The organism is Roseovarius atlanticus (assembly GCF_001441615.1).
Taxonomy (GTDB): domain Bacteria; phylum Pseudomonadota; class Alphaproteobacteria; order Rhodobacterales; family Rhodobacteraceae; genus Roseovarius; species Roseovarius atlanticus.
Window position 1 is genome coordinate 109,631 of record NZ_LAXJ01000019.1, and the last position, 56,175, is coordinate 165,805.

52 protein-coding genes, 1 tRNA gene and 1 riboswitch (2 of these 54 only partly in view) are annotated in these 56,175 nt (G+C 65.7%); of the genes, 27 read left to right on the plus strand and 26 right to left on the minus strand.

Annotated features, from left to right (window positions below; translation table 11 throughout):
- A protein-coding gene (locus XM53_RS16135; protein ID WP_057795169.1) for a hypothetical protein crosses the window boundary here: on the plus strand, positions 1-192 show its 3' portion. It extends 342 nt beyond the left edge of the window; only the last 192 of its 534 coding nucleotides appear in the window; its start codon lies beyond the left edge, outside the window; it ends in the stop codon at positions 190-192.
- A 262-nt stretch (positions 193-454) separates the two neighbouring features.
- On the opposite strand, the gene XM53_RS16140 is transcribed toward XM53_RS16135, so the two are convergent.
- The 7 genes from XM53_RS16140 to XM53_RS16170 form a co-directional block, all read right to left on the minus strand.
- The gene (locus XM53_RS16140) at positions 455-1,480 is read right to left on the minus strand and encodes an extracellular solute-binding protein (protein WP_057795170.1); all 1,026 of its coding nucleotides are present in this window, start codon (positions 1,478-1,480) and stop codon (positions 455-457) included.
- 31 nt (positions 1,481-1,511) lie between these two features.
- Complete coding sequence (locus tag XM53_RS16145) at positions 1,512-2,318, minus strand: ABC transporter permease (RefSeq protein WP_057795173.1); 807 nt, start codon at positions 2,316-2,318, stop codon at positions 1,512-1,514.
- On the minus strand, positions 2,311-3,207 hold the full coding sequence (locus tag XM53_RS16150) for an ABC transporter permease (RefSeq protein ID WP_057795175.1): 897 nt from the start codon (positions 3,205-3,207) through the stop codon (positions 2,311-2,313). Before XM53_RS16150 ends, XM53_RS16145 begins: the two co-directional genes overlap by 8 nt.
- A 1-nt stretch (position 3,208) precedes the next feature.
- Complete coding sequence (locus tag XM53_RS16155) at positions 3,209-4,270, minus strand: ABC transporter ATP-binding protein (RefSeq protein WP_057795177.1); 1,062 nt, start codon at positions 4,268-4,270, stop codon at positions 3,209-3,211.
- Between the two features lie 62 nt (positions 4,271-4,332).
- The gene (locus tag XM53_RS16160) at positions 4,333-5,778 is read right to left on the minus strand and encodes an amidase (protein WP_057795179.1); all 1,446 of its coding nucleotides are present in this window, start codon (positions 5,776-5,778) and stop codon (positions 4,333-4,335) included.
- A gap of 381 nt (positions 5,779-6,159) precedes the next feature.
- A complete protein-coding gene (locus XM53_RS16165) occupies positions 6,160-6,555 on the minus strand; it encodes a metallopeptidase family protein (RefSeq protein WP_057795181.1) in 396 nt (131 codons plus the stop codon).
- Between the two features lie 39 nt (positions 6,556-6,594).
- Positions 6,595-7,509, minus strand: a complete 915-nt coding sequence (locus tag XM53_RS16170; protein WP_057795183.1) for an MBL fold metallo-hydrolase — start codon at positions 7,507-7,509, stop codon at positions 6,595-6,597.
- Between the two features lie 178 nt (positions 7,510-7,687).
- Here XM53_RS16170 and gltX point away from each other — a divergent pair, with 178 nt between their 5' ends.
- On the plus strand, positions 7,688-9,013 hold the full coding sequence (gene gltX / locus XM53_RS16175; RefSeq protein WP_057795185.1) for a glutamate--tRNA ligase: 1,326 nt from the start codon (positions 7,688-7,690) through the stop codon (positions 9,011-9,013).
- 691 nt (positions 9,014-9,704) lie between these two features.
- Here the strand turns inward: gltX and XM53_RS16185 are convergent.
- Positions 9,705-10,295, minus strand: coding sequence for a gamma-glutamylcyclotransferase family protein (locus XM53_RS16185; RefSeq protein WP_057795189.1), 591 nt, complete (start codon positions 10,293-10,295; stop codon positions 9,705-9,707).
- 131 nt (positions 10,296-10,426) lie between these two features.
- Positions 10,427-10,513, plus strand: a riboswitch (glycine riboswitch).
- Positions 10,514-10,670: 157 nt separating this feature from the next.
- On the opposite strand from XM53_RS16185, the gene gcvT reads away from it, so the two are divergent.
- From gcvT to gcvP, 3 genes are all read left to right on the plus strand, one after another.
- Positions 10,671-11,795: a glycine cleavage system aminomethyltransferase GcvT gene (gcvT, locus tag XM53_RS16190; RefSeq protein WP_057795191.1), complete on the plus strand. Its 1,125-nt coding sequence runs from the start codon at positions 10,671-10,673 to the stop codon at positions 11,793-11,795.
- Between the two features lie 16 nt (positions 11,796-11,811).
- On the plus strand, positions 11,812-12,171 hold the full coding sequence (gcvH, locus tag XM53_RS16195) for a glycine cleavage system protein GcvH (RefSeq protein ID WP_057795193.1): 360 nt from the start codon (positions 11,812-11,814) through the stop codon (positions 12,169-12,171).
- 154 nt (positions 12,172-12,325) lie between these two features.
- Entirely contained in the window at positions 12,326-15,178 is a 2,853-nt protein-coding gene (gene gcvP / locus XM53_RS16200) for an aminomethyl-transferring glycine dehydrogenase (protein WP_057795195.1), read from the plus strand.
- 343 nt (positions 15,179-15,521) lie between these two features.
- Here gcvP and XM53_RS16205 read toward each other — a convergent pair whose 3' ends face one another.
- From XM53_RS16205 to XM53_RS16215, 3 genes are all read right to left on the minus strand, one after another.
- Positions 15,522-16,409, minus strand: coding sequence for an inositol monophosphatase family protein (locus tag XM53_RS16205; protein WP_057795197.1), 888 nt, complete (start codon positions 16,407-16,409; stop codon positions 15,522-15,524).
- 94 nt (positions 16,410-16,503) lie between these two features.
- Positions 16,504-19,005: an ABC transporter permease gene (locus XM53_RS16210; protein ID WP_057795199.1), complete on the minus strand. Its 2,502-nt coding sequence runs from the start codon at positions 19,003-19,005 to the stop codon at positions 16,504-16,506.
- Positions 19,002-19,700 carry an ABC transporter ATP-binding protein gene (locus XM53_RS16215; protein WP_057795201.1) on the minus strand — a complete coding sequence of 233 codons (699 nt, stop codon included), beginning with the start codon at positions 19,698-19,700 and terminating at the stop codon, positions 19,002-19,004. The genes XM53_RS16210 and XM53_RS16215 overlap by 4 nt, the downstream gene beginning before the upstream one ends.
- On the opposite strand from XM53_RS16215, the gene XM53_RS16220 reads away from it, so the two are divergent.
- Positions 19,699-20,376, plus strand: a complete 678-nt coding sequence (locus tag XM53_RS16220; RefSeq protein WP_057795203.1) for an arylesterase — start codon at positions 19,699-19,701, stop codon at positions 20,374-20,376. The genes XM53_RS16215 and XM53_RS16220 overlap by 2 nt on opposite strands.
- Positions 20,377-20,553: 177 nt before the next feature.
- Here XM53_RS16220 and XM53_RS16225 read toward each other — a convergent pair whose 3' ends face one another.
- Both XM53_RS16225 and XM53_RS16230 read right to left on the minus strand, forming a co-directional pair.
- Positions 20,554-21,117 (minus strand): L,D-transpeptidase, encoded by a 564-nt coding sequence (locus XM53_RS16225; RefSeq protein ID WP_057795205.1) that lies wholly within the window; start codon positions 21,115-21,117, stop codon positions 20,554-20,556.
- 117 nt (positions 21,118-21,234) lie between these two features.
- Complete coding sequence (locus tag XM53_RS16230; protein WP_057795207.1) at positions 21,235-22,401, minus strand: geranylgeranyl reductase family protein; 1,167 nt, start codon at positions 22,399-22,401, stop codon at positions 21,235-21,237.
- Between the two features lie 149 nt (positions 22,402-22,550).
- Here XM53_RS16230 and XM53_RS16235 point away from each other — a divergent pair, with 149 nt between their 5' ends.
- Entirely contained in the window at positions 22,551-22,874 is a 324-nt protein-coding gene (locus XM53_RS16235; protein WP_057795209.1) for a BrnA antitoxin family protein, read from the plus strand.
- A 50-nt stretch (positions 22,875-22,924) separates the two neighbouring features.
- On the plus strand, positions 22,925-23,485 hold the full coding sequence (locus XM53_RS16240; RefSeq protein ID WP_057795211.1) for an REP-associated tyrosine transposase: 561 nt from the start codon (positions 22,925-22,927) through the stop codon (positions 23,483-23,485).
- 45 nt (positions 23,486-23,530) lie between these two features.
- Here XM53_RS16240 and XM53_RS23095 read toward each other — a convergent pair whose 3' ends face one another.
- From XM53_RS23095 to XM53_RS16250, 3 genes are all read right to left on the minus strand, one after another.
- Positions 23,531-23,998 (minus strand): hypothetical protein, encoded by a 468-nt coding sequence (locus XM53_RS23095; protein ID WP_144435567.1) that lies wholly within the window; start codon positions 23,996-23,998, stop codon positions 23,531-23,533.
- Between the two features lie 250 nt (positions 23,999-24,248).
- Positions 24,249-25,904 carry an energy-dependent translational throttle protein EttA gene (ettA, locus tag XM53_RS16245; RefSeq protein ID WP_057795212.1) on the minus strand — a complete coding sequence of 552 codons (1,656 nt, stop codon included), beginning with the start codon at positions 25,902-25,904 and terminating at the stop codon, positions 24,249-24,251.
- A gap of 81 nt (positions 25,905-25,985) precedes the next feature.
- Complete coding sequence (locus tag XM53_RS16250; protein ID WP_160321401.1) at positions 25,986-27,839, minus strand: putative bifunctional diguanylate cyclase/phosphodiesterase; 1,854 nt, start codon at positions 27,837-27,839, stop codon at positions 25,986-25,988.
- A 180-nt stretch (positions 27,840-28,019) separates the two neighbouring features.
- Here XM53_RS16250 and XM53_RS16255 point away from each other — a divergent pair, with 180 nt between their 5' ends.
- From XM53_RS16255 to XM53_RS16265, 3 genes are all read left to right on the plus strand, one after another.
- On the plus strand, positions 28,020-28,634 hold the full coding sequence (locus XM53_RS16255; protein ID WP_057795215.1) for a nicotinate-nucleotide adenylyltransferase: 615 nt from the start codon (positions 28,020-28,022) through the stop codon (positions 28,632-28,634).
- Between the two features lie 78 nt (positions 28,635-28,712).
- Positions 28,713-30,215 carry a D-alanyl-D-alanine carboxypeptidase/D-alanyl-D-alanine endopeptidase gene (gene dacB, locus XM53_RS16260; protein ID WP_057795217.1) on the plus strand — a complete coding sequence of 501 codons (1,503 nt, stop codon included), beginning with the start codon at positions 28,713-28,715 and terminating at the stop codon, positions 30,213-30,215.
- A 164-nt stretch (positions 30,216-30,379) separates the two neighbouring features.
- Complete coding sequence (locus XM53_RS16265; RefSeq protein WP_057795219.1) at positions 30,380-30,940, plus strand: helix-turn-helix transcriptional regulator; 561 nt, start codon at positions 30,380-30,382, stop codon at positions 30,938-30,940.
- A 14-nt stretch (positions 30,941-30,954) separates the two neighbouring features.
- Here XM53_RS16265 and XM53_RS16270 read toward each other — a convergent pair whose 3' ends face one another.
- The 8 genes from XM53_RS16270 to XM53_RS16305 form a co-directional block, all read right to left on the minus strand.
- Entirely contained in the window at positions 30,955-32,733 is a 1,779-nt protein-coding gene (locus XM53_RS16270; RefSeq protein WP_057795221.1) for a TadG family pilus assembly protein, read from the minus strand.
- Positions 32,720-33,154, minus strand: coding sequence for a TadE/TadG family type IV pilus assembly protein (locus XM53_RS16275; RefSeq protein ID WP_057795223.1), 435 nt, complete (start codon positions 33,152-33,154; stop codon positions 32,720-32,722). The genes XM53_RS16270 and XM53_RS16275 overlap by 14 nt, the downstream gene beginning before the upstream one ends.
- A 4-nt stretch (positions 33,155-33,158) precedes the next feature.
- The gene (locus tag XM53_RS16280) at positions 33,159-34,136 is read right to left on the minus strand and encodes a type II secretion system F family protein (RefSeq protein WP_082631057.1); all 978 of its coding nucleotides are present in this window, start codon (positions 34,134-34,136) and stop codon (positions 33,159-33,161) included.
- On the minus strand, positions 34,129-35,070 hold the full coding sequence (locus tag XM53_RS16285; protein ID WP_057795227.1) for a type II secretion system F family protein: 942 nt from the start codon (positions 35,068-35,070) through the stop codon (positions 34,129-34,131). The genes XM53_RS16280 and XM53_RS16285 overlap by 8 nt, the downstream gene beginning before the upstream one ends.
- 3 nt (positions 35,071-35,073) lie before the next feature.
- Positions 35,074-36,723, minus strand: a complete 1,650-nt coding sequence (locus XM53_RS16290) for a CpaF family protein (RefSeq protein WP_082631058.1) — start codon at positions 36,721-36,723, stop codon at positions 35,074-35,076.
- Entirely contained in the window at positions 36,720-37,928 is a 1,209-nt protein-coding gene (locus XM53_RS16295; protein ID WP_057795229.1) for an AAA family ATPase, read from the minus strand. The genes XM53_RS16290 and XM53_RS16295 overlap by 4 nt, the downstream gene beginning before the upstream one ends.
- Before the next feature lie 96 nt (positions 37,929-38,024).
- Positions 38,025-38,237 carry a Flp family type IVb pilin gene (locus tag XM53_RS16300; protein ID WP_057795230.1) on the minus strand — a complete coding sequence of 71 codons (213 nt, stop codon included), beginning with the start codon at positions 38,235-38,237 and terminating at the stop codon, positions 38,025-38,027.
- A 345-nt stretch (positions 38,238-38,582) separates the two neighbouring features.
- Positions 38,583-39,017, minus strand: a complete 435-nt coding sequence (locus XM53_RS16305; RefSeq protein WP_057795232.1) for an Lrp/AsnC family transcriptional regulator — start codon at positions 39,015-39,017, stop codon at positions 38,583-38,585.
- A 110-nt stretch (positions 39,018-39,127) separates the two neighbouring features.
- Here XM53_RS16305 and XM53_RS16310 point away from each other — a divergent pair, with 110 nt between their 5' ends.
- The 3 genes from XM53_RS16310 to XM53_RS16320 all read left to right on the plus strand — a co-directional run bounded on the left by XM53_RS16310 (position 39,128) and on the right by XM53_RS16320 (position 43,689).
- Complete coding sequence (locus XM53_RS16310) at positions 39,128-40,258, plus strand: type III PLP-dependent enzyme (RefSeq protein WP_057795234.1); 1,131 nt, start codon at positions 39,128-39,130, stop codon at positions 40,256-40,258.
- 82 nt (positions 40,259-40,340) lie between these two features.
- Complete coding sequence (locus XM53_RS16315; RefSeq protein WP_057795309.1) at positions 40,341-42,635, plus strand: xanthine dehydrogenase family protein molybdopterin-binding subunit; 2,295 nt, start codon at positions 40,341-40,343, stop codon at positions 42,633-42,635.
- Complete coding sequence (locus XM53_RS16320; protein ID WP_057795235.1) at positions 42,613-43,689, plus strand: DUF2235 domain-containing protein; 1,077 nt, start codon at positions 42,613-42,615, stop codon at positions 43,687-43,689. The genes XM53_RS16315 and XM53_RS16320 overlap by 23 nt, the downstream gene beginning before the upstream one ends.
- 66 nt (positions 43,690-43,755) lie before the next feature.
- Here XM53_RS16320 and XM53_RS16325 read toward each other — a convergent pair whose 3' ends face one another.
- Together XM53_RS16325 and metF are read right to left on the minus strand one after the other, a co-directional pair.
- The gene (locus XM53_RS16325) at positions 43,756-44,253 is read right to left on the minus strand and encodes a PaaI family thioesterase (protein ID WP_057795237.1); all 498 of its coding nucleotides are present in this window, start codon (positions 44,251-44,253) and stop codon (positions 43,756-43,758) included.
- A 714-nt stretch (positions 44,254-44,967) separates the two neighbouring features.
- Positions 44,968-45,834, minus strand: a complete 867-nt coding sequence (gene metF / locus XM53_RS16330) for a methylenetetrahydrofolate reductase [NAD(P)H] (protein ID WP_057795240.1) — start codon at positions 45,832-45,834, stop codon at positions 44,968-44,970.
- Positions 45,835-45,935: 101 nt separating this feature from the next.
- Between metF and XM53_RS16335 the strand changes: the two genes are divergently transcribed.
- The 13 genes from XM53_RS16335 to XM53_RS23100 all read left to right on the plus strand — a co-directional run.
- Positions 45,936-46,859: a LysR family transcriptional regulator gene (locus tag XM53_RS16335; RefSeq protein WP_057795242.1), complete on the plus strand. Its 924-nt coding sequence runs from the start codon at positions 45,936-45,938 to the stop codon at positions 46,857-46,859.
- 62 nt (positions 46,860-46,921) lie between these two features.
- Positions 46,922-47,806, plus strand: a complete 885-nt coding sequence (locus XM53_RS16340; RefSeq protein ID WP_057795244.1) for a carbon-nitrogen hydrolase family protein — start codon at positions 46,922-46,924, stop codon at positions 47,804-47,806.
- Positions 47,807-47,887: 81 nt separating this feature from the next.
- On the plus strand, positions 47,888-48,106 hold the full coding sequence (infA, locus tag XM53_RS16345; RefSeq protein WP_005978431.1) for a translation initiation factor IF-1: 219 nt from the start codon (positions 47,888-47,890) through the stop codon (positions 48,104-48,106).
- An 89-nt stretch (positions 48,107-48,195) separates the two neighbouring features.
- Complete coding sequence (locus XM53_RS16350) at positions 48,196-48,783, plus strand: Maf family protein (protein WP_057795246.1); 588 nt, start codon at positions 48,196-48,198, stop codon at positions 48,781-48,783.
- Positions 48,780-49,802, plus strand: a complete 1,023-nt coding sequence (locus XM53_RS16355; RefSeq protein ID WP_057795248.1) for a ribonuclease E/G — start codon at positions 48,780-48,782, stop codon at positions 49,800-49,802. Before XM53_RS16350 ends, XM53_RS16355 begins: the two co-directional genes overlap by 4 nt.
- Complete coding sequence (locus XM53_RS16360) at positions 49,799-49,993, plus strand: DNA gyrase inhibitor YacG (protein WP_057795250.1); 195 nt, start codon at positions 49,799-49,801, stop codon at positions 49,991-49,993. The genes XM53_RS16355 and XM53_RS16360 overlap by 4 nt, the downstream gene beginning before the upstream one ends.
- An 80-nt stretch (positions 49,994-50,073) precedes the next feature.
- Positions 50,074-50,148, plus strand: a tRNA-Phe gene (locus XM53_RS16365).
- Positions 50,149-50,292: 144 nt separating this feature from the next.
- Positions 50,293-51,489: a tyrosine-type recombinase/integrase gene (locus tag XM53_RS16370; protein ID WP_057795310.1), complete on the plus strand. Its 1,197-nt coding sequence runs from the start codon at positions 50,293-50,295 to the stop codon at positions 51,487-51,489.
- On the plus strand, positions 51,486-52,229 hold the full coding sequence (locus XM53_RS16375; RefSeq protein ID WP_057795252.1) for a hypothetical protein: 744 nt from the start codon (positions 51,486-51,488) through the stop codon (positions 52,227-52,229). The genes XM53_RS16370 and XM53_RS16375 overlap by 4 nt, the downstream gene beginning before the upstream one ends.
- A 128-nt stretch (positions 52,230-52,357) precedes the next feature.
- Positions 52,358-52,600: a helix-turn-helix transcriptional regulator gene (locus tag XM53_RS16380; RefSeq protein WP_057795254.1), complete on the plus strand. Its 243-nt coding sequence runs from the start codon at positions 52,358-52,360 to the stop codon at positions 52,598-52,600.
- A 36-nt stretch (positions 52,601-52,636) separates the two neighbouring features.
- On the plus strand, positions 52,637-52,924 hold the full coding sequence (locus XM53_RS16385) for a hypothetical protein (protein ID WP_057795256.1): 288 nt from the start codon (positions 52,637-52,639) through the stop codon (positions 52,922-52,924).
- A 114-nt stretch (positions 52,925-53,038) separates the two neighbouring features.
- On the plus strand, positions 53,039-55,348 hold the full coding sequence (locus tag XM53_RS16390) for a bifunctional DNA primase/polymerase (protein WP_057795258.1): 2,310 nt from the start codon (positions 53,039-53,041) through the stop codon (positions 55,346-55,348).
- Between the two features lie 715 nt (positions 55,349-56,063).
- Positions 56,064-56,175, plus strand: partial view of a hypothetical protein gene (locus tag XM53_RS23100; RefSeq protein ID WP_236544532.1) — the 5' portion only. The gene runs 650 nt beyond the window's last position; the window shows 112 of its 762 coding nt (coding positions 1-112); the start codon lies at positions 56,064-56,066; its stop codon lies off the right edge, out of view.

The window sequence follows — 56,175 nt, forward strand, 5'->3', positions numbered from 1 at the left end:
GCGATGGGTGCGGACGGCGGGGATGGCACGCTGAGCGCCTATGAGATGAGCGACGACAACGTGGTGACGGCGACGGTGGAGGGCACGTTCCTGCGGCTGACGGGCTATACCGGCGACCCGCGCGTGGCCGATGGCGCCGCGCCGGTGGCGGCGACGATCCGGCTCGAGGCGGAGTTGGCGCCGCTGGAGTGACGCGAAAGGCGCGCTGGCCGGTTAGGCCCGCGACCTGACCGGCCAACGGGGGCGCGAGATCCCGGGGGCCGAGCGGGCCAGAGATCCTCGGGTCAAGCCCGAGGATGACGAGGTTCGAGAGAGCGGGAGTTCGTCGGGTCACGCCCGAGGAGGACGGGGCGTGCGAAGGCAGAGAGGTCCCGGGTCGGGCCCGGGACGGGGGTGAGCCAAAAGAAAACGGGGGCCCCGGAAGGCCCCCGTTGCCCGTCCCTCGACGACTGGCTTATTTTTGCAGTTCGGTCCAGATCGCGGTGTAGAATTCCTGCGCCTCGGCGGGGCAGGCGGTGGTGAATTGGCCGGCGTCCTTCAGCTCTTCGGGCACGACGATCTCGGGCGCGGTCTTCATGTCTTCGGGCATGAATTCCTCGGAGCCGTCGATGCCGTTGGCGTAGCGCGCGAAGGATGACAGCATGGCCGCGTTTTCGGGGTCCATGATGAAGTTCAGGAAGAGCTTGGCGTTTTCCACGTTCTGCGCGTCGGCGAGGACCGCGGCGCTGTCCATCCAGACCGGGTAGCCCTCTTTCGGATAGCCGTAGGCCACGTTCTCGTTGTTGTTGCGGGCGCGGAAGGTCGAGCCGTTCCAGTTGACCGACGCCATGAGATCGCCGTTCGACAGCTTCTCGGTGGTGCCGTAATCCATGCTCATCCACTTGGGCTTTGCCGCGACCAGCACGTCGCGAGCCTTTTTCAGCACTTCCTTGTCGGTGGTGCAGGGCTCGCCGCCCACGTAGAACAGCGTGAGGTTCATGATGTCCTGCATTTCCGGCACGACGTTGACCTTGCCTGCCAGCTCTTCCGGCGGGTCGAGGAAGATGGCCGAGGTGTTGATGTCGCCATCATAGGCCGTCTTGTTCACGGCGATGCCGGTCGTGCCCCATTGCCATGGCACGGAATATTCGCGGTTCGGATCCCATTCTACGTTCTTCCACTGTTCGGAGATGTTGCCGTAGTTTTCCATCTCGGGGATGCCCGGCTTCATCAACAGGCCCTTGTCGATATAGACGCCCATGTAGCTGTGGGTGGGCACGACGATGTCGAAGCCGTGGCCGCCGGCCTCGATCTTGGCAAGGGCGGTGGTGTTGCTGTCGTAGTCGGTGATCGTGACGTCGACGTCGTATTCCTGCTCGAACTTCTCGATCATCTCGGGGCTGGTGTAGTTGCCCCAGTTGTAGATGTTGAGCGACCCTTCGGCGTGGGCCGCGCCGGCCAGCGCGATGGCCGCGACTGTGGTGGTCAGATATGTCTTCATCGTCATTCTCCCTGTTGAGGTTCTGCGCGGGTTAGTCCCGCTTGCGGTTGAGTATAAAGAAGGCCGTCAGCAAAAGCACGGTCAACGCCAGAAGGGCCGTCGAGATGGCGTTGACCTCGGGTGTGATGGCGCGGCGCAGCTGGCCCAGCATGTAGGTGGGCAGGGTGTCCTGCCCGGCGGATTTGACGAATTCGGTGATGATGACGTCGTCGAGCGAGATGACGAAGGCCAGCATGGCGCCGGCGGCGATGCCGGGCATCATCAGGGGCAGCGTCACGTGGCGGAAGGTCTGCCAGGGGCGCGCGTATAGGTCCGACGCGGCGGTTTCCAGCGCAAGGTCCATGCCTTCCAGCCGGGCGCGGATGGGCAGGTAGGCAAACGGCACGCAGAAGGCCGAATGCGCGAGGATCAGGTAGGCGAGGCCGGTATAGCCGGTGGCGACCTTGATCGTGGCGAAGAAGATCAGCAGCGCCACGGCGGTCACGATTTCGGGCACCATAAGGGGCTGGTTGATCATCACGTAGATGAAGGTCTGCCCCTTGAAGCGGCCGCGCCGCGTGGTGCCGAGGGCGGCCATGGTGGCGACGGTGGTGGAGATGACCGCCGCCGAGACCGCGATGACCAGCGAGCGCACGGTCGCCTCCTGCACCTGGGTGTTGTCCCACGCCTCGAAGTACCAGCGGACCGAGAAGCCGCCCCAGAGCGCCACGGATTCGGAATCGTTGAACGAGTAGATCACCATCGTGACGATCGGCGCGTAGAGCAGCACGAAGGTCGTGAGCGCGATGGCGGTGAAGCCCGGCAGGGTGGTGACGGAAAAGCTCTTGCCCTTAGCCATTGGCGTCGTCCCTTGAGGTGACGCGGACATAGGCCAGAAGCGCGACCAGCACGATCATCAGCAAGAGCAGCGCCAGCGCCGCGCCGAGCGGCCAGTTGCGGCCCTGGCCGAATTGCAGCTCGATGAAGTTGCCGACCATCATGTTCTTGCCGCCGCCCAGGATGCGCGGCGTGACGTAGGCGCCCAGCGAGGGCACGAAGACGAGGATCGAGCCCGCGACGATGCCAGGGCGCACGATGGGCAGGATCACCCGGCGCAGCACCTTCATGCGGCTGGCGTAGAGGTCATAGCCTGCTTCCACGAGGCGGAAATCGAACCGGTCGATGGCGGCGTAAAGCGGCAGGACCATGAGCGGCAGGTAGACATAGGCCATGCCGATCAGCACGGCGGTGTCGGTGTAGAGGATCTGCAAGGGCGCGTCGATGATGCCGAAATTCAGCAGGAACGTGTTGAGCAGGCCCTGGTTGCGGATCACCTCCATGATCGCGAAGGTGCGGATCAGCAGGTTGGTCCAGAACGGAATTGTGATCAAAAACAGCCAGAAGGCGCGCTTGTTGGGCGGGCGGGTGGCGATGAACCACGCGGTGGGAAAGCCGATGGCGAAGGCGATGAGCGTGGTCAGAACCGAGAGTTTCAACGAGCGCCAGAAGATCGTCAGGTGCGCGTCGGCAAAGGTGACGGTGTCGTCGAAGATGTCGCGCTCGAAAAAGACGCGGAACCATGCCTCGGTCGTGAAGTCCCAGACCACGCCGGAATATTCGCCCGGTTCGAGAAAGGCGTAGACCACCACGATCAGAAGCGGGCCGGCGGCGCCCACCGTCAGCAGGATCAGCGCCGGGATCGAGAGGATCCAGCCGGTGCGTCCGCTGCCGTGGGTGGTGCCTGCCATCCTAGTCCTCCAGCACCCGGGCCGCGCCCGGCACGAAATCGAAGGACACGGTCTGGCCTTCCTGCAGCCCGGTGTCGCCCGAGGGCGGGCTTTGCATCCGGGCGACGACCTCGGTGTCGTCGGACATGCGCAGGTGGCAATGGGTGTCGGTGCCGAAATAGACGGTTTCGGCCACGCGGCCCTGAAGCGCTCCGTCGCCGATGCGGACCTGTTCGGGGCGCACGGCAAGGCTGACCTTGGTGCCTTGAATGGCGGCATCGAGGTTGTCCACGGCGATCACGTCGCCGGTGGGCAGCCGCACGCCTCCTTGTTCAACGGTACCGGTCAAGACATTGGTTTCGCCGATAAAATCGGCCACGAAGCGGTTGACCGGCTTGTTGTAGATCTCGCGCGGGCCGCCGATCTGCAGGATCTGGCCGTCGCGCATCACGCCGATGCGGTCGGACATGGTCAGCGCCTCTTCCTGGTCGTGGGTGACGAAGACGAAGGTGATGCCGGTTTCGGTTTGCAGGCGCTTGAGTTCCAGCTGCATTTCCTTGCGCAGCTTGAGGTCGAGCGCCGAGAGAGGCTCGTCCAGCAAAAGCACCTCGGGCGCTGGTGCCAGCGCGCGGGCGAGCGCGACGCGCTGTTGCTGGCCGCCCGAGAGCTGCTGGGGTTTGCGGTCTGCGAAGGCTTCGAGTTTGACCAGCGCCAGCATCTCGGCCACGCGGGCGTCGACCTGCGCCTTGGGCGTGCCCTGCATGGTCAGGCCGAAGCGGATATTGTCGGCCACGCTGAGATGCGGGAAGAGTGCGTAGCTTTGGAAAACCGTGTTCACGGGGCGGTCGTAGGGGGCCATCGTGCTGATGTCGCGTTCGCCCAGCAGGATCATGCCCGCGGTGGGCGATTCGAACCCTGCAATCAGGCGCAGCAGGGTGGTCTTGCCACAGCCAGACGGGCCCAGAAGGGTGAAGAACTCGCCCTTGTTGATGACGACGGACACGTCGTTCAGGGCGCGGACCTTCTTTTCGCCGGCACCGTATTCCTTGCGGGCCGATCGGGCCTCGACCGCGGCTTCGGTCATGCGTTGTCCCCCGTGTTCATGGCCTTGATGTTTCCCGACAAGGCCGCGACATTCAAGTGTTTTCAGGTGTCGATGCCGGGCATAGCCGGAATTTGATCAAACCATGGGCGGGCGCGTTCGATATCCGCGCAGAGCGACATGAGGGCGGTGTCGGCCCCGAAGCGCGAGGCCAGGTGGATGCCGATGGGCAGGCCGTCGGTACCGCGGCAAAGCGGCAGCGAGACGGCGGGCTGGCCGGTGGCGTTGAAGGCGGCCGTGTAGGGCGAGTAGGCGAAAATGCCGTTCTCGCCCACGCGGTAGGCCACGTAATCCTCGGTGTCGTGGGCAAAGCGGCCGATGGCGGCGGGCGGCTCGGCCATGGTGGGGGTGAGCAGGATGTCGTGATCCACGAAAAACGCGGCCATCTGGCGGCCATAGGCGTGGACGGTTTCCACCGCGTCGAGGTAGTCGGCTCCGCTGATGGTTTGCGCGTAGGCGACCGCGCCGCGCGCGACGCCTTCGATGTCGCCCTGGCGCAGCTCGCGGTTCTGTTTGGCCAGCGCCGCGCGCACCCAGGAGGCGGTGCCGCAGGCGACGATTTTCGTCCAGGCGTGCATCATCCCTGTCGTGTCGGCGGTGGGGCGGGCTTGCGTTACGTGGTGGCCCATGTCGTGCAGCAGAGCGGCGGCGTCCTGCACGGCGGCCTGGCATTCGGGGTGGACCGCATCGCCGGTGAGGGTGGTGTCGCAAAGCGCGATGCGCAGAGGGCCGTTGGGGCGGTCGAGCGATTCCAGGAAAGTGCAGGGCATGGGCGGTGCGACGTAGGGCGCGCCAAGGTCGGGGCCGCAGACGATATCCAGCAGAAGCGCCGTGTCGCGGAGCGAGCGGGTGAGGAAACCCTCGATCGCCATGCCGGCCCAGCCTTCGCCCGCGTAGGGCCCGTCGGGGACCATGGCGCGGGTGGGCTTGAACCCGACAAGGCCGCAGTTGGAGGCGGGGATGCGGATCGAGCCGCCGCCGTCGCTGCCATGCGCGCCGGGGACGATGCCCGCCGCCACCGCAGCACCCGAGCCGCCCGACGAGCCGCCGGGCGTGCGGTCAAGATCCCAGGGGTTGCGGGTGGGGCCGCCATAGACCGCCGCCTCGGTCGCCGCGCCCACGCCGCCCTCTGGCGCGGCGGTGCGTCCGAAAGTGACGAGGCCAGATGCCTCCAGCCGGTCGTAGATGGTGGAATTCATCCTGTAGCTGGTGTTCGCCAGAAGGCGCGAGCCGAGCGAGGCGGGGTGCCGGGTGGATTCCGCGCCCATGTCCTTGAGGAGGAAGGGCACGCCGGTGAGCGGGCCCTTGGGCAGGCCGTCGGCGATCATCCGGCGGGCGGTGTCGGAATAGTCGTGCACCACGGCGTTGAGCGCGGGGTTCACGGCGTGCATCCGGGCGAGGGCGGTGTCCAGAAGGTCGTCGGGCGTGACCTCGCCCTTGGCCACGAGGCCGGCGAGGGAGGTCATGTCGTGGGCGCGGTAATCATCCATGGCGTCAGAATGCACGGAGGGGGCGGGGGTGCAACGGGAATGTTGGCGAGAGAGGTGGAGGTCCCGGGTCAGGCCCGGGACGGTCGGTTCGACTATCTCAGTCGCGCGGAACAAAGGCGCGGCCCTGCCGCGCCGCCGCGCGATCGTCCGTTGACCGAAAGGCGATTGCACGCAATCGCCGAAAGGGGGGCCGCCCGTCACGCCGGAGGCGTGCCGACTATAGGCGACGCACCTTTGGTGCGACGGGCTGGCGATTGGGTAACGTGAGCGCGTCGATCGGAGGTTTTGCGGATGTGGCGGAGACAAAGCGGCCTGAATATCTGTTGGTCGCCATCCCGCGGTCTGGCGCTCGCGCGGCAGTCCATCGCTATTCAGGGTTTCTTATTCCCACCAGCGGTCGATGCTGGCGATGTCGTCGTCGGACCAGCCGAAATGGTGGGCGAATTCGTGCACCGTCACATGCGCTACGAGATCGGCGAGTTCCACGTCGCCACGGTCGCGCCATTCGGCCAGGATGGGTTCGCGGAAGAGCCAGACGATATCGGGGCCCGTGGGCTGGTCGAAGACCGACTTTTCCGTCATCGGGATGCCGTCGTAAAGCCCCGTCAGCTCGGCCGGGTCGGTCATGCCGAAACTGTCCAGCATCTCCTGATCCGGCCAGTCGGCGACATGGATCGCCACGGCTCGCGCGGCCTCGGCAAAGGCCTGAGGAAAGCCCGCCACGGTGCGGCGGGCCACGTTTTCCATCCAGTCCAGAGAAGTGTCGGGCGCGGGCATGAACGTGATCTAGGCCGCGCGCCCGGAAGGCGCAAGCGGTCAGAGGCGCAGCTGGTAGGAACTGGGCACGTAGGCGTAGCCGCTGTCCGATTTTTCGACGAAGCCGGTGGCGGGCCAGGGCATGTGGTAACCGACGAAGGGCATCTTCTCGGCGGCCAGCATGTCGAGGAGCGTCTTGCGGGTCTGGGCGGCCGCCGCCTTGTCCATGTCGAACTTCACCTCCCAGTCGGGATGGGCCAGCGACCAGACGTAGTGGTTGGCGAAATCGGCGGCGATCATCAGGCTTTCGCCTTCGCTTTCGATGATGTGGACCATGTGGCCAGGCGTGTGGCCGAACGCGGCCATCGCCGTGTGGCCGGAAAAGCCCGCATCGCCGTCGCCGATCATGGTGAATTGCTCGGCCAGGGGGCGGACTTTCGCTTCGAAATTGTCGTCGCCGGCGGCGGACCAGTGATCGAACTCGGCCGATCCGGTGACGTAACCCGCGTTGGCGAAGGTGGGCGCGTCGCCGTTCATCAGCCCGCCGATATGGTCGCCGTGCATGTGGGTGATGACGACCGTGTCGATCATGTCGGCGGAATAGCCCGCGGCCTCGAGCGCCGCAGTGGTGCCTTCAGCGTTCAGGCCGGTGTCGAACAGCACCAGCTCGGACCCGGTGTTCACCACGGTGGGGGTGAAGAAGAACTGCGCCTGATCGGTCGGGATCATCGCGGCCTCGGAGACGGCGGTGAATTCTTCGTGGTCGACATTCAGGCCGAAGATGCTGTGCGGATCGGGGCGCGTGGCCTCGCCCGCCAGCAGGGTTGTCACCTCGAACGCGCCCAGTTTGAACCGACGGAAGGGCGGCGTGGCGGCGCCCAGCATCGGCGCGGTGGCCCAGGCGGGCAAGGCGGGAGCGGCGGAGAGGGCGGTGGCCGAGGCGAGGAAGTTGCGGCGGGAAAGGCGGGTGGACATGTCAGACCTCCTGTTGTTGTCGAGCGGAAGGATAGGGCGGTACGGGCGAAAGTCGCCCGCGATGTGCGGCTGTCACGCGAATTTGAGGGTGGACGCCCGTCATGTCGGGCCGGGACACCTGTGATACTGGACAAGCGACCCCCCTTGTGACATTTGGCGCGGCAACAGGAGACACCCCATGACAACCACCCGTTTCGCGCCCTCCCCCACCGGGTACATCCATATCGGCAACCTGCGCACCGCGCTGATGAACTTCCTCATTGCCCGCAAGGCCGGGGGGACGTTCATCCTGCGCATCGACGACACCGATCCCGAGCGGTCGAAGCAGGAATACGTGGATGCGATCAAGGAAGACCTTGAATGGCTGGGCCTGACATGGGACCGGGTGGAGCGGCAATCCGAGCGGCTGGACCGCTATGCGCAAGCCGCCTACACGCTGCGCGATATGGGGCGGTTTTACGAGGCGTTCGAGACTCCGACCGAGCTGGACCTGAAGCGCAAGAAACAGCTGAACATGGGCAAGCCGCCGGTGTACGACCGGGCCGCGCTGGGCCTGAGCGACGAACAGAAGGACGCGCTGCGCGCCGAGCGCGGGAATGGCGTCTGGCGGTTCAAGCTGGATCACGAGCGGATCGAATGGGAGGACGGCATCCTGGGGGATATCTCCATCGACGCGGCCAGTGTCAGCGACCCGGTTCTGATCCGGGGCGACGGGCAGGTGCTCTATACGCTGGCCTCGGTCGTGGACGACACGGAAATGGGCGTGACCCACGTGGTGCGCGGGTCGGATCACGTGACCAATACCGCGACGCAGATCCAGATCATCGAGGCGCTGGGCGGCACCGTGCCAAGCTTTGCGCACCATTCGTTGCTGACCGGGCCGCAGGGGGAATCGCTGTCGAAACGGCTGGGGACGCTCAGCTTGCGCGATCTGCGGGCGCAGGGCGTGGAGCCGATGGCGCTGTTGTCGCTGATGGCGCGGCTGGGCTCGGCCGACCCGGTGGAGCTGCGGTCCGAGATGGCGGAGCTGATCGAGGGGTTCGATATCGCGCGCTTCGGCTCGGCGCCGACGAAGTTCGATGCGGAGGACCTTTTCCCGCTGACGGCGCGGGTGCTGCAGGGGCGCGATTTCGCCGATGTGAAGGCGCATATCGTGGGCCTTGGCGTGCCCGAGGACCAGGCCGAACGGTTCTGGAGCGTGACGCGCGAGAACATCACCACGCTGCACGACCTGGAAGGCTGGTGGGTTATGTTCCGCGACGGGGCGGAGCCCGTGATCGACGACGAGGACCGGGAATTCGTGGCCGAGGCGCTGGCGCTGATGCCCGAGGGACCGCATGACGGCGAGACCTGGGGGCAGTGGACGAACGCGGTGAAGGAACAGACCGGCCGCAAGGGCAAGGGCCTGTTCATGCCGCTGCGCAAGGCGCTGACCGGGCAGACCCACGGGCCGGACATGAGCCAGGTGCTGCCGCTGTTGCAGGTGATCAAGGCCAAGAACTGAGCCGCGGGGCGGCGCCGGGAAGAGCCCTGGTGAAACATCGGTGTCGAGCACCTAGCCGGTTAGCAGCCGCGCAGCGGCCCGGCCATCGTCAGCCCCTCCCTCGGGCTGGCGATTTGGCTGGGGCTGGGCGCGCCGATCATTCCGAGGATGTATCTGGCGGGCATAAAGTGCTTCGGAATTGCCGCCGGATCGCCAGCCCAGGGGCTGACGATGGCCTCCGTCGCGAATGGCGGCAAAGCCCGCGTAGCAGACGCGGGTAGCGGCGCAGCGGACGGCCGTGGCTCCCGTTTCGCGGCGTACCTGTCATCAAAGCCATCACGCACGCTGCGAGTGACCCAAATCAGACAGGCCTCCGGGCAAAAAAGCGGCACCTTGGCGGCTGATCGGTGCTTCTTTGCCGATGGCCTGCGTTTTTGGGCAACACACCGGATTGGCTCTGTGAGAGCGGGCTTGTCGCCGGACCCGATTCCACATCATGAGAGGGCTCTGCCGCCACCGCTTGCCTGGGATCGAGACATGTCTAGCGCCATCGTACTGATCGGACTTCTGATCGTTGCCGTTTTGTTGTTCGTCCTGCTGGCGACGTCGGCGCGGGATCGCGTCTGACGGCGCGCCGGGTGCATAGGCGGCGTACCCTTGGCGGGTTCGCCGCGCCCGGTGCGGCAATGCCGGCGCTCGCGCGCGGTGCGGATCAGTCCTTGAGAGGGTTGAAGCTCGAGACCGGCTGCACCTTGGCGCCGACCCGGTCGAGCATGTCGTTTACCAGCGCGGTTTCCTTGCGCTGAAGCTTCTGGTGGCGCGGGTAGAGCGGGCGCCGGCGGTCGTCGAGGATGGGGGCGTCCCAGCCGTCGGTCGTGTCGAAGAAACGCTGCACGCCGTCTTCGCCGAAGACATGCAGGTAGCCCTGGACCACCACGTCGATATAGCTGAGCAGTACCGGGCTGACTGCGTCGGGATTGTGGTGATGGCCGTCCCGAATGGCGAAGACCACCAGATCGGCGTCTTCGGGCAGGTGCGTGCGGACCTGGTGGCGGGCGGGCACCCGCATGTAGGCACGTTCGCGCGCGTCGAGCGCGGCCCAGTCGGCGCCGGGCACGCCGGCGACGAGGCCGTCGATCTGGGCAGTGGTGTCGGGCACGGCCGTGAGATACGCCACCTCGCGCAGGGTCGTCTTGCGCCAGGCGCGCCGCCAGCCTGAAAGCTGGGCGGGGTGGGCATCTTCGTAAGCGTGGGTGCGGCGGTTCACCAGGCTGCCATAGCCGAAGAAGAATCCGGGTTGCACGTGGGTGTCTGCCTTTCTCGTTTGTCATTTATGTCAACAGGCGTGGGGGCGAAGGTCAAGGCGTGCCGCCAAACTGTGATCTTGTTCTGTCATTCTGCTTGCAGAGGTCCGGGGCGGTCAGTACGCTACTAAAGTATCGGAACGGGAGAACCGGCGTTGCCGGTGCCGAAGGAGCAACCGCCCCGGAAACTCTCAGGCGCAAGGACCGACCGATGGACGACTCTGGAGAGATCGCGGGCAAACCCCGCGGCGCCGAAGGGATAGCGATCTCAGGCGGAAGGACAGAGGGGGCATCGGGCGCGTGATGAAGGTGCGCGAGACTGATGCCGGTTGCCCAGCCAGATGTGCCCGGTTCGAGACGTGAAGGAGAGCGGATTGAGTGATCTGCGCGAGACGCCGCTGACAGGCCTGCACAAGGCGCTGGGCGCGAAGATGACCGGCTTTGCCGGCTATGAGATGCCGCTGCAATATGGCTTGGGCGTGATGGGCGAGCACCAGCATACGCGGGCTGCGGCGGGGCTTTTCGATGTGAGCCATATGGGGCAGGTCCTGATCCGCCATGAGGCGGGCTATGGCGGGGCGGCGCAGGCGATGGAGCGGCTGGTGCCGGTCAGCCTTCTGGGCCTGGGCGAGAAGCGGCAGCGATACGGGTTTTTCACCAATGAGGCGGGCGGTATTCGCGACGACCTGATGCTGACCAACCGGGGCGATCACCTGTTGGTGGTGGTGAACGCGGCCTGCAAGGCCGACGATATTGCCTTGATGCGCGAGGGGCTGCCCGACTGCGAGGTGGTCGAGGTGACGGACCGCGCGCTGATCGCGTTGCAGGGGCCGAAGGCGGTCGATGCGTTGGCGCCCATCGCCGCGGGCTGCGAGATCATGAAATTCCTGGATACCGGCATTTTCACCTCGGATTATGGCGAGCTGTGGATCTCGCGCTCGGGCTACACCGGCGAGGACGGCTACGAGATTTCCGTGCCCGAGGCGCAGGCCGAACCCTTGGCGCGGGCGCTTTTGCTGCACGAGGCGGTGGAGCCTGTGGGCCTGGGCGCGCGCGACAGTTTGCGGCTGGAGGCGGGTCTGTGCCTTTACGGGCAGGATATCGACGACGGGACCACGCCGGTCGAGGCGGGGCTGAGCTGGGCCATCCAGAAAGCGCGCCGCCGGGGCGGGGAGCGCGAAGGCGGGTTCCCGGGTGCGGAGGTGATCCTGGACCAGTTGGAGAACGGCGTGGCGCGGTGCCGCGTGGGGCTGCGCCCCGAGGGGCGCGCACCGATGCGCGCCGGGACGCAGATTTTCGGCGGCGAGACGGGCGGAGAGGCGGTGGGGCACGTGACCTCGGGCGCCTATGGGCCGTCGATCGAGGCGCCGATGTCGATGGGCTATGTCGCCGCCAGCCATGCCTCGGCCGGCACGACGCTGTATGGCGAGGTGCGCGGTAAACGCCAGCCCGTCAGGGTGGCGGAGATGCCGTTCACCCCTGCGAATTTCAAACGCTGAACATCAGGAGACTTGCATGAAATACACCGAAGAACACGAATGGCTGGACCAGGATGGCGATATCGTCACTGTCGGCATCACCAGCCACGCCGCCGAGCAGCTGGGCGATATCGTTTTCGTGGAACTGCCCGAGGTGGGTGCAGAGGTGACCAAGGACGACGAGATCGTGGTGATCGAGAGCGTCAAGGCGGCCTCGGACATCCTGGCGCCGCTGGACGGCGAGATCGTGGAAGTGAACGAGGTGCTGGCCGACACGCCCAGCAAGGTCAACGAGGATCCCGAAGGCGACGGCTGGTTCTTCAAGATCAAGCCCTCGGACACCTCGCCGATGGACGATTACATGGATGAAGCCGCCTACAAGGCTTTCATCGACTGATCCGTGCCGCCGGGCGCAAAATTTTGGGAAAATTTTGGCAAAAATCTTTGGAAGATTTTTGTGCCTCCGGCGGGGATATTATTGGCCAGAGGAATGAGGGGCGGCGCGCGTCGCCCCGATGAAGTCTCTTGTCTGACACCAAGGAGCGATTGTCATGCCGTTCGAGCCCACAGACTACCTGCCCTACGATTTCGCCAACCGCCGCCATATCGGGCCCTCGCCCGAGGAGATGGCCGAGATGTATGCCGTGCTGGGGGTCAAGGACCTGGACCATCTGATCGACGAGACGGTGCCGAAGTCGATCCGCCAGGCCGAGACACTGGATTTCGGCAAGCCCAAGTCCGAGCGCGAGCTGATGCACGAGATGCGCATGGTGGCGGGCCGGAACAAGGTGTTGGTGAGCCTGATCGGGCAGGGCTATCACGGCACGGTCACGCCGCCCGCGATCCAGCGAAATATCTTCGAGAATCCGGCGTGGTACACCGCCTATACGCCCTATCAGCCCGAGATCAGCCAGGGGCGGCTGGAGGCGCTGTTGAATTTCCAGACGATGATCTGTGATCTGACGGGGTTGGAGGTGGCCAATGCGTCGCTTCTGGACGAGGCGACGGCCTGTGCCGAGGCGATGACCATGGCGCAAAGGGTGGCGAAGTCGAAGGCCAAGGCGTTTTTCGTCGATCGCGACTGCCATCCGCAGAATATCGCCGTGGTGCAGACCCGCGCCAAACCGCTGGGGATCGAGGTGATCGTGGGCGACCCGGAGAAGATGGAGGCGGACAAGGTGTTCGGGGCGCTGTTCCAGTATCCCGGCACTTATGGCCATGTGCGGGATTTCACGCCGCAGATGGAGGCGTTGCATGGTGCGGACGCGGTCGGGATCGTGTCGGCCGATCCTTTGGCGCTGACCCTTTTGAAGGAGCCGGCGGCGATGGGGGCGGATATCGCCGTGGGCTCGGTTCAGCGGTTCGGCGTGCCGATGGGCTATGGCGGGCCGCACGCGGCTTACATGGCGTGCCGCGATGCCTACAAGCGCGCGATGCCGGGGCGGATCGTGGGGGTGTCGGTGGATGCCCATGGAAACCGGGCCTACCGGCTGTCGTTGCAGACCCGCGAGCAGCATATCCGGCGCGAGAAGGCCACGTCGAATGTCTGTACCGCCCAGGCGCTGTTGGCCGTCATGGCGTCGATGTATGCCGTGTTTCATGGCCCCAAGGGCCTTCAGGCCATAGCACAACGCATCCACCGCAAGACCGTGCGACTGGCCAAGGGGCTGGAGACGGCGGGGTTCAAGGTGGACCCCAAGGCCTATTTCGACACGATCACGGTGGATGTGGGCCCGTTGCAGGCGGCGGTGATGAAATCGGCGGTCGACGAGGGGATCAACCTGCGCCGGGTGGGCGAGAGCCGTGTGGGCATCACGTTGGACGAGGCGACGCGGCCCAAGAACATCGAGGCGGTCTGGCGGGCCTTCGGGATCGAGAAGACGGACGAGGATTTCACGCCCGAGTACCGCGTGCCCGACGAGATGCACCGACGGAGCGGCTATCTGGAGCATCCGATATTCCACATGAACCGGGCCGAGACCGAGATGATGCGCTATATGCGGCGGCTGGCGGACCGGGACCTGGCGCTGGACCGGGCGATGATTCCGCTGGGGTCGTGCACCATGAAGCTGAACGCGGCGGCCGAGATGATGCCCGTGAGCTGGCGCGAGTTCGCGCGGCTGCACCCATTCTGCCCCAAGGACCAAGCCGAAGGCTACCGCGTGATGATCGACGACCTGAGTGCCAGGCTGTGCGAAATCACCGGCTATGACGCCATGTCGATGCAGCCCAATTCGGGCGCGCAAGGGGAATATGCGGGGCTGTTGACCATCGCGGCTTATCACGCGGCCAATGGCGAGGGGCACCGCAATGTCTGCCTGATTCCCACGAGTGCGCATGGCACCAACCCCGCGAGCGCGCAGATGGTGGGCTGGAAGGTGGTGCCGGTGAAATCCGACAGCAACGGCGATATCGACCTTGACGATTTCCGCGCCAAGGCGGAGGCCAATGCGGACAATCTGGCGGGCTGCATGATCACCTATCCCAGCACGCATGGCGTGTTCGAGGAGACCGTGCTGGAGGTCTGCAAGATCACGCACGCGCATGGGGGGCAGGTCTATATCGACGGGGCGAACCTGAATGCCATGGTGGGGCTGTCGCGGCCCGGCGACCTGGGCGGGGACGTGAGCCACCTGAACCTGCACAAGACCTTCTGCATCCCGCATGGCGGGGGCGGGCCGGGCATGGGGCCGATTGGCGTGAAGGCGCATCTGGCGCCGCACCTGCCGGGTGATCCGAGAGGTGAGAGCGACGGGCCGGGGCCGGTGTCGGCGGCGCCGTTCGGCTCGGCCTCGATCCTGCCGATCAGCTGGGCCTATACTTTGCTGATGGGCGGCGAGGGGCTGACGCAGGCGACCCGGGTGGCGATTTTGAATGCCAACTACGTCGCGAAGCGGCTGGAGGGGGCGTATGACGTCCTGTACCGCGGGCGCAACGACCGGGTGGCGCATGAGTGCATCTTGGACACGCGGCCTTTCGCGGACAGTGCGGGCGTGACGGTGGACGACATCGCCAAGCGGCTGATGGATTGCGGGTTTCACGCGCCGACCATGAGCTGGCCGGTGGCGGGCACGCTGATGATCGAGCCGACGGAGAGCGAGACCAAGGCGGAGCTGGACCGGTTCTGCGACGCGATGCTGGCGATCCGCGAGGAGATCCGCGCCATCGAGGACGGCGAGATGGACCGCGAGAACAACCCGCTGAAGCACGCGCCGCACACGATGGAGGATCTGGTGCGCGACTGGGACCGACCCTATAGCCGCGAACAGGCCTGTTTCCCGCCGGGTGCCTTCCGGGTCGACAAGTACTGGCCGCCGGTCAATCGGGTGGACAACGTATTCGGCGACCGGAACCTGGTGTGCACCTGCCCGCCGATGGAGGCCTATGCCGAGGCGGCGGAGTGACCGGAATGAGGGCGGCCCCGTGTGAGGGCCGCCCCGGTTTAGGTGCTGAAATAACTGCCTGAAATGAGCGGGTTCCGCCAGGGACAGCGGCGGAACCCTCGTTCGGAAGGAGGGAGAGCCCTTCGAACGATTGCCTATGGGTCGCGCCGGTGGGGCGACGGGTTCAAAGTATTTTTAAGGTGTGCAGACGGGGTGCAGGAGAGGTGTGGAGCTTGCGGGTTGCAAGCCGCGCCGTCACACGCGCTGCGTCTGACTGACGAGCGTGCTGCGTGGTGCAGGAGGTCCCGGATCAGGTCCGGGACGGGGAGGCCCAGGCGTGCAGGTCTGTAGCGAAGGCTGAACGTTATGCGGGGTCGTCGTCGACCAGCATCGAGAACAGCTCCGCCAGCTTCTGCCAGCTGGCCTCGTTGGACGCGGCGAGCAGGTAGCCGGTTTTGATTCCCGCATTGTAGTCGCGCCCGTCGAGCATACGCACCACCCCACCCGCGCGCTGGACAATCAGCACGCCCGCAGCGTGATCCCATGGGTTAAGGGTGGAAGAGAGCAGGAAATCGGAATGGCCTTGCGCCAGCATCCGGTATTCGTGGCACGAGCAGCGCAGCGAGCCGACGCGTCCGAAGCGCGGCATGAGGGGGGCGAGCTGTTCCTGCACGGCCCGGTCCATCAGGGAAAAGTGCATGTAGCCCGAAAGGCTGTCGATCTCGCCGCCATGCGAGACCGAGACGGGGCGGGCGCGGCCGGTGGCGCGGGTCATTTGGGCCGGGCCGTCCTCTTCGGCGGTGATGAAATCGTCCATCACGGGATCGTAGAGCAGGCCAAAGACCGGCGTGCCGAAACGGGTGACCGAGACGATGACGCCGAACATGGCCAGGCCGTTGACGAAGTTCCACGTGCCGTCGACGGGATCGAGGATGAAGGCCAGTTCCGCCTCGGCCAGTTTGCCGCGCAAGGCCGGGTCGGCGGCGGCGGCTTCCTCGCCCACGATCAGGGCGTGGGGGAACATCTGTTGCAGGCCGCGGGCGATCATGGCCTCGGCGGCATGGTCGGCCTCGGTCACCAGGTCGTCGGGGCCGGATTTGGTGGTGACCTGGGCGCTGGCAAGGTTGCGGAAGCGGGGCATGATCTCGGCCCGCGCGGCGCGGCGGACGAGGTTCACGAGCGCGGCCTTCTGGGCGTGTGTCAGCGGCGAGGAAACGGGGATGGGCAGGGTTTCCGACGGTGTTGCGGACATGGGCGCGCTCCTTCGACTCGGGGGTGGTTCGGGTTGGTCGTGACGTGCCACCCCGGGCACCGGACCGCAACCGGATTGGGGGCGGCGCGGGCGGTTATTCGCGGCTGCGCAAGACCTGTGCGGGGCGGGCCGAGATGGGGCCGAGGGCGAAGGCGAGCCCAGCCAGAAGGCTGATGAGCGCGCCGCCCGCGACGATGCCGAGGGCGGGGGGCCAAGCCACGGCGAAGGAGGTTTCCATCACGTAATGGCTGACGGCCCAGGCCCCCGCGATGCCCGCGCCGAGCGCGACGCTGCCGGCTGCCGCGCCGAGGAGGGCGGCACGCAGCGACAGGCCCCAGAGGATGCGTGCGCGGCTGGCGCCCAGCACCTTTAGGATCGCCGCCTCGTAGCTGCGGGCGCGGGCGTCGGCGGCGGCGGCGCCGATCAGGACCATGAAGCCGGTGAGCAGCGTGGCGGCGGCGCCCCAGGCGGTGGCCGAGGCGAGGCTGCCAAGAAGGTCGCTGACGCGGGAGACGGCGTCGCGCACCGAGATGGCGGTGATGTTGGGGAACTGGCGGGAAAGGTCGCGGAGAATGGCGGTTTCCGACTCGGCATCTGAGTAGACCGTGGCGATATAGCTGTGCGGCGCGTTGACCAGCGCGGCCTCGTTCAGGATCATGATGAAGCCCATGCCGGCGGTGGAGAAATCGACCTCGCGGAAGGAGGTGACTTCGGCCGTCAGGTCGCGGCCGAGGATGTTGATCGTGATCTCGTCGCCAAGGCTCAGGCCCATCTCCTCGGCCTCTTCGGCGGCGAAGCTGACCTGGGGCGGGCCATCGTAATCCTCTGCCCACCAGTCGCCGTCGGTGAGGGTGCTGCGGTCGGGCAGGGCGGCGGCATAGCTGACGCCGCGGTCGCCTTGCAGGACCCAGTGGTCGCCGGCGACCTGGGCAGCAGGGCGGCCGTTTATTTCGCTGATGATGCCGCGCAGCATGGGGGCGGCGTCGACACGGGAGACGCCGGCGTCGCCGTCGAGCCGGGCGGAAAAGTCGGGCATCTGGTCGCGCTGGATGTCGACGAAGAAGAAGCTGGGCGCGCGAGTGGGCAGGTCGCGGGTGATGGCGTCGCGCAAATTGCGGTCGACCTGGCCCACGGCGGCGAGCACGCTGAGGCCGAGGCCGAGCGACAGGACCACGGCGCTGGCGGTGCTGCGCGGCCCGCCGATGGCGCCGAGCGCCCAGCCAAGCGCGGTGCGGCCCCGGGCGAGCGGGCGCATTTTCCGCGCGGCGGCGCGCAGGGCGAGACCGGCGAGGGCCAGCACCACGAGCGCGGCGGCGATGGAGCCGGCGGTCCAGTAAGTGAGTGTTGAATTGCCCGAGAACCAGGCGGCGACCCAGACGAGGGCCGCGACGAGCGCGGCGGTGGTCACGATGAAAACCGCGCCGGGGATGGTGCCGGAGGTGTCTGCATCGCGGTAAAGTGCTGCGGGACGGATATCGCGCGCCTGCGCCAGCGGCCAGAGCGTGAAGATGAGGATGCTGAGAGCGCTGTAGATCGCGGCCTCGGCCATCGGCCCCGGATAGGGCGCGAAGACGGCAGGCACGGGCAGTTGCGCGGTGATGATGGGCGACAGCAGCACGGGCAGGCCGACGCCGAGGGCGAGTCCGAGCGTGATGCCAAGGACGCCCAGAACGGCGACCTGCGTGAGATACGTGAGGAAGATCGTGCGTTGGTCCGCGCCGAGGCTGCGCAGGATGGCGATGGTCTGTGTCTTGCCCGAGAGGTAAGCGCGCAGGGCGGCGGAGATCCCGACGCCGCCCACGGCCAGGCCGGAAAGGCCGACGAGGATCAGGAAGGCACCCAGACGCTCGACGAATTCGGCCACGCCGGGCGCGCCGTTGCGGGCGTCGGACCAGCGCATTCCGCTGCCTTCGAGTGCCTGTTCGGCTGCGGCCCGAGTGGCGTCGAGGTCGGTGCCGGGGGGCAGGTCGAGGCGGTAATGCGAAGAGAACAGCGTGCCGGGTTCCAAAAGGCCCGCACCGTCGAGGGCGCTGCGCAGGACGATGGTACGGGGTCCGAGGCCAAAGCCGCCGGTGCGGCTGTCGGGTTCGCGTTCTATGAGCGCGCGCAGGGTGAAGGACTTGGCCCCCAGGGTAACGGTGTCGCCGGGGCTCGCGCCAAGGCGATCGGCAAGGGTAGGGTGCATGACGAGGCCGTTGTCTTCCAGCGCCTCGTCGAGGGGTATATCGGGGGAGAGGTCCACTGTGCCGACAAGGGGATAGGCGGTGTCGACGGCTTTCACTTGCGTCAGGCTGCGTTCCTCGCCCATGACGGCCATGGAGCGGAAATCTGCGATCTCGGAGACCCGCGTGGCGGTGTTGTCCATCCATGCGCGTTCTTCGGGATTGGCGAAGCGGTAGGTCAGTTCGATTTCGGCGTCGCCGCCCAGAAGCGTGGCGCCTTCCTGCGCGAGGCCCTCGGCGATGCTTTCACGGACGGTGCCGACCGCGGCGATGGCCGCGACGCCGAGGATCACGCAGGCCAGGAAGATGCGAAAGCCGTGCAGGCCGCCACGCAACTCGCGGCCCGCGAAGCGTGCGGCGAGGCGGAGTTTCATGCGGTGCGGGCCTTGGGGGGCTGGCGTTCGGACAGATGGCCGTCGCTCAACTCGGCCACGCGGGCGCAGCGGTCGGCGAGGCCGGGGTCGTGGGTGACAAGGACCAGTGTGGCGCCGTGGCGTTCCTGTAGCCCGAACAGAAGGTCGATGATGGCGGTGCCGGTGGTGCTGTCGAGGTTGCCGGTGGGTTCGTCCGCCAGCAGGATATCGGGGCGCGGGGCGGCGGCGCGGGCGAGTGCCACGCGCTGTTGCTCGCCGCCGGAAAGCTGCGAGGGGTAGTGGTTCAGCCGTTTGCCAAGGCCCACGGCGGTCAGTTCCTCCTCGGCGCGGGCGAAGGCGTCGGGGTTGCCGGCGAGTTCCAGCGGCGTTGCGACGTTTTCGAGCGCGGTCATGGTGGGGATCAGGTGGAAGGACTGGAAGACCACACCGATATGGTCGCGGCGCAGGCGGGCCAGCGCATCCTCGGACATCGTGGTGAGGTCGTGCCCCAGTGCCGTGACCGTGCCGCCGGTGGCGCGTTCCAGCCCGCCCATCAGCATCAGCAGCGAGGATTTGCCGGACCCGGACGGCCCCACCAGCCCCAGCGTGTCGCCGCGGTGGACATCGAGGCTGATCGCCTCAAGTATGTCGACGGGGCCGGCATTGCCTTGCAGCGATAGAGCCGCCTCGCGCAGCGATAACACGGGGTCTGTCATGGGGTTCTGCCTGTCTTTTCTTGGTCGTTTCACATATGGGGTCCGCACCTTGGCGGGCAAGGTCGCGGCGCTTGTTTTCCTTGGTTTACCGGCCTTTGGTGAAGAGCCGGTGACGATCCTGGCGCTGGGCGACAGCCTGACGCAAGGGTACGGGCTGGCGCAGGCGGACGGGTTCGTGCCGCAGCTTCAGGACTGGTTGCAGGAGAACGATGTGGCCGCAGAGGTGATCAACGCGGGCGTGTCGGGGGACACCACGGCGGGCGGCGCGTCACGGGTGGAGTGGAGCCTGACGCCCGAGGTCGACGCGATGATCGTGGCGCTGGGCGGTAACGACATGCTGCGCGGGCTGGACCCGGGGCAGGCACGGGCAAACCTGAGGACGATCCTGGAGGTGGCCCAGGGGCGGGACCTGCCCGTGCTGCTGGTGGGGATGCAGGCGCCGACGAATTTCGGGCCGGATTACAAGGCGGCGTTCGACGCGATGTATCCAGAGTTGTCGCAAGAGTTCGGCGCGCTTTATTTCGAGAGCTTCTTCAAGGGGTTGGGAGAGGGCGATCCGTCCGAGTTGCAGGGGTATTTCCAGTCGGACGGGATCCATCCCAATGCCGAGGGGGTCGACCGGATCGTCGAGGCGATGGGGCCTGTGGTGGCGGACCTGGCCGAGCGGGTGGAGTGAGGCCGCAGGGCTTTCCTGCTTGGCCGGATCTCCGTCTGAACCCGAGGAAGAGGTCCCCCCGGGTCAGGCCCGGGGCAGGCAGGGTCAAGCCCGGGACGGGAGGTTTGGCGGCTGGCGTTGGCGGTCCGTCGATTGCGCGGCGGCGCGGCCAGCCGCGCCTGGGTGCCGCGCAGGTTCTCAGAGAACCGTGACCACGGTACCCAGCGGCACACGCTCATAAAGGTCGATCACGTGCTCGTTGATCATGCGGATGCATCCGTTGGACACCGACCGACCGATTGAGCGCGGCGCGGTGGTGCCGTGGATACGGAAATACGTGTCACGGCCGTTCTGGAACAGGTACAGCGCGCGCGCCCCCAAGGGGTTGCCCTTGCCGCCCGGCTGAACGTAGTCGTTGCCCTTGAACTTGGCGTAGGTCTGGGGCTCGCGCTCGATCATTTCTTGCGTCGGGCGCCAGGTGGGCCACTTTTTCTTGACGTCGATGGTGGCGCGGCCGGTGAATTCCAGCCCGGCCTTGCCGACGCCCACGCCATAGCGGCGGGCGCGGCCCTGTTCGGTGATCAGGTAGAGGAAGTGCGCCTTGGGCAGGATCAGCATCTGGCCGGGCGCGTAGCTGGACGAGATGTTCACATCCTGCGGCATGTATTTCGGATCGATCTGGAACGATTGCGCGGCGGCGGGCAGGGCGGGCGCAGTGGCGGCCGCGGCGGCGGTGGCCACGAATTGGCGGCGATTCATCATGTTTTCTTCCCCTCGGAACGGCGGCAGGTGAATATGGCGATATTCCGCCACATGAGCATTTAGAAATCAAAAACAAGTGAATATCAGAAGGGCAAGTGATTCTGTGCCCGTCAAGTCTCAGTTTCCCGAAGCTGCGGCAGAGAGGTAACGAAATGCCGCGCGAGGCAGGCGCAGGGCGGTGCGGCGCAGAAGGGCGGGATACTCCATGTCGCCCGAGAGCAGATGCATGTAATCGCGCTTGAGCGTCGTGGAGCCGGCGAAGGTGCGGGCGAAGAACGGTTGCAGGGGCTTTGAGAAAATCAGCGGGCGCAGCATCCGGGCCTGCGCGATGGCGCGGCGGATCGGCTTTGTTGCCGTTGTGTAAAGGGGCAGGGCGCGGCCGGTATCCCCCTGATCCAGCGCAATTTTCGCAGCACGGGCGGCCAGCGCGCCGGAGTGGATGGCGTGGCCGATCCCCTCGCCGGTGATCGGATCGACAAGGCCCGCGGCGTCGCCCACGAGCAGGACATTGCCCTTGCCGGGGATGGGCTTTGGCGCGCCGAAGGGCAGGAAGTGGCCTTTGACTTTGGCGGTCTGGCCGGTGCCGAGCTTGGCGAGATAGGCGGCGAGGTGGGCCTTCATCTGCGGGTTGCGGGCGTGCAGGCCGCCCAGGCCGATGGTGGTGCTTTGTTTCTTGGGGAACGACCAGCCATAGCCCCAGTTGGCGGCGGCAAAGTCGATGCGGATGGGGGTGGCCTCGGTCGGGGCCTGCGAGGGGCCTTCGATTTCCAGCGCGAAACCGATGGTGTTCTGGGAAAAAGGCTGTCCGAACAGGGCCTTGGCGGTGGGGCTTTGCACGCCGTCGGCGGCGATGAGCAGGCGGTAGGCGAGGGTTTCGCCACTGGCCAGCGTGAGGCGGCCCGCCGCGAGGTCATGGGTCTCGACGCGGTGGCCGGTATAGTCGGCGGCCCCGGCGGCAAGGGCCTCTTGCAGCAGGCGGTGATCGAAATCCCACCGCATGGTCAGGTGCAGGGGTGGGACGTCTTCGAGCGTTCCAAGTAATTGATCGTGCAGGTGGAATTCGAAGTTGCGGCGGGTCTCGAAGAGGTCGGGGGTGATCCCGATCCCGAAGATCTCGGCCAGGTGCGCGGCGCAGCGGCCGGTGACCAGCCCGCCGCAGAGCTTGGGGCGCGGAAACTCCGCCTTGTCCACCAGCGCGGCGGTGAGGCCGAGGCGGCGCGCCTGCATGGCGGCGGCTGTACCGGCGGGGCCGGCGCCGAGGATGACAAGGTCGAAATCGGGCATCGTGAGAGGTCAGATAGAGCATCCCGAGGGGGGCGAAAAGACGTGTCGGTATCGCGTCGGTATCCGGGTGGTAATGCGACGGTGCGGTGGGGTTAAGTGTTCGTAAGGGGTTAGCGCGAGGATGCGGACGTGCCACAGAGGAGCCCGCCATGCCCACCAAGACCGAACGCGCCGCCCGCGCCAGCCTGATGCAGAGCCTGATCTACCTGCAACAGGAAAGCTGGATCCCCGAGACGATCGCCGAGGAGATCCCGGAGGCATGGCACACGCTGGAGATGGACGTGCCGGTGGAGGAGGAGAAGGAGAAGGTGACGCTGTATCTGGACCGGTCGGTGGTGAAGTTCTACCGGGCGATGGGCAAGGGGTGGCACGCGCGGATCAACCGGCTGCTGGCGACGTATATGCAGATGCATCTGGCGAAGGAGGTGCGGTTGGAGGAGGTTTTGAGGGAGAGGGTTGGGATGGGGGAGTGAGTGTTCGAAACCCAACCATTCATTAACCAAACTTGCGGCATGGTTGCGCCATGTCGAATTATCTTCGCCCGCGCATCACTGGTGCCACGGTATTCTTCACGGTTAATCTGGCCGAACGTGGCAGTCACCTTCTCGTGGAGGAAATCGAACGGCTGCGCGCCGCGGTGCAGCAGACACGCGTCGAGCGGCCGTTTCATATCGACGCGTGGGTCGTGTTGCCGGATCACCTGCACGCGATCTGGACGTTGCCGGAGGGTGATGCGGATTTCTCGACAAGGTGGGGCGCGATCAAGGCGCGGTTCACGCGCAGTTTGCGGAACGGGTGTAGGGTGGGGTTCAACCCCACCTTGGCAATAGAAACGGGACAAGCGGTGGGGTGGAACCCCACCCTACACAGGTCGGCGAGCAAGCAGCGCAAAGGTGACGCCGGGATCTGGCAGCGCCGATTCTGGGAGCATCATGTGCAGGGTGAAGAAGAATATTCAGCGCTGGTGCGATATTGCTGGATGAACCCGGTGAAGCATGGATTCGTGGAGGAGCCGAAGGAGTGGGCGTATTCGTCGGTGCATCGGGACAGGGCGGATGGGCGATGCGTGCGGGAGGTGGGGTGAAACCCCACCCTACGATTATTACGCGTCATGTTTCCGTTCAAAAGGTTATTCTCGTAGTCGTGAGACGAGTTCGCACCAAGACCCTTGCACGTCTAGCAAACCAGAATCTTCATGCGCATTTTCTTCTGAGAATTCCACAATGAATGCGTCGGGTGCATTTTCATGAACAATCGTGCCGACCGAACCTTCATTGAAACGGCCTCGCTTTCCTCTCAGGCGAACGACGTCGTAAAGTTCGAGCGCAGGTGGGCCATGGATGCGTTGCAGTTTGTCCACCAAATCGCATCCGAGCGGGTCAAATTGCTCCAGCAGCAGTGCCAAGAGACTTGGACCTGATACTTGATCAATCCAGTATGCTGTCCAGCCGCTTTCGAAATCCTCGCCGTTCTGGACAGCGAGGAGAAACCGATGGTGATCGGAGACGATGATCTCGGGGATGCCGAGCTGGATCAGTCTGGGCGCGTTTTTCCTGCGCCATGTGAAGAGCGGATCGTTCTCGCGGCGGAAGGTCAATTAAAATCTCCTGCACTTACGGATATGTCGCCAGCGGGCGCTCGCGCGGCTTTGTCGGGGGACGCGTGGGTTTTCACCCACCCTACGTCATCGTCGGGCTTGACGCGAGGATCTCGGGGTCCGGAGGTCCCGGATCAAGTCCGGGACGGCGGGACGTGGAGGGGCGCACCCGGATTTGCTACCGGGGTGCGCACGCGTTTCCTTCGGAAACGCTTTCGCGCACGGGTGACATCTGACTGCAAGCCAGATGTCACCTTGCAAATTTCTTGTGCTTGATCCGCTTTGGTTCCAACGCATCCGGGCCGAGGCGCCGCTTCTTGTCTTCCTCGTAATCCTCGAAGTTGCCTTCAAACCATTCCACGTGGGCCTCGCCTTCGAAGGCCAGGATATGCGTGCAGATGCGGTCGAGGAAGAAGCGGTCGTGGGAGATGACCACGGCGCAGCCGGCGAAATCCACCAGCGCGTCTTCCAGGGCGCGGAGGGTTTCCACGTCGAGGTCGTTGGTGGGCTCGTCGAGTAGCAGGACGTTGCCGCCTTCTTTCAGGAGGCGCGCCATGTGGACGCGATTGCGTTCGCCGCCTGACAGCAGCGAGACCTTCTTTTGCTGGTCGCCGCCCTTGAAATTGAAGGACGAGCAGTAGGCGCGGGAGTTCACTTGCGCGTCGCCCAACTGGATGATTTCGGCGCCGCCGGTGATGGCTTCCCACACGGTCTCGTTGTCCTTGAGGTCGTCGCGGGACTGGTCGACATAGCTGAGTTCGACCGTGTCGCCATAGGTGATCTCGCCCTTGTCAGGCTGTTCCTGCCCGGTGAACATCTTGAACAGCGTGGATTTGCCGGCGCCGTTGGGGCCGATCACGCCGACGATGCCGCCGGGGGGCAGGGAAAAGGTCAGGTCCTCGATCAGGAGCTTGTCGCCCATGGCCTTTTGCAGGCCCTCGACCTCGATCACCTTGCCGCCGAGGCGGGGGCCGTTGGGGATGACGATCTGGGCGCGGGAGACCTTTTCACGCTCGGACTGGTTGGCCAGCTCGTTGTAGCGTTCGATCCGGGCCTTTTGCTTGGACTGGCGGGCCTTCTGGCCCTGGCGCATCCATTCCAGCTCGCGTTCGAGGGTCTTCTGCTTGGACTTGTCCTCGCGCTTTTCCTGCTCCAGCCGCTTGGCCTTTTGTTCCAGCCACGCCGAATAGTTGCCCTCGTAGGGGATGCCGCGGCCACGGTCCAGTTCGAGGATCCAGCCGGTGATGTCGTCGAGGAAATAGCGGTCGTGGGTGACGATCAGGATCGTGCCCTTGTAGTCGATGAGGTGCTGTTGCAGCCAGGCGATGGTTTCCGCATCCAGGTGGTTGGTGGGCTCGTCGAGGAGCAGCATGTCGGGCGCCTCGAGCAGGAGCTTGCAGAGGGCCACACGGCGCTTTTCACCGCCCGAGAGCGTGGTGACGTCGGCGTCGTCGGGGGGGCAGCGGAGCGCCTCCATCGAGACGTCGACCTGGCTGTCGAGATCCCAGAGGTTGTTGGAGTCGATCTCGTCCTGGAGGGCGGCCATTTCGTCGGCGGTCTCGTCCGAATAGTTCATCGCCAGTTCGTTGAAGCGTTCCAGCTTGGCCTTGTGGGCCGCGACGCCCAGCATGACGTTTTCGCGCACCGAAAGGTTGGGGTCGAGCTCGGGCTCCTGCGGGAGGTATCCCACCTTGGCGCCCTCGGCCGACCACGCCTCGCCGGTATAGTCGGTGTCGAGGCCGGCCATGATCTTCATCAGGGTGGATTTACCGGCGCCGTTCACGCCGACGACGCCGATCTTCACGCCGGGCAGAAAGCTGAGATGGATGTTCTCGAAGCATTTCTTGCCGCCGGGGTAGGTCTTGGAGACGCCCTGCATGTGGTAGACGTATTGGTAGGCTGCCATTTTCCGTGCTCTTTTTCCTGAAGGGAATGCGTTGCGGCCCATGTAACCGCGCCGGGCGGCGAATTCAAACGGGATAACGCGTCAGGCGTGCGGGTGCAGGCGGGTCGCGCGCGACGCGGCGGTGTCGGTGCCGAAACCGGCGGGCATGGGCAGGTTGGCCGAAAGCCAGGCGATCATGTCGTCGCAGGGCTGGGGGTGGGCCAGCACGAAGCCCTGGATCGCGGGGCAGCGGGCAACGCGCAGAAGGCGCAACTGTTCGGCGGTTTCGACCCCTTCGGCGGTCACATGGGTGCCCAGCTTGCGGCACAGTTCGATGATCGAGCGGACGATGGCGCGGTTGCGCGGGTCGGTCGCGATGTTGGCGGTGAGCGAGCAGTCGAGCTTGATCTCGTCCACCTCGATTTCCGAGATATGGGCGAGGCCCGCATAGCCGGTGCCGAAATCGTCGAGCGCGACGCGCGCGCCCAGGCGTTTCAGCCGGTCGACGGCCGCGGCGATGGTGCGCCCGCCGCCGTGCAGGATGGTGGTTTCGGTGATTTCGACGCAGACCTGCGCGGGCTTGAGGCCGCGCGATTGCAGCGCCCAGTCCAGAAGGCCGGGATAGTTCACGTCCGTCAGCGCCTCGGCCGAGACGTTGAGCGCGAGGGTCAGGTCGTCGAAGCCCGCCGCGTGCAGGCGCTTGAGCGCGTCGAGCGACAGGTGCATCGACTGGTAGTCGAGATCGGCCAGCACGCCGGCGCGGCGCGCGGTCTCGAAGAACGCGCCGGGGGGCAGTTGGCCAAGGCGGGGGTGGTTCCAGCGCAGGAGCGTTTCGCAGCCGGTGATGCGGCCGCGGGCAAGATCGAGCTGGGGTTGGAGGTGGACCGTCAGCTGCTTGCCCGTGGCGGCGAGGCGCAGTTCGCGCGCGAGGCGGTTCTGGGCGACCTGCACCTGGCCCATGGCGGGGGTGTAAAGCATGACGCGGCCGCGCCCGCGGGTCTTGGCAGCATAGAGCGCCTGGTCGGCGTGATGGATCAGCGTTTCGCCGTCGCCACCGCTGGCCTGCGCGAGGCATGCGCCGATCGAGAGGCCCACGCGGATCGCCTGGGTGTTCCAGATCAGCGGCTCGTGCGTGGCGCCGAGCAGGAGTTCGGCCCGGGTCAGAAGCGCGTCCTCGGTGGCCATGCCAAGGCAGACCAGCAGGAATTCGTCGCCGCCGATACGGCAGGCCAGATCCTGCGGGCCGCAGAACCGGCGCAACAGGTCGGCCACGTGCACGAGCGAGGCGTCCCCGGCGGCGTGGCCCAGCGTGTCGTTGATTTCCTTGAACTTGTCGAGGTCGAGATGCAGAACGCCGACGCGCCCTTCGGCCAGGGCGCGGGCGACGATGTCGGAGGCGAGGTAATGCGACAGCCGCTTGCGGTTGGCCAGCCCCGTCAGGTCGTCGTGATGGGCGGCGTGTTGCAGCCGGGTCTGGGCGCGGCGCAAGTCCTGTTCGGTCTCGACCGTGCCGGTCACGTCGCGGCAGGTGACGGCGATCTTGTGGCCCGTGGGCGTGGCCAGCAGCGTGAAGCTGTGCAGGTTCCAGAACGTCTCGCCATTGGCGCGCTTGTGCCGGGCAAGGTGGTCGCGGTCGAAAATGGCGCTGTGGATGTCATAGCGGAAGGCGGCCACCTTTGCGGGATCGACGCGGGCGCCCTCGGGCAGGATGTGACCCATGACCTTGATCCCGCGCACGCGGTCGAGCGAGGTGGCGAACATCGCCTCGGCGGCAGGGTTCATCCAGTCGACGTGGCCTTCGATATCCTGGATGATGATGGCGTCCTGCGTGCGGTTCAGGAACTGCGGGCAGCAGGACAGGTCAGCCACAGCGCGCGACGGGTCGGCCCCGTCCGCTAACGGGTTCTGCGCCGCATCGGCGGGATGCGGGTGCGGTATGTGTCTCTGCTCTGCCACGCCCATACTCTTGCGGTACTCACCGCGTGCCGTGTTGCCACGCGGGGCTTAACATTCCGTGCGCCATCAACGGCTAAATCCCTAAAATTGCGTCGAATCCCGGTTGGGGCGCGCGTGGCGAAAAGGCTGGACATCCCGCCGCATCCCGGCGATTTCAGGACAACCGCCAAGGGAGAGGACATGCGTGTGCGCTTGCCGATGACGCGGCCCGGCATGGTGATCGGGCTTTTGGGGGGATCGTTCGATCCGCCCCATGCGGGGCATGTGCATATCAGCCGAGAGGCGCTGCGCCGCTTTGGCCTTGACCGGGTGTGGTGGCTGGTCAGTCCCGGCAACCCGTTGAAGGCGCGGGGGCCGCAGCCACTGGCGCGGCGGATGGCGGCGTGCCGGGCGCTGGTGGATCATCCGCGCATTCACGTGAGCGATTTCGAGGCGCAGGTCGGCACGCGCTATACCGCCGAGACGCTGGCGGTCCTGCAAAGGATGCGGCCGCATGTAAAGTTCGTCTGGCTGATGGGGGCCGACAACCTGGCGCAGTTCGAGCATTGGCAGGACTGGCAGCAGATCATGGAAACGGTGCCGATCGGCGTGCTGGCCCGGCCCGGGCAGCGCATCTCGGCGCGGATGTCGAAACCGGCGCGGATCTATCGCACGGTGCGCATCCCGGCGCGGCAGTCGCGGGCGTTGCGCTTTGCCACCGCGCCGGCGTGGTGTTTCGTCAACGTGCCGATGAGCGCGCTGTCCTCGACGGCCCTGAGGGCGCGGGGCGACTGGGGCAAGATTTCGGAAAGTTGATCGGAAACGGCGCGACATGGTGCCGACAGGGCGGAATTGCCGATTGTGTGACCCGCCGCGCTTGGGTTAATTGGGCCCATGCGTAAGAACATTTCCCGACGGTTCCTGTTGACGACGGCGCTGGCCAGCCTGGCGGGCGGCGCGCTGGCCAATGCGCCCAAGGTGTCGCTGCGCCCGCAGCTGCGCCCCGAGGGCGGTGCCGAGGCGGCGCGCATCCGGTCTGTCCCCAGTGTCGATGCGCTGATCGAGCGCGCCAAGCTGGGCGGCGACGTGGGCTGCGCGGTCGTCGACGTGAAGACGGGCAAGGCGCTGGAAGGGCACAACGCAGGCGAGGGGATGCCGCCCGCCAGCGTGATGAAGGCGATCACCGCGCTTTACGCGCTGGAGACGCTGGGCGAGGGGTACAGGTTCGAGACGCGGCTGATCGCCACCGGGCCGGTCAAGGACGGGGTGCTGGACGGCGACCTGGTGCTGGCGGGCGGCGGCGACCCGGTTCTGGACACCAATGGCTTGGCCAGCATGGCCGAGCGGCTGAAAGAGGCCGGGATCAGCCGGGTGACCGGCAAGCTGCGCGCCTGGGGCGGGGCGCTGCCCTTTACCCGGTTCATCGACGACGAACAGCCCGAACATGTTGGGTACAACCCGTCGCTGTCGGGGCTGAACCTGAACTTCAACCGAGTGCATTTCGAGTGGAAGCGGTCGGGCGGGGAGTACACCGTGGCGATGGACGCCCGGTCGGACCGGTATCGCCCGTCGGTGCGGGTCGCGCGGATGCGTGTCGCCAACCGCAAGGGGCCGGTTTACACCTACGAGGACGCGGGCGACCACGATGCGTGGACCGTGGCATCGGGCGCGCTGGGCAATGGCGGGTCGCGCTGGCTGCCGGTGCGACGGCCGGGGGATTATGCCGCCGAGGTGTTCACCGCGCTGGCGCAGGCACAGGGCGTGACCCTGAGCGCGGGCGAGACGTTCGACGGCACGCCCGACGGCAAGGTACTGGTCAGTCACCTGAGCGAGCCGCTGGTGCCGATCCTGCAGGATATGTTGAAGTATTCCAACAACCTGACCGCCGAGCTGGTCGGTATGACGACCAGTGCCGCGCGGCTGGGCCGGCCTGCGAACCTGACGGATTCGGGCGCCGAGATGAGCGCCTGGGCGCAGGACATGCTGGGCATGACGGGGGCTAGGCTGGTCGATCATTCGGGCCTGGGCGAGATGTCGCGGGTCACGCCGCTGGCCATGGCGCGGGCGTTGGCGCGGGTGCATGGCGAGGGGCGGCTGAAGCCGATCCTGAAGCCGTTCTTGATGCGCGACCCCAATGGCGGGGTGATGGAGAACCATCCGGTGAAGGTGGCCTCGAAGACCGGCACGCTGTATTTCGTGAGCACGCTGGCGGGCTATGCCACGGCGCCCGATGGCACCGAGCTGGCCTTTGCCGTCTTTACGCATAACGCCAAGCTGCGCGAGCCGATCGACAGCCGCTCGGACGTGAGCCCGCCGGGCGCGTCCAGCTGGAACCGGCGGGCCAAGCAGCTTCAGCAGGGGCTGATCGAACGCTGGAGCGTGATCTACGCGGGGTAGGACGACAGGCAGTTTCCGCCCTGGGTTGAATTTTGGGGCGCTCCCTGCGCGCGCTGCGGGAAAACACCCCGAAATTGTCGGTATCCCAGAAACAATTACCTCAAATTTGCCTTAATTCGGGGCGACACTCCGGCCCGAATGCAGCGTCAGTAGGAGTAATCATTATGTCGCGTATCTGGATTTTCGGATCTGTCCTTGTCTCGGTCATTGCCGCCCTCAAGACCTTGCTGGTCGTCCATTTCGCCTATGGAGGGTCTGCCGCGGCACCGGGCCCGGTGGTTCTGTCGGGACTGTTCGCATTGTTTTTCGCGCTGACGGCAGTGGTGGCCTATGTCGCCTGCACGCAACTGACCCGGCACGTGGTGCAGAAGCGCCGTGAAAAGCTGGCCCCGGGGGTGAGCGAACCCGTCGCCAAGGAAACCGTCATCCTGCGCCACGCGCCGGACTGGGGCCTGTCGCAGGCCGAGGCGGACGTGGCGATTTTCGTGGCCAAGGGATTTTCCAACAGCGAAATCGCCGAGATGCGCGGCAGCGCGATTACCACGGTGAAATCGCAGTTGGGCCGGATCTATCAGAAATCGGGGCTGGAATCGCGCTATCAGCTGATCGCCTTCGTCACCGACGAGGTCGTGTCGATGGCGCGCGAGGCTGAAGAGCCCGTCGCCAAGATCAGCACCAAGGACGCCCTGCCGCTGGTCGGGCGCCGCAAGCAGCGCGCGGCCTGATCGAGGATCCGGCATCACTGCACCAGCCTGATGAGTTCGCAGTGGTGCCCGGTCAGGGTCAGTTCGCCCGCGCCAAGCTCCAGCCCGACACTTGCCAAAACACCGTCCACCACGCCGTCGACCGGCGTGGTGAGCGCTGCCAGAAGCTGCGCCGGAAGGTTGGCGAGCAGGGTGTTGACCACGGGGGCCGCGAGGCCGGTGACAAGGCCCTGCTGGTCGGGTTTGACGCGGATCTCGGTCGTCTCGGACGACAGGAGCGTGCTGACGGCATTGGTCGTCAGGAGTTCCGAGCCGAAACTGCGCACGGTGTCGCCTGCGGCCACGTCACCACGGGTGAACGTGATGCGGTCGGTGTTGGAACTGCCGACGGCGACGTGGCTGCGGGCCTGGATCACCAGATCGGCCAGCACAAGGTCGGGCAGAAGCGGCACCGGGATGGCGATGCGCACGGTCAACAGATCGGCAAAGCCCAATGTGGCAGGGTCGATGGGGGCGCTGGGGCTGGTGCTTGCGGGCAGGGTGCCGAGATAGAGTGCTGCGAGGGATGTGCCGTTTGCTGGGTGCAGGGGCGTGTGTGACACCAGAAAGGACGCGGCAGGGTCGGACGGGCGCGAGGCGTTGCAGCTGATCTCGTCCAGCGTGGCGGTGGCGCCTGCGAGTTCCACGTAAAGCGGCACATTCAGGTCGGTGGCCACCACGTTGCCCGCAAGGCCGGTCAGAAGGCCGGGATCGGCGTCGATGTCAAGCGCAAGGCGCGCGGCGGCGCGGTGCAGTTGCACGCCTTCCTCGCCCATGGCGACCCAGCCCGATTGCGCGGGCGGCTCGCCGGCGGTCAGTTGCGCGTCGACGCCGACGATGCCCGCGACATCCAGGTCCAAGCCCAAGGAGGCGGCGTCGATATCCTCGCTGGCAATTACGGCCTTGACGATATCGAGGGCGGAGACGTCGATTTCGGTCAGGAAGTCCGTGACGGTCAGGCCCAGGCGGGTGTCGATGCCGCCGATGACCGTGGCCACGTCGATGTCCTGCCCCGCGGCGGCGCTGGCCAGCCCGGCGAGGCTGCCGGCGAGGGCGGGCGGCAATTCGGAGGCGAGCGCGTCAAGCAGGGTGTCGACGGTGGTGACGGCGTTCAGCACATCGGCGGGGTTGCGCGAGGTGCCTCCGGTGAGCGCGTCGATGGTTTCCATCAGTTCGCCCAGATTGATCTGTGCGTCGGCCAGCAAGGTCATGTCGCCCACGCCGATGGCGGCGCCTGCGCCGTATTCCGCCGTCAGCACCGCGTCGAGCGCGGCGGGATCGAGATCGGCCAGGTGGCTGTCCAGTGAAAAGCTGGCCGCGCCGGTGCGGGTGGCCAGAGCGCTGCGGCTGAGGTCGACGGTGGGCGTGCCGCTGAAAATCTGCGCGAAGTAGAGCGGCGAGGCGTCGCTGAGGGTGACGTGGGCGGCGTTCACGATTTCTGTATCGGCGTCGAGCGGCACGAACCGCTCGGTCCGGGGAATGGCGGGGTTGCGGAAGTAGCGCCCGGTTTGCAGGCCCGTGAGCGTTGTGGCGGCGCGGTCATTTTTGGTGATCGCGTCGATGGCGCGGGTCTCGGCGGCGGCGGCGTCGGCCATGGCGCTCATCGCGCCGAGGTCGCTGGCGGCTTGCAGGCGCGCGCGGTCGCGGTAGAGCGCGGCCACGTCGACGCCAAGCGCCACGAAGCCGAAAAGCACGGTCAGCATCAGCGATACGATGATGGCGACGACGCCGGACTCGTCGCGGCGGAACTGCGCGATGCGGTCAGTAAGCCACATAGGCGCGCCCCTCGATGGTGTCGATCCCGAGGCCGAGAAAGCCGTTGGCCACGTCCAGCAGCGTGCCTTCGGCGGCATAGGTGACGTTGACGGTTATGCTGCCCATGGCGGTGCCGGTATAGTCGAGCGAGGTCGACAGCGCCTCGGCCTTCAGGAGGGGATAGCGGGTGGCGCCCTGCGACAGGTAGGTGGTGGCGATGTCGCGCCGCTCGATTTCGTCCAGACCGGCGACCGAGGCGCGGGCGGCCCCGGCGGCCAGCTGGTGCACCGAATGGCTGACGCCCATGTAGAAACCAAGGGTGATGATCCCGAGGATCAGCGCGAAGAGGATTGGCGCGATCAGCATGAACTCGATGGCGACGGCGCCGGTGGTGTCGCGGGCAAAGCGGCGGGCGGCAATGGTGAGACGGTGCAGGGTCATGATCTTAGCGCCCCGCGAGGATGTTGTCGAAGATCGAGAGCCCGGCCGGGCCGACCAGCACCACGAAGACCGCCGGCATGATGCAGAAGATCAGCGGGATGGTCATCAGGACCGGCAGGCGCGCGGCCTTTTCCTCCATCGCGATCAGGCGGTTGGCGCGCTGTTCGGCGACAAGGTTGCGCATGGCGCGGGCAAAGGGCGTGCCGTAGGTGTCGGACTGGTCCAGCGCCTGGGTGAAGATGGCGATTTCGGGCAGGGGCACGCGCGCGCGCAGCTTGTCATAGGCGGTGCGGCGGTCGTTGGTCATGCCGATCTCGGCCACCAGCTGGCGGGTTTCCGCGGCAAGCTCGGGGGCGCTGTATTGCAGCTCGCGCGCGACGCGGTGCAGCGCCTGCTGCGGGCCTTGCCCCGCCTCGGACGCGATCACCAGGAGTTCCAGCAGGTCGGGAAAGCTGCGGCGGATGCGGCCCATGCGGGCGCGGCGGCGGGAGTCCACCACCATGTCAACGCCCATCGACAGGCCAAGCGCCACGGCCAAGACAATGGCCGAGGGGATGAGCGCTGACATGCCGATGGGATAGACGGTCACCACCCAGACTCCACCGGACAGGAAGGCGCCGACGGGCAGGACCGTTTTCAGGAAAGCGTAGATCAGAAGGGCGTCGCGGCCCCGGTAGCCGGCCGAGCGCAGGTCGGCGGCGGTGTCGCGCGCCTCGCCGCCCAGGATGACCGACAGGCGTTCGCCCATGCGCAGCACGATCCGGCGCAGCGCCGCGCCGATCCGGGCGAGCGTGCCGGACCGGCGGGCGGGCCCGTGGGCGGCGTTGCGCGGCGGCAGCGCCTCGCCGCCCGCGCGGCGCAGGCGCAGCATCAGGACAGAGCGCCGGCGTTCTGTGTCGACCAGAGCGCCGAGGCCGAACGTCACCAGGATCAGCCCGGCGAAGGCCATCCACGAAAGGATATCCACGGTCGTTTCAGACATCGGCGCGCCCCATACGGGCCATCACGAAGACCCCGAGTGCCACACTTGTCAGGGCCACCGCCGCCATCACCTGGCCGCGCGGATCGGTGAAGAGCGGTTTCAGATAGGCGCCGTTCAGCACGAAAAGTGCCAGCGCGATGCAAAAGGGCAGGGCCGCGAGGATCATGGCGCTGGCGCGCGCCTCGGACGACAGCGCGCGGGCCTTCTTGCGCAGCTTGCGGCGTTCGCGCAGCTGTTCGGCCAGGTTTTCCAGCGTCTCGACGAGGTTGCCGCCCGAGTCGGCCTGAAGCGCGGTGGCGACGGCGAAAAAGCCGATTTCGGCGGTGCGCAGGCGCTGGTAGAGCGCGGCGAGGCTGTCGGGCAGGGCGGTGCCGAGGCAGATCTCGCCATGGGTTCGGGCGAACTCGGCCTGCACGGGGCCGGTGGTGGTGTCGACCACGATGCGCAGGGAATCGGCGATGGGCCGCCCGGCGCGCAGGCCGCGGGCGAAGATGTCGAGCGCCTCGGGCAGCCCTTCGGTGAAGGCGGCCCGGTAGCGGGCGCGGGCGTGGCGCAGCACGACCAGCGCCAGAAGGACCGGAAGGGCCACGGCGAGTACCAGCGCGATGAGCGGGTTGAGCCCTGCATAGAGCACCGCGAGACCGTAGATCGACAGCGCGGCGATGGCGACCTGGATGCAGATATCGGTAGGCGTCAGACGCAGGCCGGTCTGTTCCAGCAGCGCCTCGATCCGGGGGGTGAGGCCGGTGATGTCGGGTGTGTCGCGAACGGTCCGGCGTGGCGGTTTGGGCGCCGCGGGGCCGGGGCGGACGAGGCCGCGCTGCATCCGCGCCTGGTGGCGGCGGCGGGTGCGGTCGGTATGGACCAGCACGCACAGCACGAGGGCGGTGAAGGTGACGATGCAAGCGGTGAGGAGGATCAGGAACAGGCTCATGGGTTATCCTCCGAGAACCGCGTCGAGGTCTTCGGACACGCCGTAATCGGCCGCACGGCGGGCGAAATTGGGGCGATAGCCGGAATAGCGATAGCTGCCGCGGACCTCGTTGCGGGTGCTGTCGGGGTCGGTCTCGAAGGTGAAGAGATCCTGGAGGGTGACGACGTCGCCTTCGAGACCGGCGACCTCGGAGATCGAGGTGATGCGGCGGGTGCCGTCGCGCATCCGCGAGATCTGGATCACCAGTTGCACGGCATCGGCCAGCTGGCGGCGGACCACGCCCGAGGCCATGTCGAACCCGGCAAGCGCCGCCATGCTTTCGATCCGGGTCATCGCCTCGCGCGGGGAGTTGGCGTGCAGGGTGCTCATCGAGCCGTCATGGCCGGTGTTCATGGCTTGCAGAAGGTCCAGAACCTCGTCGCCGCGAATCTCGCCGATGATGATGCGGTCGGGACGCATCCGCAGCGCGTTGCGCACCAGCGTGCGCATGGTGACCTCGCCCTTGCCCTCGACATTGGGGGGGCGGGTTTCGAACCGGACGACATGCGGCTGCTGGAAGCGCAGTTCGGCGGCGTCCTCGATGGTGACCAGCCGTTCGGTGGCGGGGATGAAGGCCGACAGCGCATTCATCAGCGTGGTCTTGCCCGAGCCGGTGCCGCCCGAGACCAGAATGTTGAGCCGCAGGTGGGCGGCAAGCCCCAGAAAGCCCGCCATCTGTTCCGACAGCGAGCCGTTGGCCACCAGCGTTTCCAGCTTCATGGGCGCGGCGGGAAACTTGCGGATGGTAATGGTGGGGCCGTCGATGGCCAGGGGCGGAATGGCGACGTTGACGCGGCTGCCGTCCTTGAGGCGGGCATCGACCATCGGCTGCGCCTCGTCGATGCGGCGGCCCACGGCGGCGACCATGCGGCTGGCGACGGCGTGGACATGGGCGTTGTCGCGAAACCGGATCGCGGTCAGTTCCAGCCGGCCGCGGCGTTCGGCATAGACGCGGTCGGGGCCGTTGACCATGATGTCGGTGACGGTTTCATCGGCCAGCAGGCGTTCCAGCGGGCCGAGGCCCAGCATGTCGGCCAGCACGGCCTGCACGAGGTCGGCGACCTCGCGTCCGTTGAGGTGCATCTTGCGCTGTTCGGAGATGCCGTGGATCGCGTCCTGGATGCGGCTTTCCTGCTCGGAGCGGGGCAGGCCGGCGACTTCGGTGAAGTCGAGCACGTCCGAGAGCGCCTGGATCATCTCGCCCGCCAGGGCCGAGATGTCAGAGCCGGACGCGGACCCGGCGCTGACGGACTCGACCAGCGCGGGAAGTTTCGGCTCGGGCGCGGAACGCGCGCGCGGGGCCGGATCGGCGGAGGGGGGCGTCTGGACGCTCGCGGGGGTTTGCGCCTTTGCGGGCGCATGCGGCGCGGTCGGACGCTCAGGCGCAGGCGTGGCGGGCACCGGTGCGTCGCCGCCCAGTTCGGCCACGGCGCGGGCCAGAAGCGCGCGTTGCTCGGACAGCGGGATCGGCGTGTCGGCGGCCTCGACCACGAAGGTGAGCGCGGTGTTGACCTTTTCGGATATCGACAGCCCGTCGGCGTCGATCCGGCGCGCGATGTGCAGCACCCGGTCGAGGGCCTCGCGATTGCGATGCTCGATGACCTCGTGTTTCATCCGAACAGTCTTTTGCGGGGTTTGCGCAGGGCCGAGGCGGCGCTGGCCGGTTGCGTGGCGGCGTCGAAGACGGCGCGCACGGCGCGGGACCAGGGCGCGCGTGGTTGCAGAGTGACGAGCGGTTTGGCGGCCTTGTGCGCGCGGGCCAGCGCCGGGGCGCAGCAGGGCAGCGTGGCGATCAGCGGCATCTGAAGCGTCTTTGCGATGTCCTTGGGGCGCAGGCCCGCATCCTTGAGCGTGTCCGACAGCACGGCGAGGATCGGCAGGTCGGGATGGTCGGCGCGGATCTGGGCCAGAAGGCGGCTGGCGGCGTTGACCCCGGCAAAGCCCGCGGGCACCACCAGCACCAGCCGGTCGAGCGTGCCGATCACCTCGGGCTGGCGCAGTATCAGGCCGCGGGGCAGGTCGGCGATGACGGTGTCGAACGCCTCGCGCAGGCGGGGCAGAAGGGCGGCGATGCCGGGCTCGTAGGCGGCGGCGGTCTGGTCGCCGCGGACCTGGCCGGAATAAAGCGAGAGCGTGTCGCTGATCCGGTCCATGGTGGCGCCGATAAAGGTGCTGTCGACCCGGTCGGGGGCGCGCAGGGCATCGAAGAGACCGCGGGTTTCGTCCCGGTCGAGGTCGATGGCCTGGCTGCCGAATTCCAGATCGGTATCCACCAGCGCGGTTGCCCGGTTGGGGCCTTTGGGGGCGGCGGCGTGGGCGGCAAGGTTCTGCGCCAGCAGGCTGGCGCCGGTGCCGCCCTTGCAGCCCAGGACGCCGATGGTCAAACCGCGAAGCGCCTCGGGCGCGGGGCTGGCCGGAGCGGCGGCAGGGCCGGGCGAAGGCGCGGTGGTGGCCGCCAAGATGTCGGACGCGTCGGCGGGCAGGCAGAAATAGTCGCGCGCGCCGGCCTGGCGCAGGGCGCGGTAGGTGGCGATGTCGTCGACGGCGCCCAGCACGATCACGTCGATGCCGACGCGGGCCAGTTCCTCGACGCATTCGGTGGCCATGGGCAGGCTGATCTGCCCCATCTCGGCCAGGATGCATTTCACCGGCGAGGCGTCGGTCAGAAGCCGCGCCGCGCCGCTGAGCCCGCCGCCGTGGATCGCCTTGGCCACCTGGCCGCTCTCGGCCAGCACGGCACGGGCCGTGGCGGCGCCGGTATCGGTGCAGACATAGGCCTGAAGCGCGGGGGCAATACCGTCTTGGGTATCGAAGGGCATGGGGGCGGTCTCCGGTTGGCGGGTAGAACAGGTGGGACGAGGCAGCAGGGCGTCCCGCCGGGGCGGCGCGGGCCGTCCCGGCGGGACGCGCGCGACCTAGTTGGTCGGCGCGTCGATGCCCTGGGCGGTCAGCTCGTCGCTCATGGTGGTGAAGCCGGTGTTGGTCTGGCCGCCGAGCGTGGCGATGGTGCCGACGATCACGGCGCCGACAAGCGCGGCGAAGAGGCCGTATTCGATGGCGGTGGCGCCGTCCTCGTCACGGGCGAAGGCGCGGGCGATGGTCTTGATGGATGTGCGTGCGATGGTCATGGTCGTGTCTCACTCTCAAAAGGTTTGAACAGGTTTGTGGGTGTGGGCCGGTACGACCCTGATGTGAGGCGACATTGCGCCGTGACGGGAGAATGCGAAATCCTCCCTCGGTCGGTGGGGGGCTTTACGACCCCATCGTCGGAAGGTCGTCCGACCAAGGTCGTACGGGTTTCGGGACACAATCAGGCAGCTTTGTGGCGGCGCGCGCGTGCGGGTGGACGGGCGTGCCGGGGGTAGGATGCGGCGGCGCGGCCTCGGGCGCGGTAGAGCGGGTTTGCGGGCGGGCCCGCGGCGTTGATTCGGTGCGCGGGGGAGGTCCCGGGTCAGGCCCGGGACGGCGCGCGCCTAGCCGCTGCGGTCGAGCTTGGTGGCGAGGTGGATGAGCGATTCCGAGCCGCGCACGCCCTTGGCGTCGCCGATGCGGTCGAGCGTGTCGTCAAGCTCTTCGGTCGTTTCGGCTTCGAGCGTGACGATAAGGTCGAAGCGCCCGGAGGTGGTATGCACGCGGCGCACGCCGGGCAGGGATTTCAGGCGCGACAGCACCGCGGGCTGGCTGCGCGCCTCGATCTGGACAAGGGCCGTGGCGCGCAGGGGCGCGCGGCGCGCGGCGTTGAGGCGCAGGGTGTAGCCCAGGATGATGCCGGAGGTTTCCAGCCGGTCCAGCCGGGCCTGCACGGTGGTGCGCGCCAGGCCCAGACGCCGGGCGAGCGTGGCCACGGGCATCCGGGCGTTTTCCTGCAGGAGCGCGATCAGAGCCTCGTCAAGTTCGTCTGTTTGCATGATTCCCTCGGCGTTTTGCCGAAATGATACTGCATAACGTGCAATCTGCCCGGACAAAATCACCACGTTTCGCGGCACACTATGAAAAAGACGACCCGAGAGGCAGAGCCATGCAACACCAGACCTCCCCGTGGGACACGCCCGAGGCGCATTTAACGCGACAGAAACCCGATGCGCCCGTGCTTTATTTCAGTCCCGAGGTCTTGCAGGCCACCGCGCGGCGGTTCCTGAAGGGCTTTGACGGGCTGGTGACCTATGCGGTCAAGGCCAACCCCGGCGAGGAGGTGCTGGCGAACCTGGCCGCTGCCGGTGTGCGGGCCTTCGACGTCGCGAGCCCGGCGGAGATGCGGGCGGTGCGCGCGGCCACGCCGGATGCAGTTCTGCATTACAACAACCCGGTGCGGTCGGTGGCCGAGGTCGAGATGGCCGCGAAGATGGGCGTGGCGTCTGCTTCGGTCGATTGCGCGGTGGAGCTGGACAAGCTGGCGGGCCTGCCGCGCGACATGGAGGTGACGGTGCGGCTGGCGCTGCCGGTCAAGGGTGCCGCCTATGATTTCGGGGCGAAGTTCGGGGCCGGGCCCGACGCCGCGGCGGGGCTGCTGCGGAAGGTCTGTGAGATGGGGTTCCGCCCCGGCATCTGCTTTCATCCCGGCACGCAATGCGCCGATCCCGGTGCGTGGGGCGCGTATGTCCGCGCGAGCGCGGAGGTGGCGCGGGCCGCCGGTGTGACGCTGGATCGGCTGAACGTGGGCGGCGGGTTTGCCGCGCATCGCTCGGGCGTGGCACCGGACCTGGAGGCGATCTTCGATCATGTGGCGGAGGTGACGGCCTCGGTATTCGACGTGCCGCCCCGCCTGGTCTGCGAGCCGGGGCGGGCGATGGTGGCCGAGGCGTTCACGCTGGCCGCGCGGGTCAAGGCGGTGCGCCCGGACGGCAGTCTTTTCCTGAACGACGGCATTTACGGCGCGCTGGCCGAGGCGCGGGATATCGACGCGCTGACGCGGGTGCGAGTGGTCGGCCCGGACGGGCGACCGCGCGCGGGCGCGCCTGTGGCGCGGGTGGTGTTCGGGCCGACCTGCGACAGCCTGGACCGGCTGCCCGATCCGCTGGCGCTGCCGGGCGACGTGGTCGAGGGCGATTACGTGCTGTTCGAGGGGATGGGGGCCTATTCGCGGGCGCTGGCGACGCGGTTCAACGGCTACGGTCCCGAGGGCCCGGTGACGGTGGCGCGGCTGATCTGATCGGGGGTGGACACCGCGCCGTCGGGCGTTAGGGTCGCGGTAGATTTCCCGCGTAAAGGTGTCCCACATGACCGAGCAGCGCATGGCCAAGTTCGGCCGCTCGCGCCCCGTGAGCCGGATCGAGGACCGGCGGTTTCTGACGGGGGCCGGGCGGTACACGTCCGATTTGTGGCCCAAGGGATGCTTGCGCGCCTATGTGCTGCGGTCGGTCGAGGCACATGCGGACATATCGGTTGATGCGCGGGCGGCGCGCGAGGCGGACGGCGTGCGCCTTGTGCTGACGGCGGACGACCTGTCGGCGGCGGGGATCACCGACGGGATGCCGGCGCTTTTGGTGGAAAACCGGGACGGCAGCATGGGGGCCGCGCCGAGACGCCCCCTGCTGGCCGAAGGGCGCGTGCGCTTTGTCGGCGAGGCGATCGCGCTGGTGGTGGCCGACAGCCTGGACGCGGCGCGGGATGCGGCGGAGCTGATCGAGGTGGAGTATGACAGCCTGCCTGTGCATCTGGAGCGCGCGCCGGGCGGGCAGACGCTGCATGAAGAAGCGCCGGACAACCGGGCGTTCGATTTCGGCATGGGGGACGCGGACGCGGTGGAGGCCGCGCTGGCCGGGTCGGCGCATGTGGTGCGGATGGCGCTGGAAGTTAACCGGGTGATTTCCAACCCGATGGAGACCCGCAGCGTGCTGGCGCAGATGGAGGAGGGCCGTCTGCACATTGCCTATGGCGGGCAGAATGTCTGGAACACCAAGGCGCACGCCGCACGCATCCTGAAGATGGACGCGGACGATATCCGGGTCTGCATCCCGGATGTTGGCGGCGGTTTCGGTACCAAGGCGCCGGACTATCCCGAGACCCTGCTGGTGGGCCAGGCGGCACGGATGCTGGAGGCCCCCGTGGCCTGGGTGGCGGACCGGACGGAAGGAATGCTGTCGGACACGGGCGCGCGGGACCTTTGCCATGAGCTGGTGATGGGGCTCGACGAGGATCTGCGGATCACGGCCTACCGCGTGGACACCGCGATGAATCTTGGGGCTTATAACAGCCCGCTGGCGCAGAACATCCAGACCAACCTCTTTGCCAAGGTGATGATGGGGGTCTTTGATATCCGCGCGGCGTACCTGCATGTCGAGGGGTTTTACACCAACACCACGCCGGTCGATGCCTATCGCGGGGCGGGGCGGCCCGAGGCGATCTATGCGCTGGAGCGGATGATGGACCATGCGGCGCGGGAATTGGGCGTGGATGTGTGGGAGCTGCACCGGCGGAATTTCATCCGGCCCGAGCAGTTTCCTTATACCACCGCCTTTGGCGAGACCTATGACGTGGGCGATTTCGCGCGGGTGCTGGACAGTGTCGCGGCGCACGCGGACCAGGACGGGTTCGCGGCGAGGCGCAGGGAGAGCGAGGCGCGGGGCAGGCTGCGGGGGATGGGCTTGTGTTTCTATATCGAGAGCATTCTGGGCGACCCGGCGGAGGGCGCGCAGATCGAGTTCACCGACGAGGGCGTGCGGCTATACGTCGGCACGATTTCCAACGGGCAGGGGCATGAGAGCGTCTATGCGCAGTTCCTGAGCGACCAGACCGGCGTGCCGGTGGAGCGTATCAAGATCGTGGCCGGCGACACCGACCGGATCGCGCAGGGGGGCGGCACGGGCGGGTCACGCTCGGTCACGGTGCAGAACAACGTGACGCTGGTGACGGTGGACGCGGTGGTGGACGCGTTCCGGCCCTACCTGGCCGCGAAGATGGGCGTCGATGCCGACGCGGTGGAGTTCGACCACGAGACGTTCCGCGCGCCGGGATCGAACCAGACGCCGACCCTGCTGGAGGCCGCCGCCTGGGCGCGGGCGGACGGGCGCGAGGATTTGCTGAACCACAAGAAGCGCGCGGATCTGGAGGCGCGGTCCTTTCCCAACGGTGCGCATGTCTGCGAGGTGGAAGTCGACCCCGAGACGGGTGCAGTCACTGTGGCGCGCTACACGGTGGTCGACGATTTCGGGACCCTGATCAACCCGATGCTGGTCGAAGGCCAGATCCATGGTGGCGTGGCGCAGGGCATCGGCCAGGCGCTGTGCGAACGGGTGGTGTATGACGCGGACGGGCAATTACTGACCGCGAGCTTCATGGATTACGCGATGCCGCGGGCGGACAACGTGCCGATGATCGGCTTCGACACCGAGCCGGTGCCGTCGACCACGAATGTCATGGGCATGAAAGGCTGCGGCGAGGCCGGGACCGTGGGGGCGATGGCCGCCACGGCGAACGCGGTGTTCGATGCGCTGCACGACCGGGGCGTGCGCCGGGCCGACATGCCCTTTACGCCGCACCGGGTCTGGATGATGTTGAGCGGAAATGAGCTGGACGAAACGCGTTAGCCGGGCCGTCCGGCGGCTTTTTGGCCTGACCCGTGGCGAGCGGGCGCGGATCAAGCATGGCCCGCGCGGGGCGGTGACGCATGTGATCATTCTCGACGGCACGATGTCGTCGCTCGATTCGGGGTTCGAGAGCAATGCGGGCCTGACCTTCAAGCTGTTGAACGAGGCGGTGGGCGCGGGCATGTCGCTCTATTACGAGCCGGGGGTGCAGTGGCCGGACTGGCGGCGCACCGGCGACGTGATGCTGGGGCGCGGGATCAACCGGCAGATCCGGCGGGCCTACGGCTATCTTGCGTCGCGCTATCGCCCCGGCGACCGGATTTTCCTGTTCGGGTTCTCGCGCGGGGCCTATGCGGTGCGGTCGCTGGCCGGGGTGATCGACCGCGTCGGCCTTTTGCGGGCGGAACACGCGACCGAGCGGCAGGTGCAGACGGCCTATCGCCATTACCGCGAAGAGGCGACGAGCGTGGCGGCCGCCGATTTCACCCGAGAGCTGTGCCACGCGTCGTCGCCGATCGAGATGGTGGGCGTGTGGGACACGGTGAAGGCGCTGGACTGGTCCGGGCCGCTGATCTGGCGGCTGCTGACGCCAAAGAACGCGTTTCACAGCCACGCGCTGGGCCCGCATATCCGGCACGGCTATCACGCGCTGGCGCTGGACGAGACACGGCAGGTCTATGCGCCGGTGATGTGGGAAACCGGGCCGGGCCGCACCGCGGGCGAGGGCCGGGTCGAGCAGGTCTGGTTCCGGGGGACGCATGGCGATGTGGGCGGACAGCTGGACGGGTTTCACGCGGCGCGGCCCTTGTCGAACATCCCGCTGGTCTGGATGCTGGAGCGGGCCGAGGCGCATGGGCTGGTGTTGCCCGACGGCTGGCGGGCGCGGTACCCGATGGACGCGCTGGCGCCCTCGGTCGGGAAATGGCGGGGCTGGGGCAAGATATTCCTGTTCCGCAAGGCACGGGTGGTGGGTCAGGACCCGTCCGAGCGGCTGCACGAAAGCGTGCGGGGACGCGGCGCGCCGGACGCGCCGGATGCGCAGCCGGTGGTGTAGGCGCGGACAAAACTTTTCGGAAAGTTTTGCCAAATCTTTTGTTGCAAAAAGATTTGGCGCGGGCGGTCAGACGGCTTCCATGATCAGGCAGGTGGTGCTGCCGGTGGCGTAGAGCTTGCCGTCTTCCTTACCGCGCAGTTCGCCCACCGCGGTGGCGGTGCGGCGGCCGCCATGCTGGGTGGTGCCAGTGGCCAGCGCCGCCATGCCCAGCGGAAGGGCGCGGGTGATGTTCACCTTGTACTCGAGCGTCGTGTAGACCTGGCCCTTGTCCAGCAGGGTCATCACCGCGCAGGCCATGCAAGAGTCGAGGATCGCGCCATACCAGCCGCCATGGACCCCGCGCATCGGATTGAGGGCGCCGAAGCCGGGTGTGCCTTCGAACACCACGCGGCCGGGATCGGCAGAGAGCGCGGTGAAGCCGAGCGTGGCGCCGATGGGCGGCGCGGTCAGGCGACCCGCGATCATGTCGCGCATGAAGTCGAGGCCGGAGCGCGACAGGAGCGCGTCCATGTCGGGCATCTGGTCGAGCGATGTGGCGGTGAAGGGGGCGGGCGTGTCGGTCATGGCGGCACGCTAGTTCGGGCCGGGGAGGGTGGCAAGCCCGCCCCGGCGGCGGGGAATGAAAGCACCACGGCGTTCGCAGGTCGTGGCTGTGATGGAGGGTCCGCGTTTTGATGCGCAGAAGGTTTGCGATTCATGTCGCGGTGCCTGGCAAAGGTCGGCTGTGCGGGACAAAGCTGCCATTCACGAGGGAGGCGAGCGTCAGCCCAAGGGAGGGGCTGACGATCGCCGGGCCGCATCGCGGCTGTTAACCGGCCGGGGGCTCGACGCCAGTGTCACTCACGGACTCGAACCGTACATTCGCTGCGGTAAAGATGAATGGCCGAAATGCGGACATAAAAGACGTTTGATCTACAGCCCCGGCGCGGAAACAGGCCGCAGGCCCCGCGCCATCGACGGGCCGCCCCCACGGCCCGGCGATTGGGTGATGTTCGGCGCATCGCTCAATCCTGTTTCGGATTTGATCTGGATAAAGTGCTGCCGAACTACCGTCGGATCGCCGCGCCGCGGCCCTTCGATGGCGCTCGGGGATATAGATCACACGTGTCCGCAAAGGACTCGAACCTGACGTTCGAGCACGGGTCAAGCACGCGTCGCATTACCTGCGCGCCTGACAGGTGTGCACGAAAAAGCCCCGCCTTCGCGGGGAAGGCAGGGCCAGGCGGTTGCGACAGCCCCGGGGAGGGGAGTGTCACAGGGATCGTGAGTGATCGGGCTTCAGGCGACGTCGCGCAGCGCGACCTTGGGCGTGATGCCCAGGGCGTGACACACGTCGCGCGTGAGTTCGGGGCGGTTCAGCGTGTAGAAATGCAGGTGCTCGCACCCGCCCTCGATCAGTTCGCTGCAGAGTTCTGTGGCCAGTGCGGTGGCCAGCAGCGTTTCACGGTCGTCGCGGGCGGCCTTGGTGAACGCCTCGTCGAGCCAAGCGGGGATCTTGGTGCCGCAGGCGTTGGCGAACCGCTTGGTGCCGGCCCAGTTCTCGATCGGCAGGATGCCGGGGGTGATGGGTGCATCGATGCCCGCAGCGGCACAGGCGTCGCGAAAGCGGAAGAACGCCTCGGTGTCGAAGAAGAACTGGGTAATCGCCTCGGACGCGCCGGCGTCGATCTTGCGTTTCAGGTAGTCGATATTGGCCTGGGCATCCGCCGCCTCGGGGTGCACCTCGGGATAGGCGCCGACGCGGATCTTGAAGCGGTTCATGTCGGCCAGCGCCGAGATCAGCTCGCAGCTGTCGGCAAAGCCCTCGGGATGGGGCGTGAAGCCGTCCGCACCCTTGGGCGGGTCGCCGCGCAGGGCGACGATCTCGTTCACGCCGGCATCGGCGAAGTCCTGGGCGATGGCGAGGGTCTCCTCGCGGGTGGCCTCGACGCAGGTGAGGTGGGCGGCGACGTTCAGGCCGCTGGATTTGTGCAACGTGGCCACGGCATCGCGGGTGAGTTCACGGGTGGTGCCGCCGGCACCGTAGGTGACCGAGACGAAGCTGGGATCGAGCGGCGCGAGGGTCTGGACGGTGTCCCAGAGGCGGAACGAGGCCTCCAGCGATTTGGGCGGGAAGAATTCGAAGGAAACGGTGGGTGTGCTCATGACGGGTATCCTGCAATGGGGTGTTGGGACCCTTGTCGCAGGCGCGCGTATGTGAGACAACTTCATAAAATTCATGGTTTGAATGAGGTGGGCTAATATTCATGCATATCGACTTTCGCCATTTGCGCACGATCCGGGCCATTCACCAGGCCGGGGGTCTGGCCCGTGCGGCGGAGCTGCTGCACATCACGCAGTCCGCGTTATCCCACCAGATCAAGGGGTTGGAGGATCAGGCGGGGGTCGAGCTGTTCGTGCGGCGGTCAAAACCCCTGAAGCTGTCGGCGGCGGGGCTGCGCCTGTTGCGGGTGGCCGAGAAAGTGCTGCCCGAGGTCGAGGCGCTGGAGGCGGAATTCAGCGGATTGCGGCAGGGCAGCGCCGGGCGGATGCATATCGCCATTGAATGCCACGCCTGTTTCGAATGGCTGTTCCCGGTGCTGGAGCGATTCCGCCAGACCTGGGCGGAGGTGGATATCGACATTCGCCCTGGCCTTGCGTTCGATGCGCTGCCGGCGTTGCAGAAGGAAGAGGTGGATCTGGTGGTGTCGTCGGACCCCGAGGATCTGGACGGCGTGATCTTTCAGCCGCTGTTCGATTACGAGCCTTTGTTTGTCGCGTCGAGCCAGCATGTGCTGGCGGGCAAGGATTTCGTCGAGGCGGATGATTTCCGCGACGAGACGCTGATTACCTATCCGGTGGACCGTTCGCGGCTGGATATCTTCACCGAGCTTCTGACGCCTGTCAAGGTGGAGCCGCGCGCGGTGCGGCAGATCGAGCTTACGGCGGTGATCCTGCTGCTGGTGGCGTCGAATCGCGGCGTGGCTGTGCTGCCCGACTGGGTGTTGCGGGAGCAACGGACAAGTTCGGAGTATGTCACGCGGCCCGTGACCAAGACCGGCCTGACCAAGCGGCTGTATGCGGCGATCCGCGAGGACGAGGCGGACAAGCCCTATATGGCGCACCTGATCCGGCTGGCGCGGGAGATCCCGGTGCGGATGCAACGGCCGGTGGAGCGAGAAGCGGTCTGAGTGGCGCCTGACCGGCCGGGTCGTTAGGATGCCGGTGAAACCTGTCAGGGAAAGCGAATAAGATGAAGATTGCGACTGCGGCCTATCCGCTGGACGAGTTCGACAACTGGGACGCCTATGCCGAAAAGATCGAGGCCTGGGTGGCCGAGGCCGCCGGGCAGGGGGCCGATCTGCTGGTCTTTCCCGAATATGCGGCGATGGAGCTGGCGCCCTTGGCGGGGCGCGCGGTGACGGCGGAGCTGGAGCCGTCGCTGCGGGCGGTCTCGGACCGGATGCCCGAGGCCGACGCGCTGCATTCCACTCTGGCGGGCAAGTATGGCGTGCATATCCTTGGCGGCTCGGCCCCGGTCTATGACGACGTGATTGGCCCGCGCCCGGTGAACCGCGCGGCGTTCTTTGCCCCCGGCGGGGCCAAGGGCGTGGTGGACAAGCAGATCATGACGCGCTGGGAGCGGGAGCCTATGAATTGCGTGGGCGGCGGGCCGTTGAAGGTGTTTGACACCGCGCTGGGGCGGATCGGCGTACTGATCTGTTATGACAGTGAATTCCCGCTGCTGGGCCGGGCGATGCAGGACGTGGACATCCTGCTGGTGCCGTCCTGCACCGAAACGCTGGCCGGGTACTGGCGGGTGCGGATCGGGGCCATGGCCCGCGCGCTGGAGCAGCAATGCGTCAGCGCCATGTCGTCGCTGGTGGGGCCTGCCGCGTGGTGCGAGGTCTGTGATGTGAACACCGGCGCGGGCGGCGTCTTTGGCCCGCCGGACATTGGCTTTCCGCCCACGGGCGTGCTGGCCGCAGGTGAACTGGATGCGCCAGGTTGGACCTATGCCGAGGTCAATCTGGAGAAAATCGCGCTGGTGCGGGCGGATGGCGGGGTGCTGAACCGCGCCCACTGGACCGAGCAGTCGGGACGCGACGGCGCCCCAACAGTTGAACGGCTGCAATGATATTTGACTTGAAAAGACGGGGGAATGGGGCCATTTAGACGCCTGTCCTGCAACCGGCAGGGCGGAAACCAAGGAGAGACCATGGCCAAGGAAGATACGCTCGAATTTCCAGGTGTCGTGAAGGAACTCCTGCCGAATGCGACATTTCGGGTCGAGCTAGAGAACGGCCATGAGATCATCGCCCATACGGCAGGCAAGATGCGCAAGAACCGCATCCGTGTTCTGGCAGGCGACAAGGTACAGGTGGAAATGACACCTTACGATCTGACCAAGGGTCGGATCAATTATCGGTTCAAGTAGCGCGAACCGCAGGTTTGCGCCGTGCGCGGAAGCGTTTCACCCGAGGTGAAATGCGTGCGCACCCCGTTGACTGTTATGGAAGCGGAACGATGCAGCCGCCAAGACTGATCCTGGGGTCCGGCAGCCCGCGACGCCGGGATCTGCTGGCGCAGATCGGCGTCGTCGCCGATGACGTGCGCCCGCCCGACATTGACGAAACCCCCGAAAAGGCCGAACTGCCGCGCCCCTATTGCATGCGGATGGCGCGGGAAAAGGCTCTGGCCGTCGAGGCCGGGGCCGACGATATCGTGCTCTCTGCCGATACGACCGTGGCGCTGGGCCGGCGCATCCTCGGCAAGCCCGAGGATGCAGGCGAGGCGGAGGACTTCCTGCGCAAGATGTCGGGGCGGCGGCACAAGGTGATCACGGCGGTGGCCGTGCGCCGCGGCGCGCGCATTTGGGAGCGCGACGTGGTCAGTGACGTCAAGATGAAGCGGCTGGATGACGACGAGATCACGTTCTATCTTGGCACCGGCGACTGGCAGGGCAAGGCCGGGGGATACGGCATCCAGGGGCCTGCGGGGGCGTTCATCCCGTGGATCCAGGGCTCGTTCACGGCCATCGTGGGCTTGCCGCTGAAGGAAACGGCGGGGCTGCTCTTGGCCGCGGGATATCCAGTCTGGAAGGAAAAGACATGAAGGGACGCGTGGTGGCGCTGGGCCAACTGGGCGAGTTCGAGGCGGCGGCGCTGATGGAGGATGGCGTGCTGTCCGATCTGCTGGTGGACAATGACCAGCCGCGCCCCGGCACGATCTATCGCGCCGTGATCGAGCGGCCGGTGAAAGGCCAGGGCGGGTTGTTCGTACGCACACCCGACGGCAACGGATTTTTGCGCCAGGTCAAGGGGATGAGCGCCGGCGGCACGGTACTGGTGCAGGTCACGGGCTATGCCGAGCCGGGCAAGGCGATTCCGGTGACCGCCAAGGTTCTGTTCAAGAGCCGCTACGCCATCGTGACGCCCGGCGCGCCGGGGATCAACGTGTCGCGGGCCATTCACGATGACGACTTGCAGGACCGATTGATGCTGATCGGCAAGGATGGGATGGCGGGCGATGACAATGGCCTGATCCTGCGCTCGGCCTGCGCGGGCGCGGACGAAGACGCCGTGGCCGAGGACGTGGCGCGCATGGCCGAGTTGGCCCGCGCGGTGATGGCGGATGCAAACGGCAAGCCCGAGAAACTGGTCGAGGGGCCAGGGCCGCACGAGTTGGCCTGGCGCGACTGGCCGGAGCCGGAGATCTGGGACGAGGACGGGCAGGCGTTCGAGCATCACGGCGTGCTGGATGCGGTCGAGGCGCTGGCCAGCCCGCGCGAGGACTTGCCGGGCGGCGCCAGCCTCTATGTCGAGCCGACCCGGGCGCTGGTGGCGGTTGACGTGAACGCAGGCGGCGACACGTCCCCGGCGGCGAGCGTGAAGGCCAACATGGCCGCGGCGCGCGCCTTGCCGCGGGCGCTGCGTGTCCGGGGCCTGGGCGGGCAGGTGGTGCTGGACCTGGCACCCATGCCCAAGAAGGACCGCAAGACGTTCGAGGCCGCCCTGCGCGCCGCGTTCCGCCGCGACACGGTGGAGACGGCCCTTGTTGGCTGGACGCCGCTTGGGCATTATGAATTGCAACGCAAGCGAGACAGGCTGCCGCTGCCGAAAGGTGTGATATGAGTTGCCCGATTTGCGGGGAAGACACGGTGAAGAAATACCGCCCCTTCTGTTCCGACCGCTGTGCCAACCGAGACCTTGGCGCGTGGCTGCGCGGCGATTATGCCATTCCGTCCAGCCGGTTGGACGATGCCGAGGAGGTCGCCGACGCATTGGAAGAGGCGCAGAACGCGGCCACGGGGAAACCCCACTGAAAAGTGGCAAAAACCCACTGGACAGTGGCGTGGCCCTCGCCTAGAAAGCCGAAACCCGAACGGCGCGCCCGTTCACCCGTGCCCGGGTAGCTCAGGGGTAGAGCAGTGGATTGAAAATCCTCGTGTCGGTGGTTCGATTCCGCCCCCGGGCACCATCCCTACTTCCATAGATGTCCAGCACGATCCAACTCGTTGTTATTTAACGAATTGGAGTCCAGTGATGTCTGTGGAAAACTGGTGGCAGCCGAAAGAAATTGGGGTATAATCCGGGGTGTAGATTATTCGATTCCGTTGTGCCCATGCCTCTTACCGATACTGCCATCCGCAATCTTGATCCAAGAGAAAAACCCTTCAAGATCAGTGACTCGCAGGGTCTGTTCCTGCTTGTGAACCCGAATGGTTCCCGGTTGTGGCGCTTCAAGTACCGCTTCAACGGCCGGGAAAAGCTGCTCGCACTCGGAAAGTATCCGCTAGTCGGGCTCAAGCTGGCTCGCGAAAAGCGTGACGAGGCAAAACTTCTGCTCATCGATGGCTACGACCCGTCCGCGGAACGCCGGAAGCGGCGTCGCGAAGAGTTTCTGAACGAGGGGATCTCTTTCTCTGATCTCGCGGCGGAATATGTGGAAAAGCTTCAACGCGAGGGGCGAGCCGGTCAGACCATGCGAAAGCTTGCATGGATGATTTCTCTCGCAGAGCCCCGGCTCGGCGATCTCGAGGTCAAGCAGATCGAGGCACAGGATGTGCTGGCATGCCTGCGTGTCGTCGAGTCCGAGGGCAAGTTCGAGACCGCGACCCGGCTGCGATCCACAATCGGCTCGATCCTTCGCTACGGGATTGCGACAGGGCGTCTGACGGCCGATCCCACGGCAGCGCTGAAGGGCGCTCTTGCCCGGCCTCAAAAGCGTCATCGCTCGGCCCTTGTAGACAAGGAGGCGTTCGGTGAACTGCTGGCGAAGATCGACGATTATACCGGTGAGCCTAAGACCGCTATTGCCCTTCAGCTCCTTGCACTGGTGGCACCGAGGCCGGGGGAGCTACGCCTTGCTGCGTGGGATGAGTTCGATCTTGAGGAACGGGTCTGGCGCGTACCGGCCGACCGGACCAAGATGCGCCGCCCGCATCGGGTTCCGCTCCCGCGTCAGGCTGTGGAGCGCCTCAGGGAACTGGAGCGGTTTCGGACGAAAAGCGGTCTGCTCTTCCCGTCCACACGGAACTGGCGGAAAGCTATCTCGGAAAACACCCTCAATTTGGCACTTCGCAGGCTCGGCTATGACCGGGAGCAAATGACGGCGCACGGGTTTCGGGCAAGCTTTTCGACAATCGCCAACGAATCCGGCAAATGGAACCCGGATGCAATTGAGCGTGCGCTTGGTCATGTCGAGGGGAACGACGTCCGGAGGGCCTATGCAAGGGGGGAGCACTGGGACGAACGCGTCGAGATGGCGCAATGGTGGGCAGATCAGCTGGACCAGTTCCGGGAAAGGGCACAAGGATGACTGAGTTCTTGCATGGCCAGCACCAAGAGGGACCCGGGGTATTGGGGCCTGATGCCGCCGCACGGATCAAAGACGCGACTGGGCTGGACCTCAGGGCGGATGTCAAACTCGACAACTTCAGAGCGGCTCTCAACCATCTAGTACAGGAGGCCAGTATCACGGCCCTGTCCGCAGATCCAAGGGGACAACGCAGAATGCTGGCAAGGCTTCAGAAGGCCTATTTCGACTATCTGGAGCTGGCGCGAAAACTTCGTGACCTCGACCTTTATCCGCCCATGCCCCCGGTTGCCTGGCAAATCGATACGCGGAATTGGCTCGTGGACACAAATGAACGTCTGCAGAAAATGGGGAAAAGGCAGTCGCGACCCGGGTCGAAGAGTTCACTGTACCCACGGACTATTGGCCTGTTTTCTGCAGCTTTCGGTGCAGCTCCCACGATCTGGTACGAGAAGGAGCCGGCCAATGCCTCGCCGCTGGTTCGATTTGTCAGGGCGCTGGTCGAGGAAGCAAGAGGCTGTGTTGAACCAAAAGCACTTGGCGTAACGGGGAATACCTCACAGGAGCGAGTCGACAAGCTCTGGCTGGAGCAAACCGGTCCGGCCATTTGTGAAGGTCTCAAGAAAGCAAAGAAAGAAATACGAAAGTCGAACGAAAACGGGGAGCCCGGCGCCAGGACCGGGTCTGATCCCGAGTGGATGATCCACGCGGAGTTCTTTTCTGCCATAATGGGAATGCGCTGATATACCTTGGAAAGAAAACCTCGATACGTTTCCGTCTCGAGCAATTCCTACCGCGGTCGTCCGAAGAGCTTCAGAAAGGTCCGCATGAGCTCAGTTGCAGCTCTTGCGAACCCGAAAGGAGCAAACTCTTGGAAAACATCAGGACAACAACCAAACCCTGGCGCGATTGTGCGCCGGACGGCCGTTTGCTGCGGCTGCCGGAGATTCTCGAGCGTACGGGCCTCTCCCGATCCCAGATCTACGAGATGATTGCGGCCGGAGACTTTCCCCCGCTGATCAAGCTTGGCCGTCGTGCCGCAGCTCTGCCCGAGGCTTGGCTGAACTGCTTTGTCGAAGAGAAAGCCCGCCGGGCGCTCGAGCGGACCAACTGACGGCCCTCTTCACCTAAAACACACTGGAAATCTCTCATGTTCGAAAATTCCCCGATCCCGCCTGAATGGGCGCACATGTACACGCAATCTCTGGCTGATCTGGAACGCAACGGGGGCGCGCGTCGCTTCCTCGAAGCAATCGTAGATATCGAGATCCGGCAACGCATCGAGGCGGCCGAAATCTTCGGTCGCGAGGCCGCTGAAGAAGCACCGGCTCATTATTCGCTGTGCGGCCAGATGATCCACGTCCGCCTCGCAATCAATCTGGATCTCATCCCGCCCGAAAAACGGGAGCGCGCCGAAAGGGAATGGCGCAAGGTCTGACACAAATCGGGGATAGCTTCCGCGAAAACGCCGCTCCAAGGGGCATTCGGAGCGGCGTCTTTTCTCTGACATTTATCACATGCCGGTTTCCGGAATGAGCCAAGAGATCACACAATGCGACATAACAAGAACAGGCGCGTCAGGCAACGCGTCAATCTCGAGTGCGCACTCGCGCACGCAGCTGCGGGGATCAAGATTATTCCCGTGCGCACCAAAACTGAAATATCTCCGAGCGGAAACATCCGAAAGGCAAAGAGCCCGTTTATAACGGACTGGCCAGCGAGAGCGACGACCGACGCAGAAACGATCAGGGCATGGTTCGACAAATTTCCCGACGCGGCTCCGGCCATTGTGACGGGTGAAGAGAACGGTTTTGACGTCCTTGATATTGACGTAAAGAAGGATTGCGACGGGTTCGAGGAACTCAGGAAACTCAGGATCCCGAACGGCGCCCTGTCTCCAGTCCTTGTCGACACGCCCAGTGGCGGTACGCATTACTATTTCAAACACCATAGTGGCCTTCGAAACAGTGAAGGGGAACTCGCTCCCGGCATCGATGTTCGCGCCGATGGCGGGTACGTCCTTGCGCCTGGCGCCGTTGTGGAAATGGGTACTTACGAAGTGCTCGTCTGGGATGTGCGTGACAACAGGGACCAGCTTACAGACTGGCCGAACCAACTGGTTGCCCTTTTCAACGGGCACAAATCCGAAATCTTGAAGGTCCCGGAAGGACTGTCCCGCCGCTTGCGCTCGGCCCTGATGGCTATCCCGAATGATACGTCGAACCCGGATGCCGAGTCCCGTTCGTGGTGGCTGAGGATCGGGGCCGCGCTTCACTACGAAACCGAAGGATCCGAAGAAGGCCTTGAGCTGTTCCACAAATGGTCGATGGGTTGGCACGATTACGACCCGGATCACACGGAGCAGCTCTGGAAATCCTTTGGGCGCAAAAGTGGCAGGCCGTGTACTGGCGCAACGATCTTTGCCGAAGCGCGACGCCACGGATGGTATGATCAATCCCTGCTTGACGGGGGGGACGGGGATCGTGAAACGAACACGCCCATCGATCAACGTCTGCAGTTCCTTCTTGACCGGTATGTCGCTGTTCGCGTCGGTGCGGCCTTTGCGGTTCTCGACAAGGAGACTGCGCCCGAAGGCAAGCCGTTCCTAACCTGGCCAGCCTTCCAGCAGCTCTACAGCCACTGGATCTCGGGCAGTGTGCGACTCACAGGACAATGGGCCACAAGTCCCAATCGGGAAGTCTACGAAAAGGGGGTTACATTTGATCCCTCAGGCAAGATCCGGCGCGGAGCCTATAATTTCTGGCAAGGATTTCCCGTCAATCCCGAACCTGGCGATTCCAGTGTTCTGACAGATTTTCTGTTCCGGGATATCTGTGGTGGCGATTCGTGCAGCTACCAATTGCTCATGACCCACTTCGCTCATCTGGTTCAGTACCCGGACGACAAGCCGGGCGTCGCACTCGTGCTCAAGGGGCCGAAAGGTGTCGGCAAGGACACTGCAATTCTGTCTCTGCGTGCCCTTGTCGGCGCCCATTATGCCTACGCCACAAGCCCCGAAGATGTGCTCGGCAAGTTCAATGTCATGCTCGTCCAGGCGCTGGTCGTGCATCTGGAAGAAGCAACATGGGGTGGGGACAAGAGGGCGGCCAAGAAGTTTCAGGGGCTCATCACCTCAGAGACCCTGCGGGTCGAGCCGAAGGGTATCGATGCCTACACGACACCGAATTTCTCGAGGTTCATGCTCTCTACAAACGACGATTGGGCGGTGCCTGCCTCGGGTGAGGACGAACGGCGCTACGCCGTCATCGAGGTCCCGGACCATTGGGCGGACACCTCCTCGAGAAACGAGAAATGGCGCTCGAAGAAAGTGGCGCACTTCAAGCGGGTTCACGCGAGCATCAAGGACCGGGCTACACTGGCAGCCTGGATGCATCACCTGCTTTTCTGGTGCCGTGAGGATGGGCAGGATCTGAGAACTGCCGTTCGTCTGGCACCGAGGAATACTGCCCTTGCCGAACAGAAGGCGTCCGGGTTTGGTGGTCTAGACGCATACTGGTTCGATATCCTTGTTTCCGGTCAACTGCCGGACGGCATTTTTTGGGGCGAGGATGGCGGCGAGATGGCCACGGCCGACCTTCAGTCAGCTCTTTCATCATGGTTTCGCGGTCGCCGCGGCGAAGGAAATCCTCCGGGGTCCAGGACCATAGGCAAGCGTCTTGCCAAGATTGCCCCGAGCGTGCGCCGGGAGCGAGAAACCTCAGGTGAAAGACGAGGGTACTACTACAGGCTCCCCCCCCTCTCCGCCGCGAGGGGGGAGTTTGCCAAGGCGCACGGGGTCGCCTTCGAAGACCTCTACGATGAGGAGGCGATAACCGCGCGCAACCTCTTCGAGCTGGTTTGACAAGATCCTTCCGTTCTCTTCTGCATGTAAACGGACGACGAACAGGGCAGTTGGAAACCGCTTGGTTTCAGAGACTTGTCCTGTTTGTCCCGTTTGCCTCAAGAGGAAGTTGAATTAATTCGCGGCTTCGCCGATGCTTCACGAGTTTCCGGTCTCAATGAGACATTCAGGTTAAAGGAACTCTCCGGCATTGTTCTGCACCGGTTTCCAAAATATATGCTGAGGTATCAAAATACCCCAAAAATTTTGTCGTACCGGGGCTCGGCGCACCCCCTGACGTGCCTGCAAGGCCGCCAAGTACCTAAGCGGCCCTTATCCCTGGATCATAACCCCAGATCAAACTGTATTTTTTGACGGAGTATGGTCAGTTGCGGCCATGCGGTAGTTATCCGAACTTCCAGCAGGACAAAGATAGTGCAGTTATTTCTGAAACACCGATTGCGCCAACCTGCAGTTAATTGATTGTCAGGCGCCGTATCGTGTGAGATAACTGCTCTATATGCTATTGTTTCGGTGACTCGCCTTGAAATCAGTTGTGCTAATTCCTTGTACGGATCGCAAGCGGATTCTGCCGTCGGACATGCTCAGTGCACGCAATCTAACTGCTGGGAGACTGCAAGAGGTTGCTAAGCAGTGGAGTGAATGCATCCATTCTGCCAATGATCGCGCTAAACCCAATGATTTATATTGTGGCCGTGCTTACAGAGAAGGCAGATTGGCCGCTGATTTGATTGGCGCTGAGTTGGCGATACTGTCGGCCGGTCATGGCATTGTTCGTGAAAACCAGGAAATCGCGGCGTACGGTTTGACTGTGGCGCCTGGCAAAT

What these genes read in the sequence shown, in the direction of transcription:
- XM53_RS16370 (WP_057795310.1), top strand. Translation starts at nt 50,293, where the DNA reads ATGCCTCTTACCGATACTGCCATCCGCAATCTTGATCCAAGAGAAAAA.
- XM53_RS16265 (WP_057795219.1), top strand. Translation starts at nt 30,380, where the DNA reads ATGTCGCGTATCTGGATTTTCGGATCTGTCCTTGTCTCGGTCATTGCC.
- XM53_RS16385 (WP_057795256.1), top strand. Translation starts at nt 52,637, where the DNA reads ATGTTCGAAAATTCCCCGATCCCGCCTGAATGGGCGCACATGTACACG.
- XM53_RS16295 (WP_057795229.1), bottom strand. Translation starts at nt 37,928, where the DNA reads ATGCCCTTCGATACCCAAGACGGTATTGCCCCCGCGCTTCAGGCCTAT.
- XM53_RS16375 (WP_057795252.1), top strand. Translation starts at nt 51,486, where the DNA reads ATGACTGAGTTCTTGCATGGCCAGCACCAAGAGGGACCCGGGGTATTG.
- XM53_RS16305 (WP_057795232.1), bottom strand. Translation starts at nt 39,017, where the DNA reads ATGCAAACAGACGAACTTGACGAGGCTCTGATCGCGCTCCTGCAGGAA.
- XM53_RS16230 (WP_057795207.1), bottom strand. Translation starts at nt 22,401, where the DNA reads ATGCCCGATTTCGACCTTGTCATCCTCGGCGCCGGCCCCGCCGGTACA.
- XM53_RS16320 (WP_057795235.1), top strand. Translation starts at nt 42,613, where the DNA reads ATGAGCTGGACGAAACGCGTTAGCCGGGCCGTCCGGCGGCTTTTTGGC.
- XM53_RS16270 (WP_057795221.1), bottom strand. Translation starts at nt 32,733, where the DNA reads ATGTGGCTTACTGACCGCATCGCGCAGTTCCGCCGCGACGAGTCCGGC.
- XM53_RS16325 (WP_057795237.1), bottom strand. Translation starts at nt 44,253, where the DNA reads ATGACCGACACGCCCGCCCCCTTCACCGCCACATCGCTCGACCAGATG.
- gcvH (WP_057795193.1), top strand. Translation starts at nt 11,812, where the DNA reads ATGAAATACACCGAAGAACACGAATGGCTGGACCAGGATGGCGATATC.
- infA (WP_005978431.1), top strand. Translation starts at nt 47,888, where the DNA reads ATGGCCAAGGAAGATACGCTCGAATTTCCAGGTGTCGTGAAGGAACTC.
- XM53_RS16235 (WP_057795209.1), top strand. Translation starts at nt 22,551, where the DNA reads ATGCCCACCAAGACCGAACGCGCCGCCCGCGCCAGCCTGATGCAGAGC.
- XM53_RS16340 (WP_057795244.1), top strand. Translation starts at nt 46,922, where the DNA reads ATGAAGATTGCGACTGCGGCCTATCCGCTGGACGAGTTCGACAACTGG.
- XM53_RS16205 (WP_057795197.1), bottom strand. Translation starts at nt 16,409, where the DNA reads ATGTCCGCAACACCGTCGGAAACCCTGCCCATCCCCGTTTCCTCGCCG.
- gcvP (WP_057795195.1), top strand. Translation starts at nt 12,326, where the DNA reads ATGCCGTTCGAGCCCACAGACTACCTGCCCTACGATTTCGCCAACCGC.
- XM53_RS16275 (WP_057795223.1), bottom strand. Translation starts at nt 33,154, where the DNA reads ATGACCCTGCACCGTCTCACCATTGCCGCCCGCCGCTTTGCCCGCGAC.
- dacB (WP_057795217.1), top strand. Translation starts at nt 28,713, where the DNA reads ATGCGTAAGAACATTTCCCGACGGTTCCTGTTGACGACGGCGCTGGCC.
- gltX (WP_057795185.1), top strand. Translation starts at nt 7,688, where the DNA reads ATGACAACCACCCGTTTCGCGCCCTCCCCCACCGGGTACATCCATATC.
- XM53_RS16220 (WP_057795203.1), top strand. Translation starts at nt 19,699, where the DNA reads ATGGGGTTCTGCCTGTCTTTTCTTGGTCGTTTCACATATGGGGTCCGC.
- ettA (WP_057795212.1), bottom strand. Translation starts at nt 25,904, where the DNA reads ATGGCAGCCTACCAATACGTCTACCACATGCAGGGCGTCTCCAAGACC.
- metF (WP_057795240.1), bottom strand. Translation starts at nt 45,834, where the DNA reads ATGAGCACACCCACCGTTTCCTTCGAATTCTTCCCGCCCAAATCGCTG.
- XM53_RS16315 (WP_057795309.1), top strand. Translation starts at nt 40,341, where the DNA reads ATGGCCAAGTTCGGCCGCTCGCGCCCCGTGAGCCGGATCGAGGACCGG.
- XM53_RS16350 (WP_057795246.1), top strand. Translation starts at nt 48,196, where the DNA reads ATGCAGCCGCCAAGACTGATCCTGGGGTCCGGCAGCCCGCGACGCCGG.
- XM53_RS16300 (WP_057795230.1), bottom strand. Translation starts at nt 38,237, where the DNA reads ATGACCATCGCACGCACATCCATCAAGACCATCGCCCGCGCCTTCGCC.
- XM53_RS16145 (WP_057795173.1), bottom strand. Translation starts at nt 2,318, where the DNA reads ATGGCTAAGGGCAAGAGCTTTTCCGTCACCACCCTGCCGGGCTTCACC.
- XM53_RS16140 (WP_057795170.1), bottom strand. Translation starts at nt 1,480, where the DNA reads ATGAAGACATATCTGACCACCACAGTCGCGGCCATCGCGCTGGCCGGC.
- XM53_RS16285 (WP_057795227.1), bottom strand. Translation starts at nt 35,070, where the DNA reads ATGAGCCTGTTCCTGATCCTCCTCACCGCTTGCATCGTCACCTTCACC.
- XM53_RS16280 (WP_082631057.1), bottom strand. Translation starts at nt 34,136, where the DNA reads ATGTCTGAAACGACCGTGGATATCCTTTCGTGGATGGCCTTCGCCGGG.
- XM53_RS16210 (WP_057795199.1), bottom strand. Translation starts at nt 19,005, where the DNA reads ATGAAACTCCGCCTCGCCGCACGCTTCGCGGGCCGCGAGTTGCGTGGC.
- XM53_RS16310 (WP_057795234.1), top strand. Translation starts at nt 39,128, where the DNA reads ATGCAACACCAGACCTCCCCGTGGGACACGCCCGAGGCGCATTTAACG.
- XM53_RS16215 (WP_057795201.1), bottom strand. Translation starts at nt 19,700, where the DNA reads ATGACAGACCCCGTGTTATCGCTGCGCGAGGCGGCTCTATCGCTGCAA.
- XM53_RS16155 (WP_057795177.1), bottom strand. Translation starts at nt 4,270, where the DNA reads ATGACCGAAGCCGCGGTCGAGGCCCGATCGGCCCGCAAGGAATACGGT.
- XM53_RS16240 (WP_057795211.1), top strand. Translation starts at nt 22,925, where the DNA reads ATGTCGAATTATCTTCGCCCGCGCATCACTGGTGCCACGGTATTCTTC.
- XM53_RS16360 (WP_057795250.1), top strand. Translation starts at nt 49,799, where the DNA reads ATGAGTTGCCCGATTTGCGGGGAAGACACGGTGAAGAAATACCGCCCC.
- XM53_RS16290 (WP_082631058.1), bottom strand. Translation starts at nt 36,723, where the DNA reads ATGAAACACGAGGTCATCGAGCATCGCAATCGCGAGGCCCTCGACCGG.
- XM53_RS16335 (WP_057795242.1), top strand. Translation starts at nt 45,936, where the DNA reads ATGCATATCGACTTTCGCCATTTGCGCACGATCCGGGCCATTCACCAG.
- XM53_RS16225 (WP_057795205.1), bottom strand. Translation starts at nt 21,117, where the DNA reads ATGATGAATCGCCGCCAATTCGTGGCCACCGCCGCCGCGGCCGCCACT.
- XM53_RS16390 (WP_057795258.1), top strand. Translation starts at nt 53,039, where the DNA reads ATGCGACATAACAAGAACAGGCGCGTCAGGCAACGCGTCAATCTCGAG.
- XM53_RS16170 (WP_057795183.1), bottom strand. Translation starts at nt 7,509, where the DNA reads ATGTCCACCCGCCTTTCCCGCCGCAACTTCCTCGCCTCGGCCACCGCC.
- XM53_RS16165 (WP_057795181.1), bottom strand. Translation starts at nt 6,555, where the DNA reads ATGCCCGCGCCCGACACTTCTCTGGACTGGATGGAAAACGTGGCCCGC.
- XM53_RS16150 (WP_057795175.1), bottom strand. Translation starts at nt 3,207, where the DNA reads ATGGCAGGCACCACCCACGGCAGCGGACGCACCGGCTGGATCCTCTCG.
- XM53_RS16160 (WP_057795179.1), bottom strand. Translation starts at nt 5,778, where the DNA reads ATGGATGATTACCGCGCCCACGACATGACCTCCCTCGCCGGCCTCGTG.
- XM53_RS16255 (WP_057795215.1), top strand. Translation starts at nt 28,020, where the DNA reads ATGCGTGTGCGCTTGCCGATGACGCGGCCCGGCATGGTGATCGGGCTT.
- XM53_RS16355 (WP_057795248.1), top strand. Translation starts at nt 48,780, where the DNA reads ATGAAGGGACGCGTGGTGGCGCTGGGCCAACTGGGCGAGTTCGAGGCG.